At 32.9% G+C, this 57,671-nt stretch carries 50 protein-coding genes (2 of these 50 running past the window's edge); 29 read left to right on the forward strand and 21 right to left on the reverse strand.

The window, feature by feature from the left end; all coding sequences use genetic code 11:
- Positions 1 to 293 carry the 5' portion of a DNA gyrase/topoisomerase IV subunit A gene (locus tag IPO86_05395; protein ID MBK9727535.1) on the reverse strand. Its footprint begins 2,290 nt before the window's first position, so only the first 293 of its 2,583 coding nucleotides appear in the window; its start codon is at positions 291 to 293; its stop codon lies beyond the left edge, outside the window.
- A gap of 431 nt (positions 294 to 724) precedes the next feature.
- On the opposite strand from IPO86_05395, the gene IPO86_05400 reads away from it, so the two are divergent.
- The 10 genes from IPO86_05400 (at position 725) to IPO86_05445 (ending at position 11,654) form a co-directional block, all read left to right on the forward strand.
- Positions 725 to 2,356, forward strand: coding sequence for a T9SS type A sorting domain-containing protein (locus IPO86_05400; GenBank protein ID MBK9727536.1), 1,632 nt, complete (start codon positions 725 to 727; stop codon positions 2,354 to 2,356).
- 25 nt (positions 2,357 to 2,381) lie between these two features.
- A complete protein-coding gene (locus tag IPO86_05405; GenBank protein ID MBK9727537.1) occupies positions 2,382 to 3,227 on the forward strand; it encodes a T9SS type A sorting domain-containing protein in 846 nt (281 codons plus the stop codon).
- A 157-nt stretch (positions 3,228 to 3,384) separates the two neighbouring features.
- The gene (locus tag IPO86_05410) at positions 3,385 to 4,725 is read left to right on the forward strand and encodes an RHS repeat-associated core domain-containing protein (GenBank protein MBK9727538.1); all 1,341 of its coding nucleotides are present in this window, start codon (positions 3,385 to 3,387) and stop codon (positions 4,723 to 4,725) included.
- A 4-nt stretch (positions 4,726 to 4,729) separates the two neighbouring features.
- Positions 4,730 to 5,191, forward strand: a complete 462-nt coding sequence (locus tag IPO86_05415) for a hypothetical protein (GenBank protein ID MBK9727539.1) — start codon at positions 4,730 to 4,732, stop codon at positions 5,189 to 5,191.
- 359 nt (positions 5,192 to 5,550) lie between these two features.
- Positions 5,551 to 6,009, forward strand: coding sequence for a hypothetical protein (locus IPO86_05420; GenBank protein MBK9727540.1), 459 nt, complete (start codon positions 5,551 to 5,553; stop codon positions 6,007 to 6,009).
- Between the two features lie 87 nt (positions 6,010 to 6,096).
- On the forward strand, positions 6,097 to 6,336 hold the full coding sequence (locus IPO86_05425; GenBank protein MBK9727541.1) for a hypothetical protein: 240 nt from the start codon (positions 6,097 to 6,099) through the stop codon (positions 6,334 to 6,336).
- Positions 6,337 to 6,445: 109 nt separating this feature from the next.
- Positions 6,446 to 7,699, forward strand: coding sequence for an RHS repeat-associated core domain-containing protein (locus IPO86_05430; GenBank protein ID MBK9727542.1), 1,254 nt, complete (start codon positions 6,446 to 6,448; stop codon positions 7,697 to 7,699).
- Positions 7,700 to 7,701: 2 nt separating this feature from the next.
- Complete coding sequence (locus IPO86_05435) at positions 7,702 to 8,091, forward strand: hypothetical protein (GenBank protein MBK9727543.1); 390 nt, start codon at positions 7,702 to 7,704, stop codon at positions 8,089 to 8,091.
- Positions 8,092 to 8,239: 148 nt separating this feature from the next.
- Entirely contained in the window at positions 8,240 to 8,857 is a 618-nt protein-coding gene (locus IPO86_05440) for a hypothetical protein (protein ID MBK9727544.1), read from the forward strand.
- Positions 8,858 to 10,151: 1,294 nt separating this feature from the next.
- The gene (locus IPO86_05445; GenBank protein ID MBK9727545.1) at positions 10,152 to 11,654 is read left to right on the forward strand and encodes a T9SS type A sorting domain-containing protein; all 1,503 of its coding nucleotides are present in this window, start codon (positions 10,152 to 10,154) and stop codon (positions 11,652 to 11,654) included.
- Positions 11,655 to 11,796: 142 nt separating this feature from the next.
- Here the strand turns inward: IPO86_05445 and IPO86_05450 are convergent, their stop codons facing one another.
- Positions 11,797 to 11,985, reverse strand: coding sequence for a hypothetical protein (locus IPO86_05450; protein MBK9727546.1), 189 nt, complete (start codon positions 11,983 to 11,985; stop codon positions 11,797 to 11,799).
- Positions 11,986 to 12,443: 458 nt separating this feature from the next.
- Between IPO86_05450 and IPO86_05455 the strand changes: the two genes are divergently transcribed.
- The gene (locus IPO86_05455) at positions 12,444 to 13,322 is read left to right on the forward strand and encodes a hypothetical protein (GenBank protein MBK9727547.1); all 879 of its coding nucleotides are present in this window, start codon (positions 12,444 to 12,446) and stop codon (positions 13,320 to 13,322) included.
- 153 nt (positions 13,323 to 13,475) lie between these two features.
- Here IPO86_05455 and IPO86_05460 read toward each other — a convergent pair whose 3' ends face one another.
- Positions 13,476 to 13,664 (reverse strand): hypothetical protein, encoded by a 189-nt coding sequence (locus IPO86_05460; GenBank protein ID MBK9727548.1) that lies wholly within the window; start codon positions 13,662 to 13,664, stop codon positions 13,476 to 13,478.
- 408 nt (positions 13,665 to 14,072) lie between these two features.
- On the opposite strand from IPO86_05460, the gene IPO86_05465 reads away from it, so the two are divergent.
- The gene (locus IPO86_05465) at positions 14,073 to 14,423 is read left to right on the forward strand and encodes a hypothetical protein (GenBank protein MBK9727549.1); all 351 of its coding nucleotides are present in this window, start codon (positions 14,073 to 14,075) and stop codon (positions 14,421 to 14,423) included.
- 116 nt (positions 14,424 to 14,539) lie between these two features.
- Here IPO86_05465 and IPO86_05470 read toward each other — a convergent pair whose 3' ends face one another.
- On the reverse strand, positions 14,540 to 16,327 hold the full coding sequence (locus IPO86_05470) for a T9SS type A sorting domain-containing protein (protein MBK9727550.1): 1,788 nt from the start codon (positions 16,325 to 16,327) through the stop codon (positions 14,540 to 14,542).
- 624 nt (positions 16,328 to 16,951) lie between these two features.
- Here IPO86_05470 and IPO86_05475 point away from each other — a divergent pair.
- The gene (locus tag IPO86_05475) at positions 16,952 to 17,794 is read left to right on the forward strand and encodes an IS30 family transposase (protein MBK9727551.1); all 843 of its coding nucleotides are present in this window, start codon (positions 16,952 to 16,954) and stop codon (positions 17,792 to 17,794) included.
- Between the two features lie 128 nt (positions 17,795 to 17,922).
- A complete protein-coding gene (locus tag IPO86_05480) occupies positions 17,923 to 18,378 on the forward strand; it encodes a hypothetical protein (protein ID MBK9727552.1) in 456 nt (151 codons plus the stop codon).
- A 49-nt stretch (positions 18,379 to 18,427) separates the two neighbouring features.
- On the opposite strand, the gene IPO86_05485 is transcribed toward IPO86_05480, so the two are convergent.
- Together IPO86_05485 and IPO86_05490 are read right to left on the reverse strand one after the other, a co-directional pair.
- Entirely contained in the window at positions 18,428 to 20,215 is a 1,788-nt protein-coding gene (locus IPO86_05485) for a T9SS type A sorting domain-containing protein (GenBank protein MBK9727553.1), read from the reverse strand.
- Between the two features lie 706 nt (positions 20,216 to 20,921).
- Positions 20,922 to 22,721 carry a T9SS type A sorting domain-containing protein gene (locus IPO86_05490; protein MBK9727554.1) on the reverse strand — a complete coding sequence of 600 codons (1,800 nt, stop codon included), beginning with the start codon at positions 22,719 to 22,721 and terminating at the stop codon, positions 20,922 to 20,924.
- Between the two features lie 700 nt (positions 22,722 to 23,421).
- Here IPO86_05490 and IPO86_05495 point away from each other — a divergent pair.
- On the forward strand, positions 23,422 to 23,982 hold the full coding sequence (locus IPO86_05495; GenBank protein ID MBK9727555.1) for a hypothetical protein: 561 nt from the start codon (positions 23,422 to 23,424) through the stop codon (positions 23,980 to 23,982).
- Positions 23,983 to 24,146: 164 nt separating this feature from the next.
- Here IPO86_05495 and IPO86_05500 read toward each other — a convergent pair whose 3' ends face one another.
- Positions 24,147 to 24,335: a hypothetical protein gene (locus tag IPO86_05500; protein ID MBK9727556.1), complete on the reverse strand. Its 189-nt coding sequence runs from the start codon at positions 24,333 to 24,335 to the stop codon at positions 24,147 to 24,149.
- Positions 24,336 to 24,872: 537 nt separating this feature from the next.
- Between IPO86_05500 and IPO86_05505 the strand changes: the two genes are divergently transcribed.
- The 7 genes from IPO86_05505 to IPO86_05535 all read left to right on the forward strand — a co-directional run bounded on the left by IPO86_05505 (position 24,873) and on the right by IPO86_05535 (position 33,747).
- Complete coding sequence (locus IPO86_05505) at positions 24,873 to 26,387, forward strand: T9SS type A sorting domain-containing protein (protein MBK9727557.1); 1,515 nt, start codon at positions 24,873 to 24,875, stop codon at positions 26,385 to 26,387.
- Positions 26,388 to 27,387: 1,000 nt separating this feature from the next.
- Positions 27,388 to 28,050: a hypothetical protein gene (locus IPO86_05510; GenBank protein ID MBK9727558.1), complete on the forward strand. Its 663-nt coding sequence runs from the start codon at positions 27,388 to 27,390 to the stop codon at positions 28,048 to 28,050.
- Positions 28,051 to 28,055: 5 nt separating this feature from the next.
- Positions 28,056 to 30,245 (forward strand): hypothetical protein, encoded by a 2,190-nt coding sequence (locus tag IPO86_05515; GenBank protein ID MBK9727559.1) that lies wholly within the window; start codon positions 28,056 to 28,058, stop codon positions 30,243 to 30,245.
- 380 nt (positions 30,246 to 30,625) lie between these two features.
- Entirely contained in the window at positions 30,626 to 30,928 is a 303-nt protein-coding gene (locus IPO86_05520; GenBank protein ID MBK9727560.1) for a hypothetical protein, read from the forward strand.
- Between the two features lie 329 nt (positions 30,929 to 31,257).
- The gene (locus tag IPO86_05525; protein ID MBK9727561.1) at positions 31,258 to 31,962 is read left to right on the forward strand and encodes a hypothetical protein; all 705 of its coding nucleotides are present in this window, start codon (positions 31,258 to 31,260) and stop codon (positions 31,960 to 31,962) included.
- Between the two features lie 129 nt (positions 31,963 to 32,091).
- Entirely contained in the window at positions 32,092 to 32,529 is a 438-nt protein-coding gene (tsaE, locus tag IPO86_05530) for a tRNA (adenosine(37)-N6)-threonylcarbamoyltransferase complex ATPase subunit type 1 TsaE (GenBank protein MBK9727562.1), read from the forward strand.
- Positions 32,530 to 32,532: 3 nt separating this feature from the next.
- A complete protein-coding gene (locus IPO86_05535) occupies positions 32,533 to 33,747 on the forward strand; it encodes an alanine dehydrogenase (GenBank protein ID MBK9727563.1) in 1,215 nt (404 codons plus the stop codon).
- Positions 33,748 to 33,828: 81 nt separating this feature from the next.
- On the opposite strand, the gene IPO86_05540 is transcribed toward IPO86_05535, so the two are convergent.
- Positions 33,829 to 34,809 carry a polyprenyl synthetase family protein gene (locus IPO86_05540; protein ID MBK9727564.1) on the reverse strand — a complete coding sequence of 327 codons (981 nt, stop codon included), beginning with the start codon at positions 34,807 to 34,809 and terminating at the stop codon, positions 33,829 to 33,831.
- Between the two features lie 107 nt (positions 34,810 to 34,916).
- On the opposite strand from IPO86_05540, the gene IPO86_05545 reads away from it, so the two are divergent.
- The 3 genes from IPO86_05545 to IPO86_05555 all read left to right on the forward strand — a co-directional run bounded on the left by IPO86_05545 (position 34,917) and on the right by IPO86_05555 (position 39,258).
- Positions 34,917 to 35,894: a hypothetical protein gene (locus IPO86_05545; GenBank protein MBK9727565.1), complete on the forward strand. Its 978-nt coding sequence runs from the start codon at positions 34,917 to 34,919 to the stop codon at positions 35,892 to 35,894.
- Positions 35,895 to 35,896: 2 nt separating this feature from the next.
- Positions 35,897 to 36,616: a phosphoribosylformylglycinamidine synthase subunit PurQ gene (gene purQ / locus IPO86_05550; protein ID MBK9727566.1), complete on the forward strand. Its 720-nt coding sequence runs from the start codon at positions 35,897 to 35,899 to the stop codon at positions 36,614 to 36,616.
- A 110-nt stretch (positions 36,617 to 36,726) separates the two neighbouring features.
- Positions 36,727 to 39,258, forward strand: coding sequence for a thioredoxin family protein (locus tag IPO86_05555; GenBank protein ID MBK9727567.1), 2,532 nt, complete (start codon positions 36,727 to 36,729; stop codon positions 39,256 to 39,258).
- 137 nt (positions 39,259 to 39,395) lie between these two features.
- Here the strand turns inward: IPO86_05555 and IPO86_05560 are convergent, their stop codons facing one another.
- The 5 genes from IPO86_05560 to IPO86_05580 form a co-directional block, all read right to left on the reverse strand.
- Positions 39,396 to 40,166: an ATP-binding cassette domain-containing protein gene (locus IPO86_05560; protein MBK9727568.1), complete on the reverse strand. Its 771-nt coding sequence runs from the start codon at positions 40,164 to 40,166 to the stop codon at positions 39,396 to 39,398.
- On the reverse strand, positions 40,163 to 40,873 hold the full coding sequence (locus tag IPO86_05565) for an ABC transporter permease (protein ID MBK9727569.1): 711 nt from the start codon (positions 40,871 to 40,873) through the stop codon (positions 40,163 to 40,165). The genes IPO86_05560 and IPO86_05565 overlap by 4 nt, the downstream gene beginning before the upstream one ends.
- A 35-nt stretch (positions 40,874 to 40,908) precedes the next feature.
- Positions 40,909 to 42,363 (reverse strand): aldehyde dehydrogenase, encoded by a 1,455-nt coding sequence (locus IPO86_05570; GenBank protein ID MBK9727570.1) that lies wholly within the window; start codon positions 42,361 to 42,363, stop codon positions 40,909 to 40,911.
- Positions 42,364 to 42,487: 124 nt separating this feature from the next.
- Complete coding sequence (locus tag IPO86_05575) at positions 42,488 to 43,132, reverse strand: PspC domain-containing protein (protein ID MBK9727571.1); 645 nt, start codon at positions 43,130 to 43,132, stop codon at positions 42,488 to 42,490.
- Positions 43,125 to 43,466 (reverse strand): PadR family transcriptional regulator, encoded by a 342-nt coding sequence (locus tag IPO86_05580; GenBank protein ID MBK9727572.1) that lies wholly within the window; start codon positions 43,464 to 43,466, stop codon positions 43,125 to 43,127. The genes IPO86_05575 and IPO86_05580 overlap by 8 nt, the downstream gene beginning before the upstream one ends.
- Positions 43,467 to 43,597: 131 nt before the next feature.
- Between IPO86_05580 and IPO86_05585 the strand changes: the two genes are divergently transcribed.
- The 3 genes from IPO86_05585 to IPO86_05595 all read left to right on the forward strand — a co-directional run bounded on the left by IPO86_05585 (position 43,598) and on the right by IPO86_05595 (position 47,113).
- Positions 43,598 to 44,464, forward strand: coding sequence for a YegS/Rv2252/BmrU family lipid kinase (locus IPO86_05585; protein ID MBK9727573.1), 867 nt, complete (start codon positions 43,598 to 43,600; stop codon positions 44,462 to 44,464).
- A gap of 11 nt (positions 44,465 to 44,475) precedes the next feature.
- The gene (locus IPO86_05590; protein ID MBK9727574.1) at positions 44,476 to 45,378 is read left to right on the forward strand and encodes an ROK family protein; all 903 of its coding nucleotides are present in this window, start codon (positions 44,476 to 44,478) and stop codon (positions 45,376 to 45,378) included.
- A gap of 160 nt (positions 45,379 to 45,538) precedes the next feature.
- On the forward strand, positions 45,539 to 47,113 hold the full coding sequence (locus IPO86_05595) for a DUF4139 domain-containing protein (GenBank protein ID MBK9727575.1): 1,575 nt from the start codon (positions 45,539 to 45,541) through the stop codon (positions 47,111 to 47,113).
- A gap of 114 nt (positions 47,114 to 47,227) precedes the next feature.
- On the opposite strand, the gene IPO86_05600 is transcribed toward IPO86_05595, so the two are convergent.
- Complete coding sequence (locus IPO86_05600) at positions 47,228 to 48,823, reverse strand: DUF1501 domain-containing protein (protein ID MBK9727576.1); 1,596 nt, start codon at positions 48,821 to 48,823, stop codon at positions 47,228 to 47,230.
- A gap of 78 nt (positions 48,824 to 48,901) precedes the next feature.
- Positions 48,902 to 50,566, reverse strand: a complete 1,665-nt coding sequence (locus IPO86_05605; protein MBK9727577.1) for a DUF1800 domain-containing protein — start codon at positions 50,564 to 50,566, stop codon at positions 48,902 to 48,904.
- Between the two features lie 304 nt (positions 50,567 to 50,870).
- Here IPO86_05605 and IPO86_05610 point away from each other — a divergent pair, with 304 nt between their 5' ends.
- On the forward strand, positions 50,871 to 51,431 hold the full coding sequence (locus IPO86_05610) for a hypothetical protein (protein MBK9727578.1): 561 nt from the start codon (positions 50,871 to 50,873) through the stop codon (positions 51,429 to 51,431).
- A gap of 34 nt (positions 51,432 to 51,465) precedes the next feature.
- On the opposite strand, the gene IPO86_05615 is transcribed toward IPO86_05610, so the two are convergent.
- From IPO86_05615 to IPO86_05640, 6 genes are all read right to left on the reverse strand, one after another.
- Positions 51,466 to 52,647, reverse strand: coding sequence for an amidohydrolase family protein (locus tag IPO86_05615; GenBank protein ID MBK9727579.1), 1,182 nt, complete (start codon positions 52,645 to 52,647; stop codon positions 51,466 to 51,468).
- An 18-nt stretch (positions 52,648 to 52,665) separates the two neighbouring features.
- A complete protein-coding gene (locus tag IPO86_05620; GenBank protein ID MBK9727580.1) occupies positions 52,666 to 53,793 on the reverse strand; it encodes a DUF1015 domain-containing protein in 1,128 nt (375 codons plus the stop codon).
- A 44-nt stretch (positions 53,794 to 53,837) separates the two neighbouring features.
- Entirely contained in the window at positions 53,838 to 54,335 is a 498-nt protein-coding gene (locus IPO86_05625) for an ArsR family transcriptional regulator (GenBank protein ID MBK9727581.1), read from the reverse strand.
- Between the two features lie 62 nt (positions 54,336 to 54,397).
- Positions 54,398 to 55,507: a glycine cleavage system aminomethyltransferase GcvT gene (gcvT, locus tag IPO86_05630; GenBank protein ID MBK9727582.1), complete on the reverse strand. Its 1,110-nt coding sequence runs from the start codon at positions 55,505 to 55,507 to the stop codon at positions 54,398 to 54,400.
- Between the two features lie 22 nt (positions 55,508 to 55,529).
- On the reverse strand, positions 55,530 to 57,542 hold the full coding sequence (locus IPO86_05635) for a peptidylprolyl isomerase (GenBank protein MBK9727583.1): 2,013 nt from the start codon (positions 57,540 to 57,542) through the stop codon (positions 55,530 to 55,532).
- Between the two features lie 19 nt (positions 57,543 to 57,561).
- Positions 57,562 to 57,671, reverse strand: the 3' portion of a protein-coding gene (locus IPO86_05640) for a hypothetical protein (GenBank protein MBK9727584.1). Its footprint extends 229 nt past the window's final position; 110 of the gene's 339 nt are visible here — the last part of the coding sequence; its start codon lies off the right edge, out of view; the stop codon is at positions 57,562 to 57,564.

Below are 57,671 nucleotides of genomic sequence, written 5' to 3' on the forward strand. Positions count from 1 at the left end.
ATGAGTAAATCCTTTTGGCCTAAATTCACCAGAGCTTCCCCAATGGCAGCATCTCCATGTGGATGAAATTGCATCGTATGCCCAATAAGATTTGCTACTTTATGATATCGTCCATCTTCTTTTTCATACATACTATGGAGGATCCGTCGCTGTACTGGTTTTAGTCCATCCTCAATGGCAGGTACTGCCCGTTCAAGAATAACATAGGATGCATAATCCAGAAAATAATCCTGATACATCCCATCCAGCGTAACGATATGGTCCATTTGGTGTCCGTTGGAATCCGTTGTCATTTTTAAAATTTAATGCAAAGATACGAAATCCAGACATATTAAATAAAATCTATATATAATATAAATTAAGATGCTCGTATGGAGACTGTTAAAATAAAACATAGTTGTGAGAGGATGAAAGTAGGAATAATAAAAACATTAAATTATTAAACTCAGAATTGTCATTAGGAATCTAAAATGAAAGGCGATTTGATCTGGTTAGTTTTCTTTCATAGTCCGGCTAACCATTCCCTTCGTTTCATTGTTAGAGTTAGTTTTAATATTCTCTGGTATCCATTTTTAATAGTATAAACCCTATCTCTATTGCTGGTATGAAATTTTTAACACTACTTATTGATAAGTTCAAATTGCTTTGACGACATACATTATTTATCTTATAATTTACTATCTTTGGGCAAGTTGATTCTTGCCCAAAGATTTAATTTAGATATATGAGAAAATTATTAATTATACTAAATTCATTTCTAATAAATTGTGCTAATTCTCAAATAGATTCATTAGCGGATATTTTTATTAATCCTAAACCCATTTGGTCCCATGTAGCAATTGACAATTCGGCAATTGGCTACAAAGGACGCACCGGAATGGATTATTACTTAACCCTAGCCGAACGTAAATTATTAATACAAGATAGTTTTTTATATATAGTCTACAATAATCACTTTGAAGATCTTTCAGGATGCTTCATAGAGAAAATTGAATTGCGAACTGGCAAGGTTATTTGGAATAATGGATTTGATTTACGAAATTCAACAAAGCGAGAGTATACCAATCATTTTTTTATTAATTCAAAGAATCAATTAGAATTGTTAGATTTTAGGTACTCGTTCGATACTGTTGATATTTTTTTCCCAAATTGGGATAGTGGAAAGTTAAGTATCAGAAAATACGATATTTATTCTGGGATGGAAGTGTACAAGTACCATTCTCCTATAAATGACACAGATTATCCTACCTTTAAGGCTAGTTTCAATACATATTCATACCTTAACCAGAATATTAAACATGGCTATGATTGCTACACTAATTATATCAACCGCAACATACCGCAATTCGGAATTGCTAAAACAAGATTAGACACTTTAGGTAAGAAAATTGATATAGATGGTTCCTATGATATTATTGGTAAGTATAAAAACAATAATCAGTATGAGGAAATTCCATTTTTATTAAACGAAAATTTCGACACAATTGTTCGGATGATTCATACCTATAAAACCAAGCCGTATATTACAGGCGATTCCATGGAACTTAGTCTCTACTTTCTAGATAGCCAATTAAAATTATTAAAAAATACTGAAATCTCGAATACTATCTCGAAATTAAGAGAGTTTCAAATCTTAACTTTAAAAAATAATTACATTGGAATACTTGGAACTGAATACTTTACTGATAATTCCTATCCAAGGGAACACATTTTGGTAGTTAATTCGAAGGGTGAATTATCAGAGGAAATTATTTATCCTAAACGAACGAATTCAAATTTCGGCACATGCATTGGAATATTAAAACTTAAGAACGAACCTGGGGTTTTAATTTTAAACAGAAATGCAAGAAAGCTCGATAGTCTAAATTTAATATTTTTCAAGAGTGATGGCAAAGGAAATTTGTCTCTCGTTTCAGAGCTTAACATGAGAGATTATTATAATTTGGCTATTGAAGGCTACTTGGCCGAAATGGAAGATGGAAATATACTTCTCGCCGGATTATTCAGACAATTGAATTTAAGTGTCTCCCAGTTTCCAAAAACTGAAAGATTTATTACCTCAGTATGGGATTTAAAAAGTATTACTTCAAGTAATAAACAGATTAAATTAAGTACTTCAATAGCCATCTATCCGAATCCCGCTTCAGATTATATTTCAATTCAAGGACTTGAAAATGAAAATTATCAAGTATATATTTTTGATGAAAGTGGCAACTTAGTTATTAATAAAGAAGTAAATAGTAGCTTCAGTAAAATATCATTGAACCAAAAAAACAATTCATTATATTTTGTAGAAATTTTAAATACAAAAAATCAATCTGTATATATTGGAAAGTTAGTTAAATTAAATCCTTAAAAACATCAAAATTTTGCATTCCACTATGAAATTAGAAAAGAACCTTATATTCCTATTTTGCGCTCTTGTTCAATTCAGAACCATTTCTCAATCAATTATCAATGGCGATTTTGAACTTCACAATTTGAGTAAGTGTGAGTTGAATCAAACTGATACAGATTTCAATAAAAAAATGCCAAATGTATATGCTTTTGGCAAGACATATATTTATTTAAAATATCAAGGAGAAGTTGATATTCAAAAGAAAGGGTGTTATGTTAGTCCATATAGTGGTAATTGGTGTATTGGATTAGGAAGCGATTATCTAACTAATAAAACATCTGATGCTATTGCGTTAGAATTGACTTCTGCCTTAATTCAGGGTAATAAATATAAGCTTTCATTTTATATTCTTGGGAATACGACTTTCTCAGACTCTTTGGGATATTTGTTAGTTGGTGAGTCTGTTACTAATTCTGATTTTGGGAAGGTGATAGATTCTATTTCTCCCATTGCAATGACATGGAAAGAGATTAATATTGAGTTCATTGCCCAGGAAAATTCGAATTTTATTACTATTAAAAATGAAGTCGGAATCAATGCTTGGAATCAAGTTGATAGTTTTTCCATAAGCGAAATAACAGGAACTTCTGAATATGAAAAAGGGAAAATTGATTTTACCATTTTTCCCAATCCAACTGAAAATAATATTACTATTGCTTTTAATGATCCAATAATTTTTAGATTTGCAAAAGTTTATAATATTTATGGTGAATGTATTCTTAATTCTGAAAGTTGTAAAATTGATTTATCTGATGTGTCTCCAGGGTATTATTTGATTTATGTAATAACTGAGGCGGGAATTGCTTCAAATAAGCTAATTAAAAAATAAAGATAACTGGATTTCTGAATTTAGCAATTAATTCAGAATTGTTACACCACTAAATGGATTATTTGGTTTGCCATCAATCATCAGCTTTAAATAAATTTTATAGTTTGGTAAATTAATAAAATCCTCAACATCAAATTCAGGATACATTTCTTTTGACATGTGGACTGCATATGGAAAGGTAGACAGTATTGTAAAATCGAATAACCAGCGGATAAAGTATGAGTATGATGCGATGGATCACCGGATAATGAAGAAGATAAATTATGCCGGAGGAAGTTTAGACACGTTGACGTATTATATTTACGATGCGCAAGGAAATGTTTTAAGTACGTATCAAAAAGTAAAACAAACGAGTGGGGGAAGTTATGCGCATGTAAAGTTACAAGATATAAACTTGTATGGAAGCGAAAGATTGGGAAACATGAAAGTGGATAGTTTTATGTATGCTTCCGCGAGACTTGGAAGTGCAGGAGTGGCAAGAAACTATTCAATGGGTAAAAAAAGATATGAACTTACTGATCATTTGGGTAATGTATATTCTACTATAACTGACAGACGATTGGGATCGGGCACAGCAGGGCAAGTGGTAACTGTCTGGAATCCCGATGTATTGACAGCACAGGATTATTTACCCTACGGGATGCCAATCTATGATAAACTGTATAAAGCAACCAGTACATCTTATTATAAATATGCATTTAACGGTAAAGAAAAGGACGACGAAACCAAAGGGGCGTTTAATAGTTATGATTATGGATATAGAATGTATGATCCTAGGGTATGTAGATTTTTGAGTGTTGACCCGTTAGCAAGCCAAGCACCTAGTTGGAATCCTTACCGTTATGGGTTTAACAATCCGATAAGAATGATTGATCCAGATGGACAATTTGAAACTGAGGCAGAAGCAAAAGCTTATGCTAAACTTGAAGGTATACGAACAGGATGGTTTAGCAGTAATAAAATTGTTTCAAACAAAGATGGAACATTTTCTATTGATAATAAAAAAGCTGGGTCTTCTACTTATAATGATAAAGAATTCGGTATTCAAAAAGCAGCTTTAGTTACGGCAAAGAAACAAGAAACCCATGTTAAATTTGCAAATGCTGTGGGAAATATTTTAGGAATGGATCCAACAAAAATGAGTGATCCTAAAGAAGGGGCTGAACAAGCAATGAATGCTGCTTCCAGAATAATTAATGTGCTTTCATTAGTTGAAGGTGGTGCTGCAATTCAAGGGGCAAAAGCTTTGGGTAAAGGAGTAATATTGTATGGGATGGCCAATGATGCTAATGATTTAGTAGATGATTTAACTGGATTCGATGCAATTGAAAGTGGATTAGGAGTAAAAGGAGCTGCGATAAATTCAACTGTTAATTCAGTGCTTGGTTTGCGTCAATCAGTAAAAGACAAGCATGGCAATATTGGTAATATTGGTGATATTAAGGATTTGATATTTGAAACGCCAAAGTTATTTTCAAAAGATAAGCCTAAAAAATAATTAAATGGCAAGGACTTTTAAATTGACTTATACATATGGAAGTCATATCATAGTAATTGCAGGGATTGCTTTAATTTTAACCTATGGCATCCAAAGCAACCCCGTTTTTGTAATTTGTGCTACAATAGTAATGTTTGTGATATTATTTTTAGATTTAAAAGATATTGCACTTATTGAATTAAATGAATTGTCACTAAAATTAATATATCGCCCATTTTATAAATCAAAGCACTATGAATATTATCTTCAAGAATTAGAAAAAGTTTCTGTATATTATAGTTTCACAAAAGGCCATACAACTGTTATTTTTGTTAAACTTAAAGATAAAGATACAACGATTGAGCACGTGGTTGCTATGAGTGTATTTAAGGCACAGGAATTAATAACTGTATTTCGAAATTTATATGTGAAAGTTGAAGAGCTAAATCAACCTATGGTTCCAGGGAAAATTATATCTTTACCTTGATGAAAAAGTTCATCTACTATGATGTGGAATATTAATAGTGGTATGTTGTTGACCCGAAAGCAAGTAAGTTTCCTGCTTGGAGTCCATATGCTTTTTGTTTAAATAATCCAATACTCTTAATGGATCCCGATGGGCAAGAGCCAATAAAGCCACAAGCAGGCACAGTTGGTGGTTTTATTGCATTTTTGAATAATACCAGTACGCGAATGGGGACATTAACTGGCGGTAATGCTCAAGATGCTATGCGTAGGTTAGCAAAAATAGACTGGAGTGGCAGGAAACCTAGACCTGCAACAACAGCACCGTTTAACCTTCAAGCCGATAGATATATCTATACTGAAAAAGGCGGCTGGATGGATATGTCACACTTTATGTTCTATGCAGGTACAGCATATAAGTACAAAGAAGAAAAACCACAGGCACAAAGTTTAGTACAATCAATGAAAGATGCAGGTATCCCATATTCTGAAATTCCGAAAAATTTAATTTCAAGTTCTATGATGGATCCAGTAGGGGAAGCTGTTCAAGGTGGCTATCATCAAGAAATGGGAGATAAATTATTTGCGAAATGGTCTTCTTATAGTTATGAAGATTTACCAACTGATAAATTTGCGGCTGATTTTGGTGCTAATTATTTTGACCCAAAAAGTAAATTAAGCTTAGGTGAGCAAATTCAAAATTATTTAAACAATAATTTGAAAGCTACTATGCCCGATAAAGCCCCTAATTATAATAGTCTGCCAATGGTTGAACCGACAGAAAAGCATTCAAGAACAAATCATTCCACAAAACCTGTTTACACAAAGGATAATCCATAACCTATGAAGCCATTTGTTAGTTTAATTATAGCGGTATATTTTTTGTTGAGTTTATTTGGTTGTAAGAGCAACCGAGAAAGAAGTTTAATGCAACAGGGTAACGAGTTTATAGAAAAAATTGAGAAATACAAGAAAGATAATAATAAACTTCCTACATCATTATCCGCTATTGGTATAGCTATAAAAAATGAGTCCGACCCACCTATTTATTACGAAAGAAAGGATAGTATTCATTATACAGTATCATTTGGAACTACATTAGGAGAGTCTAAAATTTATTATTCCGATAGTAAAAAATGGGAAGATAGATACCGAGAAATGAAATAAGCCTTGCAGAAATGCAAGGCTTATTTCATTTACAGCATAGCCACATTTTTATTAAAGAAATCTTTGAACTTCTTTTTAGTGAGAGTAATCTCAATCAGAATATGATGCCATGGATCATCGCGTAATGAAAAAAATAAACTATGCCGGAGGAAGTTTAGACACGTTGACGTATTATATTTACGATGCACAAGGAAATGTGCTTAGTACGTATCAAAAAGTAAAACAAACAAGTGGGGGAAGTTATGCACATGTCCGGCTGCAGGATATAAAATTATACGGAAGTGAAAGATTGGGAAACATGAAAGTGGATAGTTTTATGTATGCTACGGCGAGACTTGGAAGTGCAGGAGTGGTAAGAAACTATTCAATGGGTAAAAAAATATATGAGCTTACGGATCATTTGGGTAATGTCTATTCTACAATAACGGATAGACGATTGGGATCTGGCACAGCTGGGCAGGTAGTAACTGTCTGGAATCCAGATGTATTGACAGCACAGGATTATTTACCCTATGGAATGCCGATTTATGATAAGCTTTATAAAGCAAATATTACTTCTTATTACAAATATGCATTCAACGGAAAAGAAAAAGACGATGAAACTAAAGGAGCATTCAATAGCTATGATTATGGATATAGGATTTATGATCCGAGGGTTTGTAGGTTTTTGAGCGTAGATCCATTGAAATTCTACCCTAGCCAAGTGGATAAGTCGCCATATGCATCGTTCTGGAGTAATCCTATTAAGTATAATGATCCTGACGGTAGATGTCCGCAATGTTTACCTGGATTTATCATAGGTTTTGTTTCAGATGCAATTATCCAAATTGCATCAAATAAAATTCAGGGTAAACCAGCATTTGAGAATTTTTCTTTTTCATCAGCTACTATTTCTGGTGGAGCAGGTATGCTAAGTGGTGGTGTTTCATCTCTTGCTAAGTTAGGCAAATTTAGTCAGATTGCACTTAATACTACTATTGATGCATCTGAATCAGTAACAAAGCAAGTAGTACAGAGTGGTAGCATCTCTGCAACCCAACTAATTTCAGATATAGCCTTAGGTGGTTTAGGTAATCAATCTAAAGTTGTTAATAATTCTAACATTAAAATAAAAGAAAATGCACTTAATAGGTCTCAACGAATTGGAAAAGAAAATAAAATTAGATTAGCTAAAAGTGATTTGAGTTTTGCAAATTTATCAAATGCAGCATCTGGTAGTTTAATTGGAGACGCCTTGCAAAAAACATCAGATGAATTCAGAGATAAATTAAAGCCAAATGGATTAGGAATGTATATGATGAAGCCAGTAGAAATTGCAAGTGATAATACTAGGGTTGTTTTGCCGCTTTTGGAAAATAAATAATAATGCGAAGCAGAATTGCATATTTAGTGTATTTTTTATTCTTCATTTTTGTTGCAATCTATTTTTATAGAGAAGCTTCCTTTGATCATAAAGTAATGATAGATGGAAATTTAATCACTGTTGAAATAGCCGAGCAACCAGTATTGGGAAGAGAGTGTTTTTTGTATGTCAAGTATGATGATAAAATTTATTCTGTGAAGGTTTCGAAAAATGAGTGTATTGAAGGAGTATATAAAGTAAAGGAAAATATTACTTTAAAATATTTAAGAGAAATTGACCATTTTGTGTACCCAAAAAGAAAAACTGAAATCATATATTATTTAAGTTTATTATTTTTTATAATTCCAATATTTTGTTTAATTCAACTAATGAAAAAACCTATGCATAATTAAGTGAATAAATTTTTTGTTATCATTTTAAGAATCAAATCTAATATAAAAAGCGTTTTAGATTTTAATCTCTTTCTGGCAACTATAACAGTTTAATTTGTAAATAATTTTTAGCTATTGTCAAAAATTTAATCACCATAAAAATTACTTTATGAGATCTCTCTTTTATTTTTTAATTCTCACAACGATTATTGTTTATTCTTGCCTGCCTGAGGATAAGCAAGTTCCATCTGATTTTGTTGTCGATGCCAATCTTAAAGGATCGGAAAAATATTTACATGACCAGGCAGCAGAAATACTATTTGATTCTTGTTGTCAATGCCAATTAAAGGTGGTAAGAATTCACGATTGTAATAATTGCGCTGACACATTAATTTGGTTTCTTCGCTCTAATGGTTTTTCGCCCAATGTATATGTAAGCAATTCAACTGTAGTATTTAATACCTGGGGGGATACTATTTGCATACCACATACTGCAGCAATTAAAACTCTTTGTTTTTATTCACGATATGGATACAATCATTATGGAGAAACATTTATTGATTGTGTTCTTCGATGCAAACAAGCTGATGATATTAATTGGAATACTAGAAATATTAGAATTGCTTCTTCTTTTGGACTAGATACCTGCAGTATTGATTCAACAAGTGCCTGGGGTTGTAGAAATATTAAGAATGATTCCATTTGTGGTTTCCTTTTACCTGAGCAAAACGATAATTTTTTAGATTATCCTTGTGATGTTTCAGCATGTTGTCTTGATGAACTATAGTAGAACCATCTTATTTTATTTATGAACGAAAGAAGAGAATTTTGCTTAAGTAGAGTTCGCTTTGATGCCTGTAATAGGTTAGTATTAAAAGTGAAACAAATGAGTGTAGTTAGTGATTATTCAGAAATAGGAATTATAAACCTATTTAACAATCATTGTCGTAATCGCACTAAATGGCCTGCTCGGCTTTCCATCAATCATAAGTTTTAAATAAATTTTATAGTTAGGAAGATTAATAAAATCCTCAACATCAAATTCAAGATACATTTTGATTAGCTTAATTTATCGCAGTTCACTCTGTTCCATCACTTGCAGCACTGTCGTGCTCCATCCGGCTATTGGCGGAAACGTTCTTTCATACAGCATCTTCTGTACCTATTCTATAAGAAATAACAGTTCCGGCATTTCCAAGTACAGCACTTTTAATATCATCATCCTATTGGTTCATGTATTGATGAGTTAAAGTCATTCCAACTTTGAATTTGCGTAATTCAGAAAACATAATGACCAAAGATTACGCAGTAAAGTTTTGAAACTCGTCCATAGTTTACAACTATAAGAACAAAACCCTAATGCTTATTTATGTATCGGAATATATTCTGGTTTGCTAAAATCCAATGAGAATAATAATTAAAAAAATTATACATTTTATCGATTTTCATTCAAGAAATCTAAGTATAAGGATTAATTGTTAGAACAATAAATTGTCTGATTAATAGGGGGCTATTCCAGACAATAGCTCTTGCTATATAACTTCTGATTTAAAAGATTATTTGAAAAATAGCTATTATATGGACCAGATACATGGAAGACCATTCCATCCTCAAACGCAAGGCAAGATTGAGCGATATCATAGGACAATGAAAAACGTAATATAACTTGATAATTATTACTGCCCTGAGGAATTGGAAAGAGCTTTAGAAAAATTTGTGGAAACTTATAACAATGAAAGATACCATGAATCACTAGAGAATTTAACTCCTGCAGATGTGTATTTTGGCCGTGCCAAATTCATTATAAAAGAAAGAATTAAACTACAATGTATTAGGGATAGAAAAATTGAATATGAAAAATTATATCCTATTAAAATTATTAATTATAAGCAAAAAGAATTAGCTTTGAATTAATTAGAAACACTACTTAGTGAGAAGTTCAAATTACTTTGACGACATACATTACTGTTCAATGGGTAAATTCAGTTGACTATAATGGATTTACCCATCTTTTTCAGTTACTTATTTTTATTTGGTTCTTATTGGTTTTTATGCCATTTTTGCTTAAAAAATTCATAATTATGAAGTATATACTTTTTATCTTAATCCTTTTTCAATCGTTATCCTTTTCAATCGTTAAAAGTCAAGATTGTTCATTTGCTAAGATTTCTAACGACACATTTTTTCAAGACTACGTAGAGTTTATCTATCCTCAAAGTAATTCAGATAAAATTATAACAATAGGAAGCAGATTTGTGAGAGGATTTTTTGATGATACGACATTCAATGCTCCAATCTTTGAAGTATTTGATTATTGTGGAAATTCAGAAATTAAAATAATTTACAAAGTAATTGATAGATTCCGACTTGCACACAATCGTATCGCCAAAAGTAGTTCTTATTTAACTGAGCCTATAGGAAATAACGCATTGTCGATCTCAAATAATTCATTCTTATTAGTTGATAAAGCCAGTGATACTTTATCAGGTGAACCTTTTCTTCTTTTTATTCCCCTTAACGAATTAGGTAATATCGGCTCTATACATTCATTTCCAATTACTATTGATGAATTCAATTTTAATATTAAGCATGTATTGAAGCTCATTAATGAAAATATTTTGATTATTCTTTGGGATTACCCTTCGGAGAATTATTATTTTTATTATTTTGATAAAGAGTATAATTTTATTTCTAAGAAAGCAGTTGTTTTACCACGAGGTGTTCGCGCTATTAAAGAAATTAGTAATAATGAATTTATTTGTACTTCTTTAAAAAATGATAGTTCAGGGTTTCAATTTTATAAATTAAGCAATTCATTGGAAATAGAGTGGACGGTAAGTCCATACGTGTCCTATGGTTCCGCGAGAGATATCCTTATTAAAAATGATACCATTTATATAGTAGGAGGAATTCATGAAGGAGGAATTCTATTGATATCTGATTTTACTGGAAACGTGCTAAAAGAATACAAGATAAATATTTTTCCTGAGCAAAGATTGTCTGGGATTTTGTTGGGTGAAAACAATGATTTTTTTCTATCTGGTTATATTATTCATCCAAATTCAGATAAACGCGGTGAAGACATTGCAATCATCAAACTTGGTGAAGACAGTATCATAAAGGAGATAAAACTATTTGATTTTAGGAATTCATCGGGCACCAGTGGTCATCAAGGGTATTATACCGACTTCGGAGGTTTCGGTATTGCCAAAGCAAATGATGGAGGCATAATTACTTACGGTGTATCAAAATACGAGAGAACGAGAAACGGCGGAGTTGCGCATGAAGATGCAATTTTGATTAAAACCGAACCTATGATTATTACTTACAATAAAGATGAACCTAAGCTAGAATTTCTTAAATTTGTATTGAAAAGTAATCCTGTTACCAGCTCATTGGAATTAATTGGAAAGACTGAGTTTATTGAGCAATGTTTTGTATATGATATTCACGGTCGACTTTTATCTGTGTATAATCAAAACAGCAACATAATTAATGTATCATTATTAAATTCGGGTACTTACATTTTAAAATTATTAGATAAATCTAATAATTGCCATCAAATTAAATTTGTGAAGATTTAGTGCTTCATTTGGTTGATAAAGTAACGGCGCTAAACCCCCTACTCGGCTTCCCATCAATCATGAGTTTTAAGTAGATTTTGTAATTTGGAAGATTAATAAAATCCTCAACATCAAATTCTGGATACATTTTGATTAGCTTAATTTATCGCAGTTCACACTGTTCCATCACTTGCAGCACTGTCGTGCTCCATCCGCCTATTGGCTGAAACGTTCTGTCATACATAGCATCTTCTGTTCCGATTCTAAAAGAAATAAAAGTTCCGGCATTACCAAGTACAGCACTTTTAATATCATCATCTAATTGATTCTTGTATTGATGAGCTAAAGTCATTCCAACTTTGAATTTGCGTAATTTAGAAAACATATTGACTAATGACAAGTTTTGAAGTTTTGAAACTCGTCCATAGTTTACAACTATAAGAACAAAACCCTAATGATTAATTATGTATCGGACAGTATTCTGGTTTGCAAAAAAGCAATGAAAATAATAACTAAAAATTCGCATTGAACCTTTGTTTCTTAAAGAAGTTTTCTGTGGTTTGTTTCTTCTTTGTTTCCATAATTTGTAAATTTAATTGATCTTGGAAACACTAACTAGTTTTTAGTTATATTTGGTCTACTTTATGCTGACGATTTACAGTTGCCGGATATGGAATTGTTTTATTAATTGAAAAATTAGATCATTAGTAAACGAGTTTTTAAAATATTATGATGAATATAATTAATCTCTTACTTTCGGTAGTATTTTTACTAATTTCACTCATTAAATGTGCAGGTCAAGAATTATGGATGCCGAAAAGGACTAGAAATGTTTCAATTGATGATTCCTTATTTTATCGAAGCTACTTAATTAGAGGTTTTTTAGAGTTACGTAATAATGAGCAAGATTACACTTTGAATAATATAGCCGCTAATTATGCTCATGTTTATGCTTCACCAGATACAGTCTTTAGATACTTGAACTTAAGTATTGAGCATTATCCTCAAGAGGAATGTTGGTTATTATTTGACAGCTTGCAGCATAATATATTTGTGAAAGCTGTGTATGATTTATATTCTGCAATTGATAAAACAAGTTATGAGATGGTAAGAAGGAAGTGTGATAGTATATTAAGTTTAATTAATAAGGATCTACAGTCAAAATTATTAACAATGAGTGTTAATGATCAGGAAATAAGGAGCCACCTCGACTCACTTTATGGTTCTCGACAATTTGATAAGAAAAATATTAAAGCATTACAATTGTGGTCAATTCAAAACAAACGAGATTCTTTAAATCAACATGAATTAGAACTAATTATTAATAAATTTGGCTATCCTGGTAAAACATTAGTTGGACCTAATATTTGTAATGTAGGATTTGATATTATTCTCCATGCCCCGCAAACTTACCAGGAAAAATATCTTCACCTCATAGAAGATGCGAGTACTAAAAACGAATTGGATAAACGATGTTATCCTTTTTTAGTTGATCGAATATTAATGAATAAAGGCAAGAGACAGATTTATGGCACTCAGTTTAAATATAATAATGTTAGCATGAAGTTAGAGCTATACCCAATTGAGGATGCTAAAAATTTGAATCAGAGGAGAAGTATATATCATCTACCACCTTTAAAAGAAGACGTAAATTATATCAATGAAATGGAAAAGAATTCCGATAAATGAGATAAATATTATTTCTTATTATTATTTTATTGTCTCCCCACTAAACGCTCTACTAGGCTTCCCATCAATCAACAGCTTTAAATAAATCTTGTAATTCGCAAGATTAATAAAATCCTCCATATCAAACTCAGGATACATTTTGATTAGCTTAATTTAAAGCAGTTCACACTGTACCATCACTTGCAGCACTGTCGTGCTCCATCCGCCTATTGGCGGAAACGTTCTGTCATACATAGCATCTTCTGTTCCAATTCGGAATGAAATAACAGTTCCGGCGTTACCAAGCACTGCACTTTTAATGTCATCATCAAGTTGATTCATGTACTGATGGGCTAATGTCATACCTACTTTAAATTTTCGTAATTCAGAAAACATGTTGACTAATGACAAGGTGGTGAAGTTGTGAAACTCGTCCATAGTTTACAACTATCAGAACAAAACCCTAATGATTAATTATGTATCGGACAGTATTCTGGTTTGCAAAAAAGCAATGAAAATAATTACTAAAAATTCGCATTGAACCTTTGTTTCTTAATAAAGTTTTCTGTGCTTTGTTTTTTCTTTGTTTCCATAATTTGTAAATTTAATTGATCCTGGAAACACTAACTAGTTTTTAGTTATATTTGGTCCACTTTATGCTGACGATTTACATATAGATTGAACTGCTTTTATTTGACTAACAGATTTCCAAATGGTATCTTGTTATTGATATATTATTTGAAATATTATTGTTAAATTAAATTCATTGAAATGAAAATCTTGTTTTATTTATTGATTGCCTTAACAGGAGTCTCAGGCTTTTTATTCCCATCTATTGAGTCCTTAATTTTGCAAATCGTTGTCCATCTGGGATTATGTGTAGCCTTATACAAAATGAACTACACTGTCGAGGGGATAAGGGTATTGGTTTTATTAATTTGCTTTTCTGTGATTTTTGGATATTTAATTAAGCAGGATTATCTGCAAAAAATTTCCTTCATTACAGGAATAATGAACGCAGTTTTTGGTACGCTTCTGCTTATTATATACGCCACTCCAAAACTCATTAAGGAGTATATGCAAAAAAGGGAACACATTGATTTTTCTCCTATTGATATTTAGGGGATTAAATAGAATTTAACTTCACTTCTGGCAACTTTGTCGGAAGTGTTTTTTTTATATAAAAACACCCTGTCAAAATTGACAGGGTGTAGGTTAAAAACCCGATTATTTGTTTCCTAATTTTTCAAAATACTTTCAGTTTTAATTTCATTTCCTTTTTCTAAAATAGAAAGAAAATAAATTCCTGAATACAAAGACTTAACATCAACAACATTACTGCCTTGACGAAGCTTTTGAATAAGTGCATTTTGACCTAGCTCATCATAAAGACGCAAAATCATTTTTTCTGGATTGTAATCAACAACATTTACAACAAGAAAGTCTTTGCATGGGTTTGGAAAGGTATTTATTTCTACAGCTATCTTTTGATTTATAGTAGAAACTACATTTCCGATTTTAATTGTCCGACATAAAGTATCTGCACCATTTTTGTTTTTCACAATTAGGCATACATTGTAGATACCATTCGCAGAAAATTTATGCAATGGATTCTTCTCCATACTCGTGTTATTGCTACCACTTACAGGGTCTCCAAAATCCCAGCACCAAGTTTCTACTTCATACGCAGACAAATCAGTAAACAGAAAGTCTAAGTAATTGACTGTATCTTGATTGTACCGCCAGTGGCACCAAGGGATATTATCTATCCCAAGAGTATCACATATACTTCCATCTATTGGACCAAGTCTATAATTAGGAAAACTAGGTAGAATTGTTTTTACTGTAATTGACTTTAAGGAATGAGGCTTAAAGCTACAATTGAGACCATTTTCATCTGGCTTGTCAATTACGTCAATTGACCTGCAAGAACTTGATACACCTGCCCCATATATTCTTCCATCAGGGGCTTGTTGCAACATTCCAAAATAAGTAGACCAAAATGAACTAGGCGGTACCACTAATTCTGCATAGCCATCATATTGTGCTATCAATTCCTTTTTAGTTAAACTTTTATCTGATATCGAGTACTGATATAGATTTTTAGCTGTAACTACATAAATTAGTTTGTTATCCGGAGAAAAGGAGCATCCCGTTGACCATGTTTCCTGGAAGGGCAATTGGACGTAGCTTAAATTATCAAGCATACCAGAGCATCGATCAAAAGTGAAAAAATACAGATTATCATATTGAATTTGTCGGTTATCAGATGAAGTGGAAGTGGCAAAATAATTTCCGTTATTTGAGAAAAAGGAATGCCCGAAACCTCCACCCTCTTTTTTCCCAACAAATACTTGCTTATGATGAAGATTGATTCCGTATTTTGTTAAGAGAAAAATATAGTAACCTATATTGTTTCCTTCGGAAACAATCACCCACCAATCTCTTCCATTTGCGTGTTTTGTAGCAGTTAAACATGCATCGTCAAGCGTATCTTTAACAAGACTCACTCTTCGCTTTATAACACTACCCAAAGGATTACTGCTATTGTACTCCACAATTGAATATAACAGTTCATTGCAGGATGCACCGTAATTTTGATACAAACCAGCTGTCTTATGAAACACGATATACTTTTGTGCATAACCCGGATAAGGAACTATTAAAGCTCCTTGATTAATAGACTCACCAGTAGGATAATTATCAACGCCATTTAATTGATTAGCATTTTTCATCAATTGATTTGAAGAGTCCTCTATACTTACACCATTGCACGAGAATAAATAATTGCCTTCATGATCACATATATTTGCTGATGTAACATGAAAATCAATTTTTTTGTACCCATCATAATACATCAACGGATTACCATCTGGAGTTTCAAAATCTAGAAAGGTAGAACCCCATGCAGTATCTAAAGGATTATCCCGGTGACTGTATCCCAATAGCCATTTGAAATCTTCTTTTTGGCTGTAGAGATTTCCTATGAAAATAGGAATGAGTAATAATAGTAAAAGATTTTTCATATTTTAAGATTTAAAAGGTTTAAAAATATGGTTATCTCAATCTTCCAAATAGCCTGAAAGGCTAGGAAACCATATTTTCAAGAAAACCTAGAATCCATTTTTCAAAGATACATATTTCAATTGATTATAATTCAAAATACTACACTTGTACAGTTCCATTATTGGCTTAATCCTTTCTCTAAAAATACATAAAAATGAACAGCCCGTAGAAAAATTCCGCAGGCTGAAATTAATAATTTGGAAAGATTTTCATGAAATCCTTTGTGGAATGAATTGTTATCAATAACACCACCAGATTAGCAAGCGAAGCTGTCAGTGCGACTAACATAATAATCATACTGATAAGCCCAAGAAAGAATACGCACAAGGCAAAACCTGTCCAAAGGACCACTAAAACCATAAAGGATTTTAGTAGCACCATTAAATGTTTACTTTTAATGATCATGGGTCTGAATTTCCGTTTTGTATTGCATAAATGTATTATGAATTTATGAAAGCAAAAAAAAGTTTGAACGAATAAAAAAAATACATCGAGATGAGATATTTCTGTTAAAGAGAAAAAGATATACTCAATGGGAGATAGCGGATTGTATAGGTAAGAATCAATCATCAATATCAAGAGAGTTGAAGAATCGTTTGGTGCGTGGAAAATATATTCCAGAGAAAGCACATCACAAAGCATATGTAAAAACACACAATGCAAGATTACAATTCTCGGCAATCCATAGGAACAAAGAATTAGAAAGGTATGTCATTAAAGAGTTAAAAGAAGGACTACCACCACTTGCCATATCAGGTAGGATGAAGCAAGAGAAGCAAGCATTCTACGCGTCTAAGACAGCCATCTATGATTGGCTCTACAGCTCGTATGGACAGCGATATTGCAAACATCTACCATACAAGAGATATGGCAGAAAAAAGAGAGGGAGAAAGAAGGTAAAAAAAGAATTAATTCCATTTAGAATCAATATTTCCAAGCGTAAAAAGCTCACCGTATTTGATTACGAAGGTGATGCCATGGTATCAAAGAAAAGCAAGGTGGCCCTCATTGTGATACACAATCTAAAGACTATGTATGGTGATGTGAGAAAAGTTCCAAATCTAAAACCACACACAGCTTTTCTGGCTTTTAGAGAGATGCTTGGTTATGTAAAAGCTAAATCAATCACCTTCGACAACGGACAAGAAAATCGTTTACATCGTAATTTAAAAATACAAACATTCTTTTGTGATCCTCATGCTCCGTGGCAAATGCCTGGAGTTGAGAACATGAATCGATATATTAGAAAGTATATTAAAAAGAAAACTGATATCGGAATGTATTCAGAGAAATTCATTAAAGATATAGTGGAAAAATACAACAATACACCCAAACAAAAATTTAAATGGAAAACTCCAAATGAATTGATGCAAGAGAAAAAACTATTTAAAAAACAAAAAATCCGCTCTCGCGGAATTATGCAATGACGGGCGGAATATCAGGGTTGCAATTTTGTTTTATATAAACATATCCAAGATACAAAGTCAAGAAAGCATTGCTTTTAAAAGGTAAATGCTTAGATACACTTTGTATTTTTATCTGCTACAATAATAATATGAATCCAAAGATAAGTATTACCCATTTTTTAATGGTCTTAGTCATCATAGCGGTTTTGGTAGTAGGTGGAGGAACATACTATTTTATCCATGAAAATAGTACAAAGCAAAAACAAGCTATTTTGAAATTGGATGAAAATGCAAAAAGTGAAATCTGGAACTTGATTTATTCTAGCCTCATAAACGATTTTAAACCTCTTGCAAACTACAGCGTCTTTGAGCCAGATAAAAACAGAATTATAATAAATCTTAAAGGATCAATGGTTGTCGTAAAGGTGGGAGTGTTTTTTAAACTCCCTACAGGAAGTATTAGTACAGAAACGGGGAAGGAAATAAATACCGAAGGAATTGATTATTATGATTATGAAATAACTATAGTAAACAGTGCTTATCAAATTTCTAAAAAATCAAAAACTCCAGCTTTTTCAGAAGACAATTCACAAATTAAAAAATAAAGTTGAATAAAAAAACTCGCCAGTTTCCCAACAAGTTCTGTTTTAATACCTATCTCTTAATTAGTATCTCCTTCTTGAGAAGCAAGTTGTTCTCCTCTATTGAAAGAAAATAACTTCCGAAAGATAATGGCCTTGTATCAATGATATTACTTCCTTGATAAAGCTTCTGTGTTAAGATGCTTTGCCCAAGTTGATTGTAGAGATGAAGCACCATTTTTTCTGGATTGTAATCGAGGACATTCACAACCAGAAAATCTTTACATGGATTCGGAAGTGTATTTATTTCTATACCTATTTTTTGATTTTCAGTAGAAACAACATTTCCAATCTTGATTGTCCGACATAAAGTATCTGCACCATTTTTGTTTTTCACAATTAGGCATACACTGTAGATACCATTCGCAGAAAATCTATGCAATGGATTCTTCTCCATGCTCGTGTTATTGCTACCACTTGCAGGGTCTCCAAAATCCCAGCACCAAATTTCTACTTCATAAGCGGACAAATCTGTAAATACAAAGTTGAGATAATTAACTGTATCTTGATTGTATCTCCAATGGCACCATGGAATATTGTCGATACCCAGACTATCACAGCCACTTCCATCAATTGGTCCAAGTCGATAATTTGGAAAGTTCGGTATACAAGATTTCGGACTTGTGGAACTAATACCATGCTGTACATAATTACATAATACGCCTTCTTCATTTGGATTGTTAATTATATGCAGGGCATTAAAAGTATAATTGGTAGATGAATTATATATTCTGCCATCCGGAGCTTGTTGCATTAACCCAAATTTTGTTAGTATGTGCCAATTAACAGGATGAAGTTCTTTATAACCATCATATTGGGCAATTAACTTTTGGTCAGTTAGTTTATTATCTTTTATACTAAACTGATAAAGATTATCAACTCCAGCCACATACAAGAATCGATTGTCAGATGAAAATGAGCACCCAGCAGACCAATCATCTTGCTCTCCGAGCTTAATAAGCTGATAGTTAAAAAGATTTCCTTCACATCTGTCAAATTGGAAAAAATTAATACTATATCTACGCCTTACCAAATGATCGTCTAATGCGCTTACAAAGTATTCACCATTGTTTGAAAAAAATGCTTGACCGCTTTCACCTCTATTTCTAATTCCGGGAAATAAAAAGTATTTATGGAACTTAACACCTGCAGGAGAAGCGATGTAAATATAATAACCAACCCTCGTGTCTTCTGATACAATTATCCACCAATCACGTCCATTTGCGTGTTTTACACCAATCAAACAACCGTCATCAAGAGTGTCTTTTAGTATGGAGATTCTTCTTCCAGTCATTTTTCCCTCACCATTATTTTTAGTCATGTCAATAGATGAATACCAGAGGCCAGTATTGGCTAATCCGTAATTCTGAATGTAATCGTAGTCAACAAAGAAAAGCAAATATTGATTGGATTTTTCGGGATACGGAATAATGAAAGATCCTTGTGATTGGGCAGTTCCAAGCTCTGGGTATTTAGTACCATCATTACTTAGTGCATCAGCATTCTGCATTAATTTGTCAGTTGGGCCTTCGACAAATGCTCCATTGAAAGCAAAAAGATAATTACCATCTGAATCACATATATTGGCTGAATTTGTCGAAAAATCAATCTTCTTGTATTTTTCTTCGTAAAAGATTGGATTGCCATCAGCTGTGTTGAAATCCATAATACTAGAGCCAAAGCCTGTATCCAAAGGGTTGTCTGCGAAACTATATCCCAATAGCCATTTGAAGTCATGCTTTTGAGCTTCTACATACAAGCAAACGAAAGTAAAAATTGAGAGTAGAAATAACTTTTTCATAATATTATGATTTAAAAGGTTTAAAAATATGGTTATCTCAAACCTCCAAGCAAATTGGAAGGCTGAAAAACCATATTTTTTAAAAACCCAGAATCCATTTTTCAAAGATACATATTTCAATTGATTATACTATAAAATATCACCCTTGTACACTGCTATTCTTAGCATAATCCTTTCTTCAAAGGCACCTAAAAATAAACAGCCCGTAGAAAAATTCCGCAGGCTGAAATTAATAATTTGGAAAGATTTTCATGAATTCCTTTGTAGAATGAATAGTTATCAATAACACCACCAGCTTAGAAAGTGAAGCTGTCAGTGCGACTAACATAATAATCATACTGATAAGCCCTAGAAAGAATACGCATAAAACAAAACCTGTCCAAAGGACCACTAAAACCATAAAGGATTTTAGTAGCACCATTAAATGTTTACTTTTAATGATCATGGGTTGCAATTTTGTTTTATATAAACATATCCAAGATACAAAGTCAAGCAAGCTTTATAATTCAATTATTATTGATGGTAAATTTACGAAGTTCTGCTATACTTGTTTTTACGAGTGCATGGAACATTATTAGTTCGGAAACCCAAACACTACGCCCGCTAGAGTTTGTCAAGACTGTATAAAATGACAATGTGACAATTTTTGAAATAAAAAAAAGCGAATGAACTAGGTTGCTCATCCGCTTTAAACTGAACGTTTAATTTAATTCTTAATGATAATTTCTTTTTTCAATAGGGAATTCTGTTCCTGTATTGAAAGGAAGTAAACACCTTTTTCATATTCTTTCATTCCTATCACATTGCTTCCCTGATAAAGCTTTTGTGCTAAAACTATCTGTCCAAGTTGATTGGACAAATTCAATAACATTTTCTCTGGATTGTATTCCAAAACATTTACTACTAAGTAATCTTTGCATGGATTTGGAAAGACATTTATTTCTACCTCTAATTTTTGATTTTCAGTAGAAACTACATTTCCGATTTTAATAGTCCGGCACAAAGTATCTGCACCGTTTTTATTCTTCACAATAAGACAAACAGTATAAACACCATTTGTAGAAAATTCATGCATAGGATTCTTCTCCATACTCGTGTTGGTATTTCCACTAGCAGGGTCTCCAAAATCCCAACACCATTGTTCAACTTCATAAGCACTCAGATCGGTGAATTCAAAATTCAAGTAATCGCTTGTATCCTGATTGTAACTCCACCAACACCAAGGTACATTGTTGATGCCAAGAGTATCGCAACTACTTCCATCAATTGGGCCAAGTCGGAAATTTGGAAAACTTGGAATAGCTGTCTTAACTGTAGGTGACCAAGCAGAATGCGGTTTAAAATCACAATCCTTACCTATAAGATTGGGATTATTAATAACATCAAGAGAACGATAAGAACCCAAAGGTAGCATTCCATAAATTTTTCCATTCGGAGCTAGTTGAAGCATTCCAAACTCAGTTAAATATCCTGAATTTGGAGGGGCAACTAATTCGACATAACCATCATAACCAGCTATTTTTCTCTGGTTTTTTAATTCATTACCAGAAATCTCGAATTGGTAAATTGTATCTGCGGTAGCAACATACAACAATTTGGAATCAGTTGAAAAAGAGCAACCGGTACCCCAGGTGGGTTGATAAGGGAATCGCTTGTATGTTAAGTCTCCTAACTTGCCAGTACAACGATCAAAAGTAAAAAAATACAAATAATTCCAAGCAAGTGCAAGACTACTTCCTGCTGATACAGCTGTTGCGAAATACTTTCCGTCATTACTGAAAAAAGATAATCCAAATCCACCGTTACCTCTGAAACCTTCAAAGGTTTGCTTTGACATTAATTCTAATCCTTTGTCAGAAAGTAGATAGACATAATATCCGATATGATTGCCTTCGGAAATAACTATCCACCAATCTCTGCCGTTCGCATGTTTAACAGCTGATACATTTTCAGCGAGTGTGTCTCTTAGAAAACTTTTTCTCTTATGTATTACTTTTCCCTTAGGATAATTAGAGGATAGTTCAACAATTGAATAGAAATACTCCGGATTTGTTATCCCATAATCTGGTAAAGAAGATTCTAGGGTATGAAATAGAATATACTTCGATTTATCACATGGATATGGCAGAATCAAAGCGCCTTGAAGGGCAACTTCTCCAATATCATTATATTTCCTAGCACCATCTGAAAGTTGATCTCCATTTTGCATTAAATGTCCTGAAGAATCCTCAATATAAGATCCATTACAAGAGAACAAATATTCTCCGTCATCATCAGAAATTATTGCAGATGTAATAGCAAACTGAATTTTTTTAGCACTATCGTATCGAAATACAGGATTTCCATCTGGTGTATCAAAATCTATTATCGTGATACCCCAGTTAGTGTCAATGGGGTTCCATGTTGAATATCCGAGCAACCATTTAAAGTCATTCTTTTGACCAAAAGAAATTGTAGCGAGAATGAAATTAAAAACAAGCGTTAAAAGAAGAAATAATTTTTTCATGATATAAGATTTAAAAGGTTATAAAATATGGTTATCTCAAACTTCCAAGCAAATTGGAAGGCTGAAAAACCATATTTTTTCAAAACCTAGAATCCATTTTTCAAAGATACATGTTTCAATTCATTATACTATAAATTATTACACTTGTACACTGCTATTCTTGGCCTAATCCTTTCTCCAAAAATACATAAAAATAAACAGCCCGCAGAAAAATTCCGCAGGCTGAATGTAATTTAATCAGGATAGATTTTCATAAACTCTTTCATGGAGTGAAGTATCACCATAAGCATGGCAAAACCAAAAAGGGAAGCAAACAGTGTTGTAAACATAATAAACTTACCTATCAATCCACAAAAGAATACACATAAAATAAATACTATCCAGACTGCCACCAAAGCCATTAGAGCTTTAAGGAGGAGCATTAATTTTTTTGATTTCATCTTTGCTAATTTACTTTATATAAACATACCTAAGATATAAAGTCAGCAAGCCGTTTATGGTTCAAATATGTTGATTCATTCCTTTACTTTCCCAATATTCATCTATATACTTATTAGTATTAGTATTAATAAATAATTTAATAATTATATGAAGAAATTTAGTTCAAAAAGTATTTTAATAACACATAGCGGATTTGCTTCTTGGTATGTTTTACAATATAAATATGACCATATTCCGTTTGTTACAAAAATTAGAGTTAATGCAACTATTTCTGGAAATATTAATTAGTGTATGTTGTCATACGAAGAAATTTAATCTAAAACTATTAATATATTTTTTAATCTTATTGAGTTGCAATAGTCTTAGTTGGAATAAACATAAAAATGAGAATCAATTTTTAAGCTTTGAATATTTCGATTTTTTAAGCAGGTTGGATAGCTTTAAAGTAAAAAATAAAGATACTAATCAACTGAATTATGTAAGAATGGATTATTATTTAGTTTCTGGAGTTACAAATGTTAAAACTATCGGGCCAAAAATAGATAGTTTTGTTTGTAATTTGTTAGACACAATGAAATTCGAAACTTATCACCAATTTTTTATTAGTTTCTATAAGAAAACTGATATTACAAACAAGGAAAATTTATTTAAGTATAAAGATGATTTTTATCGTCACTCGGAATATAATGATAGATTAATAGTTTATGAATGGCAACAAAAAAGTATTCACTTAAAGCATGTATATCCGGAAGGTAATATTAACGAAGTTGAAACAATTAATAACTTTGATTGTGGCAAATCAAGATTAGATAAATACTAAAACTTTTACATAACATTACATAGTGATTATAGGCAATTAGCTGTATTAGTACTAAAAGGCCTACTCGGCTTCCCATCAATCATAAGCTTAATATAAATCTTGTAATTGGGTAAATTGATAAAATCTGTAACATCAAATTCAAGATACATTTTGATTAGCTTAATTTAAAGCAGTTCACACTGTACCATCACTTGCAGCACTGTCGTGCTCCATCCGCCTATTGGCGGAAACGTTCTGTCATACATAGTATCTTCTGTTCCGATTCTAAATGAAATAACAGTTCCGGCATTACCATGCACAGCACTTTTAATATCATCATCAAGTTGATTCATGTATTCATGGGCTAATGTCATACCTACTTTGAACTTAAATAGTTCAGAAAACAAATTGACCAAGGATAGAGTTGTGAAGTTGTGAAACTCGTCTATAATTTACAACTATCAGGAGAAAAACCTAATGCTTATTTATGTATCGGAATATATTGTGGTTTGCAAAAAACCAATGAAAATAATAACTAAAAATTCGCATTGAACCTTTGTTTCTTAATGAAGTTTTCTGTGCTTTGTTTTTTCTTTGTTTCCATAATTTGTTAATTTAGTTGATCTTGGAAACACTAACAAGTTTTTAGTTATATTTGGTCCACTTTATGCTGGCGATTTAAATATATTTGACCATAGACTCGAGATAAATAAGGATTGGTTTATTGATTATTCAAAACTCCAGTCGATTAATATTTACAATCTGACAGGTAACCTCAAATTAAATTTACCAAGCACAGGTAACTTTGATTTGAGAAGTCCTCTAAATGGATTAAATTTGCCCGAAGGTATTTATTTAATAAAATACCAGGTTCTTGACTGCTCAAGCAAAATAGATAAAATATTTGCTCCATGATTAGTAAAATATTTCAACTTGTGTTTTACATTGCAATCTTTCAGCTTAGCATAAATGCACAACGTCAGAACATGAATTGGGTGATTGGCTATAACAACATTTCAGAGCCATCAATATATGGAAGAGTACTTTTAAATTTTACTCAAGATACACTTTCGATCATACCAACTCAAGGAGGCCATCGATTTTATATGGGCTTTGAAAATGCATCCTATTCTAATAAATTTGGAAATCTTCTATTTTATTTTGATGGCTTTAACTTAGGAAACAAAGAACATAAAATCATTGATAATGGTGATACTTTGAATCCAGGAACGTATTGGGATGACTATCAAGGAGCATTTTATCCCATAGCAAATGCATCTTGCTTTTTGACTATAGAAGGAAACCAGGATTTAATTTATTTAATTCATAAAAGGAAGATTTGGGATAGTAATTTAAATCTTTTCTATTCAGATAAATTATATTATACATTAATAGCTACAAAAGAAAATGGTGGCTTGGGTAAAGTGTTAACTAAAAATCAAGTTATTCTTGAAGGTAATTTTGTGCCAAGCCAGATGGCAGTTTGTAAACACGCCAATGGAAAATTTTGGTGGATCATTAATCACGATTATTGGAATTCTATCTATTATAAAGTCTTGTTAACAGATACTGGATTTGTAAAATTTACTCCACAAGCAATTGGTGTTTCTTTAATTGATAGAACTGATAATGGAAATTTAATTATTTCTTATGATGGTAAAAAGCTAGTAAGAACATCCCTTAAAGATCACTTGCAAATTATGGATTTCGATAGATGTACAGGAGAGATAAGCAACTTTAATCAATATTCAATACCAGACTTAGATTCGTTTAGAACGATTAACAGTTGTTTCTCTCCAAATAGTAAATACTTGTATGTTATATCAACTACAAATATTTACCAATATGACTTGGAATCAAATGATATTGAGCATTCATTCATTCAAGTAGCAAAATGGGATGGATTTATTTATGATAAATATTTTTCTACAGCTTACTACGATATTCAAAATGCACCAGATAATAAAATGTATGTTAGTTGTATATCCGGTAATATTTATTTACATGCAATTAATAAGCCAAATGAGCGTGGATTAGACTGTGATTTTCAGCATCGAGCTATAGAATTACCGGTTTATAATGGGATTGGACTGCCTAACTTCGCCAATTTTGATCTTGGAGTCGAGCAGGGAAGTATTTGTGATAGTCTGACTGCAACAAATGATTTTAATTCGAAACTGCCCTTCAAGATTTATCCAAATCCCTCGGATGGAATATTGCAAATTGTAAATCAAAATTTTAACAATAATAAATCGTTAGAGGTTCATCTAATAGATATTTCCGGAAATATAGTTTTTAAAAAGAGTCTATTGCAATATAAAAAACAATGGAACTTTGAATTAAATTTCTTAAATCGTGGTTTATATTTTGTTCAACTTTACAGAGATCATAAGTTAGTCCAATCTACTAAGTGGGTATTAAATTGAGGACATTTATATTGAAAGCGTTGAAGCACTAAACTGTCTACTCGGCTTCCCATCAATCAACAGCTTTAAATAAATCTTGTAATTCGCAAGATTAATAAAATCCTCCACATCAAATTCAGGATACATTTTGATTAGCTTAATTTATCGCAATTCACACTGTTCCATCACTTGCAGCACTGTCGTGCTCCATCCGCCTATTGGCGGAAACGTTCTGTCATACATAACATCTTCTGTTCCAATGCGGAATGAAATAACAGTTCCGGCATTACCAAGTACAGCACTTTTAATATCATCATCCTATTGGTTCATGTATTGATGGGCTAAAGTCATTCCAACTTTGAATTTGCGTAATTCAGAAAACATATTTACTAATGACAAAGTGGTGAAGTTGTGAAACTCGTACATAATTTACAACTATCTGAACAAAACCCTAATGATTAATTATGTATCGGACAGTATTCTGGTTTGCAAAAATCCAATGAGAATAATTAAAAAAATTATACATTTTATCGATTTTCATTCAAGAAATCTAAGTATAAGAATTAATTGTTAGAACAATAAATTGTCTGATTAATAGGGGGCTATTCCAGACAATAGCTCTTGCTATATAACTTCTGATTTAAAAGATTATTTGAAAAAGAGCTATGGTATGGACCAGATACATGGAAGACCATTCCATCCTCAAACGCAAGACAAGATTGAACGATATCATAGGACAATGAAAAACGTCGTAAAACTTGATAATTAATACTGCCCTGAGGAATTGGAAAGAGCTTTAAAAAATTTGTGGAAACTTATAACAATGAAAGATACCATGAATCACTAGAGAATTTAACTCCTGCAGATGTGTATTTTGGCCGTGCCAAATTCATTATAAAAGAAAGAATTAAACCACAATGTATTAGGGATAGAAAAATTGAATATGAAAAATAATATCCTTTTAAAATTAAAAATTATAAGCAAAAAGAATTAGCTTTGAATTAATTAGAAGCACTACTTAGTGAAAAGTTCAAATTACTTTGACGACGTACATAATCTAAATCCAACAGTCGATGGTTTGATAGCATCGGGTGAAGACCCCTATGATTGCTCGGATAATGAAGGCACTTGTGAAACAGGTTGCCCTTCATTTTCATGCACAAGGCAAGTTTTAGATCCTTGTGATTATGATGATATGGGAGATTATGCACAAGCTGTAGTTTGTATGCTTATTAAACATGCAAATCCACCATGCGGAACGATGCCAGGAGTGCCTCTCGGCTGCGAAGATCTTGTCACTATTTGTTTTAAAAATCTTTTTACTCCTCGAGACCTAATTGAATATTTGGATATGGGTTATATTAATTCTTGGAGATATTGTGCGTATGCTGATTGTACTGAATATCTTTGTCCATCCTTTTTAGGAGATATTACCCATCATTTATATCTGGACACGACTGCTCAAAACATTTTAATAGATTATGCTTGGGATTTGGCTGAAAGGAAGAAACCAGATGAATGTGTATTTGGGGACGCGATTCCTTATCAAATAAGATTCATGTTTTGTTATGATATAACTACTAGTCCACCAGTTCCCACCCAATGCTGTGAGGGCAGTAGTTCATTTTGTACCAATATGAGTATTAAATTACAAGTTGACTATATGTGTTGTGAACCAAATTAATTCACATGATTACTCGTTTTGGAATAATAACTCTAATTATATTTTGTAGCGAATTAATTTTTTGCCAATCTGATTGGCAAAAAATTAATTCCGAACAGTTTCAAAAATGTGAGGACATTGCAATATCGAATGATGGTAAGATATATGTCGCCCTTCGTTATAAAAATATAATACTTGAATCAAAGGATCAGGGCAATTCGTGGCTAAACATAGTCAACGATACATTTACATATAATCCCCTTCATTATTCAAAAGAATTGTATATTGATGACAAGAATAGACTAATACAGTTTTTTAATGATGGTGGATTATTTTTTGGCAGGTTTTATGAAGAAAATGAAGGTTTTAAGTTATTAGATAGTGTTATCCAACATCAACTTTTGTATAATGCAATTAAATATAATGAAAATGGTATTTCATATACATTCCAAGGTAATCGTATAATAAGATATAATAGAAATTGGTCTGAAGTTAAAGATATTATTGTTCTTCCGGATAAAATTGAAGCCATATTCCCATTTACGGAAGATATTAATTATGCACTATGTTACGCCAATAATGAGTACATTATTTATAAATTTAACACCACTAATTTAAGCTATGTCAAAGTTAATACACTCTTAATCATAAGCAGCGTAAAGAATTTTTATATCTCAAAACAAGGACATGTATTTGTGGGTAATGCAAATGGTCTGTTTATCTCTAACAATCCTGCAGGAATACCGAAAAGAATTCAAATTGATCCTAAATATAGCATTTCTGATCCCGTTAGAAATTTGGTACTGACTAAAATGAATCAAGTAATAGTCAGAACGGATAATAGTTGTTTTATTACTTATGATGAGGGGCAATCATGGACTGAAATCAGTGACTTTAATATTAACTTTCCTTCCAAAATCTCCAAAATCGAAGCTTTAGATTCTACTTTAGCAATTGCTATTGTTAATGAAGACAATTGTGGCCACATTGGCATGAGAATATTTAGATCAGGAAACTCTGGATGGACTGAATTGAAACTTGATTATTCCCTTTGGAATTTTTCAAATGTATTTAAGAATGCTGGTGAAAGGCTATTCGCTAAACCAGATTATTGTTCTTTCTTATATTCAGAAAATGAAGGCGCAACATGGGACAATCTAATGCATGATGGAGCCGAACTAAATAATGTTTTTCCACTCCATAATAAAGAATTAGTTGGCATAGATATTAATAGCAATATCCTAATTTCAAATGATAATGGAAATAAATTTCAAGTAATAAATTTTTCTGCGCCAGCAATTCATTATATTGGTAATGTTCTAAATAAAAATCATTATTCATTACTGTTTTTTGGAATAAAGGATGTCGCAGGTGATTTTATTGATACAGTAATTGCATACAAGTATGAGAATAATAACTGGGCACTCCTCGGAGGAGGAAATCTGCCAAATCCGCAAGTTTTAAGATATTATTTATCACCAACGGATAAATTATACGCTTATTCGTATACAACTTCAGGTGTATACGTCAGCACTAATGAGGGAATAAGCTGGAGTATAGATACAACATTTAAGGATTTCAAAAGGATTGTGGATTTAAGGATAGAAAATAATGGCACTATATTAGTCAGTGGCGAAAAATACAATAGGGAAACCAATCTATTTGAATCAAATGGAGGTTCTGATTTTATTTCTACTTCCTCTTATTTTGAAAATAAATTCATAGGAATTTATGATAAATATTATCCAAAAATAATTGCCATTAATAATATTGGAGGTATAAGCATTTCAAATGACGGTGGGCATATTTGGAACGATTTTAACAGTGGATTACCGATTTTTGGTAAAGAATTTGTCATCTATAATTCATTGTTTTGGGATTCGGAGGATTATATTTTTGTTTCAATAGCTTATGATGGATTGTATAAAAGCGTTGACAAAATAACAAAAGTAAACGAATTGATAAAATCAAATCGGCATTCCGTATTTCCAAATCCATTTAATGATTACTTGTCCGTGGAGCTAGACACACAGATTAATGCAAAAGGGGCTGTCTTAAATATATACACTCTTAGTGGCATTGATGTTCAAAGATATAGTTTAGCCAGTAGCAAAAATAGAATTAAACTTGAAGGCAATTTAAATCCTGGATATTATCTATATAATATCCGCTTACCGGATGGCAAATTACTTAGTGGAAAACTTGTAAAAATTTAGGAAAGTTGATTTATTCTGATTGATTTCCTGATTATCGATAATGTAATCGCACTAAACGGCCTACTCGGCTTCCCATCAATCATTAGAGTTTGTTAAATCTTGTAATTCGCAAGATTGATAAAATCTTCCACATCAAATTCTGGATACATTTTGATTGGTTTAATTTATCGCAGTTCACACTGTTCCATTACTTGCAGCACTGTCGTGCTCCTTCCGCCTATTGGCGGAAACGTTCTGTCATACATTTAATACCCAATATTTTGGTTTACTTAAATGTTACAGGTCTTTTAAAGTTTAGTTAAGGTCAGTTCTTGTTTAATCTTCCACAGGATTCAATAGTCATACTTATAAATTGCTTATTTAATTCTAAATTAAAAAAAATGAAAACAAGAATTTTAAGTTTATGTGTGTTGTTCATTGCCTTTCTTGGAATGAGTCAGGCACAAACAAAGTTCAATCAAAGACATCGTATCCAGGAAGGTTGGAGATCTGGTGAATTAACCCCTCGCGAAATGAGGTATCTTGGAATGGAACAAAGAAGATTTCATCATGAAAAAAGAAGAATGCTGCGCGATGGTAAATTAGATCGTTGTGAAAAACGAAAACTACATCGCATGAAAAAACATTCCAACAGAGATATCTGGAGAGAAAAACATGACGGCGAACGAAGAAGAAATTGGTAATGTAAGGATTGTCTTAAAATAAAAGTCCTGGTTTTTATTCAGGACTTTTGTTTTATATTTTACCTGTTATGAATGGTTGAAATACCCAGGTCACAAATACTAATTTCTGAAAATTTCAAAATTCTTTAAACACTTTATCCGTTTGTAATGTTAAAATTAAGCCTTCCATTAAAATTTGAATTTACATAAGGATTTGGGCCTTCTATTGCCAATTTATCGTCAAATTGCTTAAATTAATCTTAAAATACTCACCGGGTGTCGCATTTTGGCATTTCATAACCCATGGATGCCTTATCTTTGGAATCTTAAATTAACAATTAATAAAAAAGATGAAAAAACTAGTAACGGTTTTATGTTTTGTATTGGGTTCTCAAACTTTGTTTTTTGCTCAAACGGCTGATGAGATTATTGACAAATATGTTCAAGCACTTGGAGGAAAAGATAAATTAACCAGCATTCAATCCATTGTAATGCAAGGAAAGGTGAGTGCACAAGGAATGGAAATTCCTGTATCCACAACTATTTTAAATAACAAAGGCTCTAAAGTAGAATTCTCAGTCATGGGAATGGATGCCTGGATTATCACAAGACCAGATTCCGGTTGGATGTTTATGCCTTTTCAAGGACAGACAAAACCAGAAGCTTTGCCTGCAGACCAGATTAAAGAAGGCGCTGACCAGTTAGATTTATCCGGGGAGTTATTTGATTATAAATCCAAAGGTCATATGGTAGAATATCTTGGTATGGATGATGTAGAAGGTACAGAATGTCATAAATTAAAAGTTACTGCAAAAGGGGGCAAGATTACATATTACCTAATTGATCCAACAAGTTATTACATTGTAAAAACGGTTTCAAAATTGAAGGCGGGTGGTAAAGAAATGGAAATGGAAACGAAGTTTAGCAATTACAAAGAAATAGAAGGGGGTTATTTATTTCCTCACATGGTGGAATCTCAAAATGGTCCAGTTGAAATGACAAAAATCACAGTAAACAGCCCAATTGAAGAATCTCTATTTCATTTGAAATATTAAGATAGATTTTTAAATTCAGAAAAAGCCACAGCCAAAAACTGTGGTTTTTTTTTGTGCCAGATATTAAGTTTATAGCTTTGAAACTCTTTTGTAATTCCAGATTACTACCTTAGCCAGAATATCCTATTTATGAGCACCATTGAATATATAAAAACAGAAAAAGAACTTCATACGTTTGCTATGGAAGTTTTACCCTTGATAAAAAAGTATTCTATTATCTGTCTGGAAGGATCCATGGGGGCTGGTAAAACTCGTTTTGTAAGAGCCCTCGGAGAACACCTTGGTATTGAAAGTGAAGTGAGCAGTCCGACGTTTTCTATTATTAATGAATATGTTTGTAGCCAGAATTCATGGGCAATTAAACAATTGTTTCATATGGATTTATATCGGCTTAAAAATATTCAGGAAGCTATTGATATAGGGATTCGGGAGTATTTTGATAGTGGGACGCTTTGTCTCATTGAATGGCCTGAATTGGTAGCACCATTACTGGAGCAAGAAATGCTCTTAAGAATCCGGATCGAAGTGTTGGATAATAATCAAAGAAAGTTTACCTTAACCCTTTGATTTATGCAGGATCCTATATATTATACTTCCGCTCAACAGGAATTTCTGACACAACCGGAAATGCTTGAATTATATAAAGCCAAATCCTCCTTGCGCATTGGAATTACTAAAGAAACCACCTTGCAAGAAAACAGGGTCGCCTTAGTACCGGTATCAGTGAGTAATTTGGTGGCAAGAGGCCATGAAATTGTAATTGAATCTGGAGCAGGCAAAAAAGCACATTATAGTGATCGGGATTATTCAGAAGCAGGTGCAATCATATCCCATGATCGCAAAATGGTTTTTGATTGTGATATTATTCTTAAAGTTGCACCGCCAACGCATGAAGAACTACAATGGTTTCATCCAAATCAAGTCTTGGTTTCTCCATTGCATCTTCCGGTAATCGATTATGAATATATACAAGCACTGCGCCAGAAAAGGGTAATGGCCATAGCAATGGAATATTTACAAGCGGATGATGGCACCTTTCCTTTAGTACGAATTATGTCGGAAATTGCAGGGATTTCTGTGGTACAAACGGCTGCAGAATTATTAAGTAACCCAATCCATGGGAAAGGTTTGCTTTTAGGTGGAATTTCCGGTGTACCTCCAGCTAAAGTTGTAATTCTAGGTGCTGGGGTGGTAGCTGAATTTGCAACCCGGGCAGCATTAGCACTTGGAGCCTCCGTTCGAATTTTTGATGATAATATCCATAAATTAATTCGGATTCAAAATAGGATTGGAAGACAACTTTATACCTCTTCATTGAATCCAATTACGCTAACTCAACAATTAATGACGGCGGATGTCGCGATTGGAGCCATTCATAGTAAAACAGGTCGTACCCCTTTATTGGTTTCTGAAGAAATGATCATGAAAATGAAATCAGGTTCTGTCATTATTGATGTGAGTATTGATCAAGGTGGCTGTTTTGAAACGAGTCAGGTAACTTCCCATGATAATCCAACTCGAACTATCCATGGAGTCCTCCATTATGGAGTTCCTAATATTCCATCTAAAGTGGCAAGGACCGCATCTATTGGGATTAGTAATATAATTACCACCATTCTTCAACAAGCAGGAGACACTGGAAGCTTTGAGCATTTAATTTACACCCATAAAGGTTTGCGAAATGGTATTTATACTTATAAAGGATGTTTGACAAATGAATACTTAAGTCAACGATTTGGAATTAAATATACAAATTTAGATTTGTTATTGACGTCCACTATTTAAATCAAATTGGACCTTATTTTATTGGAATAAATTAAATTTCATAACAACTAGGATGTTTCGTTTAAGTAAACATGCATTCGTTTATTTTTTTCGTTCTGTGACAAAATAACATAATTTAGTTAAGGCAACATTCGCTTCATTTTGGGGTAGGTTCTTTAAAATTGCCAGTGCTTCATCACGGTATTGATCCATTTTAAATTGAGCCGTTTCGATTCCTTTATAATCATGTATAAACTGTATCACTTCTTGGATTGAATTTTGATTTTCATTTTGATTTCGAATCAATGAGATAATTCTGTTCTTTTTAGGCATAGGAGCAGCAGATAAAGCAGCAATTAAAGGCAGCGTCATTTTCTTTTCTTTAATATCGGCAATTTTAGGTTTACCGGTAAAGTCATTCGATAAATCCATAAGATCATCTTTAATTTGAAATGCAATTCCTATTTTTTCTCCAAAATGAAACATATTATTCAAATGGCTTTCATCCTCAGTATTACTTTTAGCTCCACAAACACATGCTGAACGAATTAAAGAAGCTGTTTTTTGTTTTATTATCTGGAAATAAATCGCTTCTGTGATATCTAATCTTCGGGCTTTTTCCAATTGCAGTAATTCCCCTTCACTCATTTCACTGACGGCAGTGGAAAGAATTTCAAGCAAATCGAAATGTTTTTTTTGTAACGCGGTTAAGAGTCCTCTGGATAAGAGATAATCACCAACTAACACGGCAATTTTATTCTTCCAAAGCGCTTTAATTGAAAAAAAACCTCGGCGTTGGTAGGATTCATCAACTACATCATCGTGCACTAAAGTGGCAGTATGTAATAATTCCACTAAGGTCGCTGCAGCATATGATTTTTCATGGATTTCGCCAAATAACTTTGCAGATAGTAATGCAATCAAAGGCCGGAATTGTTTTCCTTTTGTTTTAACTAAATAATAAGTGATCCGGTCAAGCAAAGGTACTTTACTACTCATCGCTTGTTTAAAATGGCGGTCAAATTCAACAAGTGCCTGATTTACAGGCTTCTTGATTTCGTCCAGGGTAATAGCTGCATGCATGGCGGGGTAAATATAGAGAATGCTCTTTAGAGGATCTCTATTATAAAAACCAGAATGAACAGCTTTCTGTTTAAAAAAACTTAATTTTGATCTAAGATTCGATTCATTTGTTAGAATTATTTAAGAAAAATACCTTTTTTAGCATCTTGCTATTAATTCCTTATGCAATCGTATTGCATGCAAGTGCCTGGTTTTCACAAATAACATATAAGAATTCAGAGAATTGTTGGATCTATAATCAAATTTTTAAAAATCAATGGCTGTCGTATTCTACAGAAACCATGATAGCCATTGCAATGATTGCAATTCAGGCTATTATAATTGGCCGGATGGTGAGTTCCTATAAAATGAATTCTGAAGGGCAATTATTTGGAGGCTTGTTCTTTATTTTATTTTGCGGCTTTCATCCTTCAACCTTAAGTTTAAATCCAGTACTTTTTGCAAATTTATTTTTTACAGTAGGCTTATATCAATTATTTGGAATTTATCTCAAAAAAACTGCAACCACACAGTTATTTAATTTTGGTTTCTTGGTTGGACTTGCAAGTTTATTTTATACACCCTATTATATTTATTTATTACTTGGTGTCATAGGAATTGTAATCTTAAGAGGTTCAAAACCGAAGGAGTTTCTGCAAATAATTGGAGGTTTTATAAATATTTACTTTCTTGCGTATGTGATTTTGTACATTTTCAATCTTCATTTAGAATTTTGGGATCAGCAGATAACAGGCTTTTTTAGTCCGTTTATATTTTCATTTAAATTCAGTTCCTATGGTTGGGTTGCTTTTACGTTGCTCCTGTTGTTTTTGATTTTAATTTTATTTCAATATCCTTATTTTCAATTTAAGCGAACCATGATGGTTCAAAAACAGTTTGATATTTTATTTTGGTGTTTATTGGTAGGATTATGGAGTACTTTATTTTTAAAAATAGAGCAGGTTAATCATTTAATGGTATTATTTACACCATTGGCTTTATTGACCGGTTTATTGTTAACTAAATTGAAAAATCCTTTAATTCAAGAGACAATTCACCTGTTTTTAGTAATTGTATCGCTATTTTTGCAGTTTCAAAATTGGTAGAAATGAAATTTGGAGTCGTTGTTTTTCCCGGATCTAATTGTGATGATGATATGGTTTACGTCCTGGGCGATGTATTCAAAAAAAATGTAGAAAAGATTTGGCATAAAGAAACAATATTAGCAGGCTTTAATCCAGGGGATTGTATTTTCTTACCGGGTGGTTTTTCATATGGAGACTATTTAAGATGCGGTGCCATAGCAAGATTTTCTCCGATCATGAAAGATGTAATCAGATTTGCAAATGAAGGTGGATTGGTGATTGGAATTTGTAATGGTTTTCAAATTCTTTGTGAAGCAGGATTACTTCCAGGCCAATTATTGACAAATAAAAGTGAAAACTTTATTTGTAAAAACGTTTATTTAAAACCTCACACTATAGATTCTCCACTTACTTGTAATCTGGAAAAAGACAAAACCTATAAAATTCCGATTGCACATGCAGATGGTCGTTACTTCGCAGATGAAACAGTTTTAAAATCCTTGGTTCAAAATGATCAGATTTTGTTTCAATATGCCCATGAAGATGGCCGAATCGACGATTTATCAAATATCAATGGTTCTTGTCTGAATATTGCAGGGATTTGTAATCTGCAGAAAAATGTCTGTGGTATCATGCCACACCCCGAGCGCGCTGCAGAATCTGAGCTTGGAAATACAGATGGAAGGCAAATTTTGGAATCCCTTTTCGTTTGGATAAGCCAATATTCTATGAGTATTGCTTGATTTTAAGCTTTAGAAGTTAAACATAGGTTAAGCCCAACTTAAGAAGGTTTTAAAGTGTCCACTAAATCAATTGCTTTGTTCTATTTTTGTATCCTATAAAATTGAATCACATGCAGTTTAAAGGCCTTTTTTCTTTAGTTTTAGCTTTAGGGTTTAGTCTGACTTCATTTTCCCAGATATTGGAGCCAGTTCACTGGAGCCATGAAGTAAAGCGTTTAAGTCCGAATACCTTTGAAATTATTCTAAAAGCCAAAATGGATGCGGGCTGGGCAATATATAGTCAAAGCTCAGACCCAAATGCAGCGCAACCTACTGAAATCAGTATACAAAAAGCACCTGGCTTGGAACTTATAGGAAAAGCCGAGGAAATTGGCAAGAAAAAGGAAGGTCCAGAACCATTATTTGATAATCTGATAGTTTCTAAATATTATGATCATGTAGCGTTTGTTCAAAAAATAAAAGTTAAAGATCCATCTAAACCGATTCAAGCTTCAGCATATTTTATGAGCTGTAATAGCGAAAAGTGTATTCCACCAACTAATCAGGATTTTGCAATTTCTTTAAATGGGGAAGCACTGGAAGAAAAATCTATGGGAGGAATGCCTGGATCTATGCCGCAAACAAGTGTCGGACTTACAGGAAATCCAATTCAATCAGAACCAAGCGGTTTACTGGATCCGGTAAAAGTAAAATCAGAATTGATATCCAAAGAAAATGGAGTTTATGCCTTAAAATTTATTGCAGATATTCAAGAAGGTTGGTATATCTATAGTCACGACATTGGAGAGGATGGACCGCTGCCTACGAGTATAGAATTCTCCGATTCTGCATCCTTTGAAAAAATAGGAGCTATCTCAGAAAATTCAGAACATAAACTTGAAGGTTATGATGAAATATTTGAAATGAAATTAATCAAATATAAACATCAAGTTTCTTTTAGTCAGGATATAAAAGTTAAAGATAATAGTAAACCAATAAAAGGATTTTTTACCTTTCAATCTTGCGATGCTACAAAATGTTTACCACCAAAAGATATTAATTTTGTTTTTGATCCATCTACAAATAGTTTAAAACTTGAAACAGAAGGTATCGGAATTATCACACCAAATATAATTGATGGAAATTCCATTGATCTAACAGTACCCGCTTTGATTGAAACACAGAAAAATCCTGCAGGTCAATGTGGAGAGGAAAGAATTGAAGGAAAGAATCATTTCTGGACATTTATTTTTGGTTTTCTTGGTGGATTATTAGCGTTATTAACACCCTGCGTATTTCCTATGATTCCATTAACCGTTTCTTTTTTTACGAAAGAAACAAAACGAAAGGGATTTAGAAATGCTTTAATTTATGGACTTTCTATTATTGTTATTTATGTTGCTATTGGTATTTTAATTACAGCTGTTTTTGGTGCCACGGCATTAAATGAATTATCCACAAATTGGATTGCAAATACTTTATTTTTTATCATCTTTATCATATTTGCTTTTTCATTTTTTGGTTATTATGAAATCACCTTACCGAGTTCATGGGCAAATAAAAGTGATAAAATGGCTGAATCCGGAGGACTCATTGGAATCTTTTTTATGGCATTTACTTTAGCCATAGTTAGTTTTTCTTGCACAGGTCCAATAATTGGATCTGCAATTGTGCAATCGGCTACTTCCAAAATGGGACCCTTTATTGTAATGCTTGGATTTTCTACAGCGTTAGCAATTCCGTTTGGATTGTTTGCTGCATTTCCAGCTTTTTTAAATTCATTACCTAAGTCAGGATCCTGGATGAATAGTGTGAAAGTAGTCTTGGGTTTTTTAGAATTGGCATTAGCATTTAAATTTTTATCAGTTGCTGATATGTGCCAGCATTGGGGAATATTAGGGTATGAATTATTTATGGGATTTTGGGTACTCATCTTTGCTTTGATGAGTTTGTATTTATTTGGATTTATTAAGTTTCCTCATGACAGTCCGCTAAAAAAGCTTTCGGCAACTCGTTGGATGTTTGCACTTGCTTCATTAGCAGCAACTATTTATCTGTCTACAGGGTTTATGTATAACAAGGAATTGCAATCTTACAATTCTTTAAAATTGATGAGTGGTCTGGCACCACCTGCAAATTATAATTATTTTTTAGCAAGTGCAAATGTGAATCAAGATATTAAGAATAAATATCCATCCTTTACAAAATGTGCAAATAATCTTGACTGTTTTAAAAATTATCATGAAGGATTAGCTTTTGCTAAGGAAGTGAATAAACCTATGCTCGTAGATTTTACAGGATATGGCTGTGTAAATTGTAGAAAAACAGAAGAGCATATTTGGGTTGATGTTAAAGTGCGAAATCGAATAGCGAATGATTATGTTTTAGTCTCTTTATATGTAGACGATCGTTCACCACTAGACAAAGAATTATATTCAGCAGTACGCAAAACACCCATTAGAAATATTGGGAATAAATGGGCCGATTTTCAAATTGTAAATTTTAATCAGAATAGTCAACCACTTTATGTGCTTGTGAGTCCGAAAGAAGAAGTTTTGGCGAAACCTCGAGGTTTTAAAGAAGGTGTTGAAAGTTATGAAGCTTTTCTTGATTGTGGTTTGGATGCTTTTAATAAAATTAAGTCCGTAGGATTTGGACATTAAATTTGAATCCAAAACAGAAAATCATATTTTAAAGTATTTTAATGAATTTGTCATTAAATACACCATAAACTGTGGAAGTTTTTAAAAATCAGGGATTATAAAATCCTTTTGTAAAATCTTTTTTGATAAGTCAAGTATTATGAGCGTTCAATTTGTTTCATCTTTTGTTTTAATTTTTGGAGAAAGGGGGATGCAAAAATAAATCCATCGAGAATTTCATTTGTACTTGTGAGCACTTCATCCTTATTTCCTGTCCAGGCTAATTGTCCTTCATGGAGCAGAAAGATATTATCTCCTATTTCCATAACACTATTCATGTCATGGGTATTAATAACTGTAATTATATTATCTTCTTTTGTTATAGCATAAATTAGTTCATCGATAACTAAAGAAGTTTTCGGATCTAAACCGGAATTTGGTTCATCACAGAAGAGATATTTAGGTTTTAAAACGATTGCCCGTGCAATGCCTACACGTTTTTGCATTCCTCCTGAAAGTTCAGATGGAAATTTTTTATTGTTCCCTGTTAAATTAACACGTTCTAAACAATAGTTAACCCGGGTTTCTTTTTCTTTTTTAGTCATATTTGAAAACATATCCAATGGAAATCGGATATTATCTTCAACATTCATAGAATCAAACAATGCAGAACCTTGAAATAACATTCCGATTTGCATTCTTAATTCGCGGAGTTGTTGTTTATCCAATGCATAAAAATCAACATCATCATACCAAACTTTGCCAGAACTGGGTGGAACTAATCCAATTAATATTTTCAATAAAACGGTTTTACCAGCCCCGGATCGTCCAATAATTAAATTAGTTTTTCCTGGTTCAAATATACAAGTGACATCATTTAAGACGATCTGTTCACCAAAATTTTTAAAAATGTTTAAGGCACTTATCATGAGGTCATTAACATAGCTATGATATAATCTGATAGCAGAATTAAAATATTAGAATAAACAACGGCTCGGGTACTTGCTTCTCCTAATTCTATACTGCCACCTTTTACAAAGTATCCCTGATAACAGGAAACAGAGGTAAGTATAAAAGCAAAAACGATTGCTTTAACAAACATCATAAATACGTTATAAGGCTCAAAAAATGATCTTAGCCCACGAATATATTCAGCATGAGAAAACCAATGTGTAGGCACAACTGCTAAATAACCCCCTATGATACTTATAAAAGCGCCAACACAAACTAACATCGGTACAACAAATAAAGCGGCAATGATTTTTGGTTGAACCAAATATGCAGTGGTATTTACACCCATAATTTCCATTGCATCAATATGTTCTTTTTGACGCATACCACCTAATTCTGCTGCAAGGTTGGATCCTACTTTTCCTGCGAGCAACATACAGGAAAACGTGGGTGCCAATTCAATGATCGTCATGTCTCTTACAATATATCCAACATAAAATCTGGGGATTAATGAATCTCCCATTTGATATGCAAATTGAACTGCAGTAACAGCACCAATAAATATGGATATGATTCCAACGATAACAAGGGAACCAATTCCAATACTATTCATTTGACGCAAAGTTTCTTTCCAGTACATATTAAATCGTTCTGGTTTGAGAAAGGCTTGACGCAGCCATTGCATATATCTTCCAATATGAAAAAGTGTTTTCAAAATAATTAATTATGGTCTTCTAAATGAATGCAAACATTTTTTGTTTCTGTAAAAAAACGCATGACGTCCCAACCACCTTCACGACCAACGCCGGAATCATTCATGCCTCCAAAAGGGGTCCTTAAATCGCGAAAAAGCCAACAATTAATCCAAACTATTCCGGTGTTCAAATTTTGTGAAAGCCGCATTGCTTTATTAAGATCTGTCGTCCATACAGTGGAAGCTAAGCCATATTGACTTGCATTCGCTAAATACAATGCTTCTGCTTCAGTTTCAAAAGATTGGAGTGTTATGACAGGTCCGAATATTTCTTCTTTATTGGTGCGGCATTCCGGTCCTAAACCTTCAATTATTGTGGGTGCAAGAAAAGCACCATGTTGGCATCGACCCTCAAGTTGAATCCGATGACCACCAGTTAAAATAGTACCTCCTTCTTGTTTTGCTAATTCTATATAGGATATGACTTTTTCAAGATGTTGTTGTGAAATGACTGAACCCATCCGGGTTGATACTTCCAATGGATCTGATGGAATCAATTTTTGTAACAATTCGATTAAATCATTTTTAAATTGATGGTATATTTTATTTTCAATCAAAATTCGACTTCCACATAAACAAATTTGTCCGCTATTAGAAAATGCTAAACGCAAGACTTGTTTTAAAGTACTATCATAATCACAATCTGCAAAAACCAGGCAGGGATTTTTTCCTCCTAATTCTAAACTTAATTTTTTGAATTTAGGTGCTGCTATTGCAGCGATGTGCTCTCCGGTTTTTGTGCCACCAGTAAAGGAGATGGCCTTTACTAAAGGATGCTTTACAATTTCTTCACCAACCTCATTCCCAAGTCCTTGGAGAATATTTAATACACCGTCTGGCAATCCGGCTTCTTTAACAATTTTTCCTAATAGAAAGGCAGTACTCGGACTTAATTCAGAAGGTTTAGCAAGAACACAATTACCAGCTGCTAACGCAGGAGCTATTTTCCAGGTAAATAAATAGAGCGGTAAATTCCACGGTGATATACAGCCAACAATTCCGATTGGATGTCTTAAAGTATAGTTAATAGCCTTACCCGGAGACTCATGCGATTCGGATGCAAATTGCATGGCGGCAGTTGCAAAAAATCGGAAGTTAGTAGCAGCCCGGGTGATGTCAATATTTTCGGAATGCGTAATAGGCTTTCCGGTATCATTTGTTTCAGCTAAAGCAAATTCCTGGAGATTCAATTCAATTAAATCTGCAATCCTGTTTAAAATTTTAAATCTGGATTCTAAAGAACTTTGCCTCCATTGTGGAAATACGTTTGTTGCTGCTTCCACAGCGAGGTTGACGTCCTTCACATTGCTTCTCGGTATGAATGAGATTAGTTCTCCAGTTGCTGGATTGACATTCTCCAGATATAGCCTGTCCAAAGGCTCCTGATACAAGCCCCCTATAAAATTTTGCAAATGCAACATCGGCTGTAAAGATACATCGACAAGGCGGTATTTTTTGGAGTTTGGACATCACATCCTGCAAGCGGTTCAAGCAATTACACCCTTCCTGTGGTAAGTTAAATTGGGATCCAATGAAAGTATTGAATTAAAATCTTGACTTTCTTTCTTTTTTCTTTCTTCTCCATTTATCTCTCCATTCATCAAACCGATCCGTCAAATCGTCAATTTCTTCTTCCACTTTATGAGCTATATTTTGAATGTTAATTGGCTTGCCTTTCATGGCTAAACGATCAGCAGATGTTATCGGTTCTGGAACTAAAATCATCAGAATGATATATAATAAGATACCGAAACCCCAAATTCCAAAAAAGATAAAAGCTACCCGTATCCATAATGGATCTTCAACTCCAAAATAATGTGCAATTCCCGAACAGACACCACTGATTTTTTTATCAGTTGGATCCCGAAATAATCGTTTACCTGTATAGTATGTATGCTCCGGTTGCTTAAAGGCTTCTTCACTTTCAGTGTGCGTTTCTAAATTTTCAGGTGTTCCCATAATTTGAATCATTTGATTCACATGCTCGATGCTAACAATGGATCCTCCATTGAGATAATCTTTAAAAAGTTCTGCAATCCGGGATTCAATATCCTCCATGATTTCTTTGCATCCTTCAGATCTGGAAAAGTGGATATCAAGTCTCGAAAGATATTGATCTAATTTTAAATAGGCATCTTCATTTACAGAAAACGGATAGCCGCCAATATTAATGTGTTGTATTTTATTCATGGTCATTTTTGTTTTGTAATGATTGATTGACACCTTGTACAAATTGCATCCAGCTTGTGGATAAAATCTGCAATGCTTCCTTTCCGGAATCTGTTATTGTAAAGTATTTTCTAGGTGGACCGGCATTGGATTCTTTCCAATGGTATTCCAAAAGTCCAAAATTTTTTAAGCGGGTTAAAATGGGGTATAAGGTACCTTCAACTACAATCAGATCGGCAGTTTTTAACTTCTGAATAATATCAGAAGGATAGACTGCTTCCTTGCTTGCAATAGATAAAATACACAGATCCAAGACACCCTTTTTCATTTGTGCTATTGAATTTTCTATTTTCATGATACAAAGTTAATACAATAACAAGTACTGTGCAATACATAGTTCTAAGTTATCCAAACTATTTGCTAAATGAAATGATTTTACCTACGAATTGCCTAAAATTCCTGATAAGCCATAATTTTGGACCTAGCATGAATTTAAACCCTACTAAATACCTTTTTGTCATTAATCCTGGTTCTGGAAATCAACAAATGAGAAATTGGAATGAGCTGATTACCAATAATTTAAATGGATCAGATTTTGAAATTCTGATCTCTAAAGACCCTGGACATAGTAAAAGTGTAATCGCTCAATATCAAGATGCCCCAAATTTATGTATTGTTGCAGTGGGTGGGGATGGAACGGTTAGTGCCCTTGCAAAAACTGTTTTTAGCAGAAAAGCGAGTTTGGGAATTATACCAACAGGATCTGGAAATGGATTAGCCCGTCATTTGAAAATTCCCATAGACCCGGCAAAAGCAATCCGTAAACTATCGAAAGGTACCGCGCAAAAAATTGATTTGGTTCAGGTGAATGATCAATATTGTTGTAATACTTGTGGTATCGGTTTTAGTGCATTTGTTACCAAACATTTTGGCAAAGCTGGTAAAAGAGGATTTAGTACCTACTTCAAATTGGCCTTTACATTATACCAAAGTAGTAAGAATTTTGATATTCAAATTAATGAAAAGATATTTCAAAATGTATGGTCTGTTGAGATTGCAAATTCATCTCAAATGGGAAACAATGCAGTAGTCTCTCCATTAGCTTCTGTAAGTGATGGGCTGATGGATATATTAATTATGAGCAAACCCAAATTCTGGCAAATACCAGGTTTAATATTAATGGTCTTTTCAAAAAATATAATGCATTCGAAACTAAGTAGCTTTGTAAGAGCGACGAATGCGAAAATTACTTTGAAAGAAGATTTTGATTATCATATTGATGGAGATTATAAAGGGCAAGCCAATGTTTTTGATTTCAAAGTATTGCCTTCCTCCTTAACTATTATTTTTTAAATAAACGAAGTATGTCAAATTTATTATGGGGTATTGATTTAGGCGGAACTAAAATAGAAGGCGTTGCAATCAATACGTTTCCAAGTTTGCAAATTATTCAAAGAATGCGCGTGCCAACGGAAGCAGATCAGGGTTATGATCATATTTTATCACAGATTAAATTACTCATAGATCAGATCCGTGAAAAAACAGGAAGTAATCCGACGCATTTAGGAATTGGCACACCAGGTATTGTGGATAAGGAAACCCATTTAATTAAAAATAGCAACACCCTTGGATTAATTGGTCGACCGATGAAGGAAGATCTAGAGTCTTTGCTAGGCATTGAAGTGCGAATGGCAAATGATGCTAATTGTTTTGCAATTGCCGAAGCAAATTTAGGTGCAGTTCCGGACATTGTAAAAAATCCAGAAGTTGTGTTTGGTGTCATTATGGGAACTGGTGTAGGTGGTGGTATTGTAGTAAATGGAAAAGTGATTCATGGTAAACATGGAATTGGTGGTGAATGGGGACATAATATATTAGATGATTCAGGAGACGCTTGTTATTGTGGTAAAAAAGGTTGTGTAGAAACTTTTATATCCGGGCCAGCATGTGAACGGTATTATAGTAAAATTAGTGGAGTTAAATTGCCAATGGCCGAAATTTATAAATTGTATTTAATAGATGATCCAAGAGCAAAAGAAACAATGGATCGATTGGTCCATTATTTTGGAAAGGCATTGGCAATTATTATAAATATTATAGATCCGGAAGTCATTGTATTTGGTGGTGGTTTGGGTAATCTGGATGTACTATATAAAGAAGGGAAGGAAGAAGTTCGCAAGTATATTTTTAATTACGAATTAAAAACACATTTTATTAAGCCTAAGTTAGGTGATAGCGCTGGCGTGATCGGTGCGGCGCTACTGTAACAAATAAAATTGGCAGCAGACATTAATTATTCAACCTGAATAAAGTTAAAGTTTTGATAATTATTCTTGTTGATATGCAAGAATGATGATTCTTTTTCGTCTATTAACGAAAAGTAGAAACTAATTTTTAAAACAGATTGTTACTTAAAAAACATTTCTTATGAATATAAAATCCATTTTTCTTATGAGTTTATTTGCTACCTCATTGCAAAGCCAATCTGTAGTGTCTTCTGAAATCAAAGAAGTAAACGTTTATTTGCAAGGTGCTCAAGTGCGCAGGCAAATTGAATTAAAATTAAATCAAGGCTTGCAGGAAATCAGCATCAAAGGGCTCGCACAATTTATAGATCCGAATAGCATACGGGTTATTGGAAGTCCGGATTTTATTATACAAGGAGTACGCCATGAATTAAACTTTATTCAGACTGCCGAAGAGAAGACGCTGGAATTAAAGAAGAAAAGAGAAGGTTTGTTGGATGATGCTGCAAAGTTGAATCAACAATTGTCAATTCTTAAATTTGAAAAAACAAGTTTAGAAAAGAATCAGGTACAAATCATGGGTGTGCCAAATTCAAATCAGAAATTAGAAGATTTGAAAACGCTTATTGATTTTCAAAAATTAAGGTTGCAAGATCTGCTTCCTAAAATATATGAATTGGATAAAAAACATACAATAGTTCAAATTGAAATCGAAAAAGTAAATCGTCAAATTCAAGATTTCGACCAGAATCAAACGCCACCATCTAGTGAAATTGTTTTAAGTATTTTATCCAAAACTGCTGGAGTCCAAAAATTTTCAATATTATATTATGTTTCCAATGCGAGTTGGTCTATGAATTATGATATTCTGGTTAAAGACATTACTTCGCCGCTCGAATTAATTTATAAAGCTACTATTTTTCAAGCCACTGGAGAAGATTGGAAAAATGTAAAACTTAGTCTTTCTACGGCCAATCCTTTTGAAGGAGGCGTTCGACCAGAGTTGAACCCCTGGTATCTAAAAAATCAGCCCCCAATTGTATATACTAAGAATCAACGAGGCGCTCCGAGGGCGCAGAATCAAGCTATGGAAACTATGGCAGATGGAGCTGCTTCTGTAATGGATGTAATTACAGAATCTGAACAAATAACGAGCCGGGTATATAGTATTGATTTACCGTATACCGTTTTATCAAATAATAAACCATTTTTAGTTGAAATTAAAAAAGCATCTGTACCAGCAAAATACACATACTTTGCGGTTCCAAAATTGGATCGCGATGCATTTTTGACTGCAGAGGTTCAAGACTGGGAAGATTTGAACCTAATGGATGGCGAAGCTAATTTATTTTTTGAGGGGAACTATCAAGGAAAGTCATATATAAATACCCAATCCATTAATGATTTTTTGCGCCTTTCATTAGGTCGCGATAAAAATATTACCATCGAACGAAATAAAATCAAAGACTTCTCAAAGAATAAATTTTTATCTGATAAAAAAATTGTCAGTAAAGCATGGGAGATTGTAGTTAAAAATAAAAAGAATAGCCCGATTGATTTGATCGTAGAAGATCAATTACCAATATCTACTCAAAAAGAAATTCTAGTTGAGAAAGAAGATATCTCGGGAGCAGAATATAACGAAGAAACTGGAAAATTAAGATGGGTTTTAAAAGTTGCCGCCGGAGAACAAAAGAAATTAAAAATTAAATATAATGTAGAAAGTCCAAAAGATTATATATTGAATTTGGAATGATTTAATAGTAATTTCTGATAAAGTATAAAAAGTCCCTTTTCTATTTATTATTTAGAAAAGGGACTTTTATTTTAAGGCGAATCAATAAGATAAAATTAAAATTTTAGAAGCCGTTTAGTTCATAATCATTAAAGGCATCGTTTTTTGAGCAGAACCTTGTTGCAATCGCAGATAATAATTACCTGGAGGATAATTTTCGTTTTCAAGATCGTAGCTGTAATTACCGGTTTTTAATTTTCCTTTAAATATAGTTTTTATAATGGTACCTAAAGGATTAATTAATTGTAAAAATGCATATCCATCTAAAGTGGAAATAGAAATGCTCACCCGGTCTGTCATTGGATTAGAACTGGTTTCCAATTTTAATAAGTCATTTAAATTATCCAGATCTGCTATCGCTGTTGTACAATTTGATTTTTTAACAATTGGTAAAGATTGATAATTGCGCAACATGATATCAGTCAATGCAGGATCTTTCACACAAAACCAATCCTGAAGCACAGATGTGTACACAGATCTGAAATCATACTGCATGGGAAGATTGTCGTTTTCATTTACACTATTCGGTATAAATGGATTTGATCCTACAATACCTGCTTGAACATTTTTACCAAATAAAAATAAAGGAGCAGCAGCACCGTGATCGGTACCTCCAGCACCATTAGCGCCACTCATATTATCTTTTATCCGTCGGCCAAATTCGGAAAAGGTCATTCCTAAGACCCGTTCATCAAGGCTCATGGCTTCAAGATCCCGTTGAAAGGATAAAACCGCTTCACTTAAATATTGTAATAAGGTTGCGTGTACACCGCTCGTTTTATTGCCTACAACGACTTGATCAGAATGCGTATCAAATCCATATAAACTGACGAGATATAATCTTGATTTTAAACCGCCTTTTATGACTCTTGCTATAACTTTCAGGGTATCTGCCAAATAATTTCCAGTTGGATATTGTGCTAGATTCGTTCCTTTAAAATAGGCATTTAAAATGGCATCTGCAAAGGATTTTGATTGTCTCCCGATGGTTCTAATAAAATCAAGCTCTTTACCAAAATTTGTATTTGGAGGTGGATCATCAATTCCATTTGGCCAAGCGCCAAAAATATCTGGATTAGATACATTCATTGCCATTTGAGCATTCGGACCCTGGAACAGAAGTGGTAAATTACCGCCAACTTGAACAGCTAACGGATCCGGATTTTTTGTGTTAGGATATCCTAATGGAAATCCAGGATATTCAGTATTTAAATATCTACCTAACCATCCAGTATCCAACACTTGATTTGCATCACTACCGGAAGTCCAAATATCGGTTGACCTAAAATGTGAATAATCAGGATTTGGGTATCCAACCGATTGTACAATGCTCATTTTATTTTCATTATACAAAGTTTGAAATCCTTTTAATGCAGGATGTAAAGCTATTTTAGACTGACCATTTAAAGGCAATAAGGCATTGCTATCAATTGCAACATTGGGTCTTGCAGCGACATATTTGCTATATTGATCTATAGGAATAAGGGTATTTAACCCATCATTTCCACCACCTAAATAGATAAGAACAAGTGCATGATCGGTATCTACACCAGGATTCAACAAAGCATTTAATAAAGAAGGGTTACTATATGCATTAATGGGTAAGCCATTTAATACTGTAGGAACAACGACTCCTGCAGTAGCGGCTTGAAGAAATTTACGTCTTTTCATTTTGAAAAATTGAAAATTTTAGGAATGAAAATAGTTTTATGAATTAATAGATTTGAAGCAACTGAATTTTTTTTCATATTATGATAAATGATATTCAGCCTGACTCAAAATTTCGCGATATAAAGCACTTAAACGAGTTGTAACTGCATTCCGAAGTGCAGGATCATTTGGATTTGCTGCAAATTGTTCCCAGGCCAGAGTCCAATAACTATCATCTGGATATCCACTAATCAAGTTAGATTTAAAATAGTTATAAGATTTATCGGATAATTCATAATTATATAAAAAGCTTACTGAATCTTTGACTAGTTCAATTGCAGATCTTGGATTTGGCATTTGAGCCGCAAAAATTGTGGGATCAATTTTTAAACTTAAATTTAAAAATTCGATTCCTTTTGGACTGTTTACATTTTCAGCAACCCGATTTCTATTCGCTAACGAATCTGCATTAATCCAGATTTCATGAAATTGAGGTTGTTGATACCATGCTTGCCAACCTGCAACAACAGGTGGTTCTCCAACATTTAATCCTTGATAGGCAGATAAAGAAGCAATGGCTCCCCAGGAAACATATTGATTGATTAAAGTTGCATCATTTACAGGAACAGGAAATGCAATTGAAAACTCCCGGCACATACCAACGGCATAATCCAATGGACTTTTTATAACGCATCCTACAGTAGCAATATCATAAAAATGTTGTGAACTAAATAAACGTTCCAATACTTTTTTAATCTCAAAATTTTGTTGTTTGAGATAATCCGCAAGTGGATGAATCACATTGGTTTCAATGGTGTCATCAATTTCATAATAAACAAAAAACCGGTATAACTTTCTACAAATATGACGCGCCGTTTCAATATTGTCGAATAACATGGCTATCAATTCATCTAATTCTTGTTCTCCGGCAGCAAAGAATTTTCCGACGATTACTTTATTATTATAGAATGCCGAAAACTGTTTGATCGAGGTATCATGTTGTGAAAAATCAAAATAGTAACTTAGGGGCATAACAAATGGATTGATGCGATACCCTGTAAGAATTTTAGCCGCGGCTTTTACATCGCCCTCTGTATATTTTGAATCTGGTCCTTTTCCCACCGTAAATAATTCCTGCAATTCTCTTGCATAGTTTTCATCCGGAGCGGTACTGCTGTTTAGATATCCATTTAAATATCTAAGCATGCCTGGATTTATGGATATTAATTTGGCTAAAGTTTTAAAATTACCTAAGCAGTTTTCATGAATCAATTTATAATATTGATGCATAGCCTGCGCTATTTGAATTGTATCTGCCTCAACTGCAAAGTGATTATGCCAGAAAAAGGTCATTTTTTCTGTAATCGTTGGATTTTGTCGAATCATATTTCCAACCCACCATGCTTTTAAAACATCTGTACGCGCTTGATAATATTCAGCCGGTAAAGCTGCATTTATAGGAGCATTTACAAACGATTTGCCAAAAGCAATATCAGGGTCGGGTAGTTGTGCTGTACTATAGATATTTACGGGATCAGCAGGCGTTGGATCCAATGTAAGCAAATCCTTTAATGCATTACTTAGCCCTTGTCCGACCACTTTGACCACATCTTGTTTTTTGACTCCGAAACAGAGCCGCCTCAATAAATGAAGGGCTTGTTTTTGAGTCCAGGGTCCAGTGTAAGGATCTAATGAAGCTGTTGGAGAAAGCATCTGCTCATTTCTTCTCTGCCTCCAAATACTTAGGAATTCGTTCCGGTCCATAAAATTACTTGAAGTTCAAATTTAAGATAATTAGTTAAGTATGGGTCATTATATTTTTGTTAAAAATTTTAAGTTCTTCCAAACGTGCTTAAAATTATTAAATGGTTAATTTTAAGTTTTAAGATCTTTTAGGAGGTAAATGGTTAAAATTCCAAATTTGATTTTAATTGAGAATCTGAACTTCTTGCCGTAAAATTGCGTTTTAATTTCTTAATAAGTCAAATCAGTATTTGCAATGAACAAATGTCTTGTTGTTTTCGTATTGTTAATCTTTATTTCTTGTAAACAAAAAAATATTACCAAAATGGATTTCGTAGGAAATTATAAACTTCATGTGGAGCTTGATGAAAAAACCTTTGATAAAAAAGGCGTTAAAGACAGTGTTTCTCAGGCTTTTTCGAAAGCTAAAGAGGAATTGTCTAAAGTGAAGGATGAAATGGATTTAAAAATGGATACTTCTAAAATGGATACTTCTACGGCTGAAGGCAAGATGGAATTTATCGCAAAATCTTTTGCAAAAACAATGGCTTCCTTTGGAAAAGATTTAGGAGAACTTGGAATTCTCATGGGAGAAGCAGCCGGAGATGTCGCCGTAAAAGCACTCGATATGACAGAAAATTTATTGCAAAATATTAAAATGGATGTCGAGTTGCAGGAAAATGGTAAAATTGTAACAAGTTCTAGTATTATAAATAATATTCAGTTTGTGGGTTCAAATTGGGATGTTCAGAACAATCTTTTTTTATTTAAAGATGAAAATGGGAAGATTCAAAACGAATATACAATATTGGAAAATAGTACGGATCGATTTATATTAGCCCATGATAAATACCGGTTGATTTTTGACCGTATAAAAGTTCAATAAATTTTATAAAACAAGCCATTTTTGTTTGGCAACATTAAAGAATTCTTTTAACACTTGGTTGACTTCCTAAAGTCCATATGTTTTGTCTTTTTTCAACAGCCTGAATCCATAGAATACCAGGTTCTTTACCTTTCGTAAAAGATCCGTATTTGCTGTCTAGATTTAAAGCCAATGCTCCATGATAGTTTGCCCAACGTAATACGTTTTCAAGATTTAGCTTGGCATTAAATTTTAAAATGGTTTTTATTTCTTCAAGTATCGAAAGTTGCCAATTTGAACTTAAGCTATCTGTTCCAATACAAAGTTTGGTTCCTTCTATATTGAAATTAGAATATTCGGGTAAGGTATTTTCGATAAATAAATTGGCATTTGGACAGGTTACAAAGTAGGCGTTAGGATTCCATTTTAGGACATCTTCAAGATGCCGTTTTTTCATTTGTGTATTATGGATAAATAATGTATTTGGAATTGCATCCATACGATCCATTGCATAGTATATTGATTCCTTACCGGTGGCTTGAAATGTATCTAATGAAAAACCAAACGATTCCCAAAAGTCAATAAAACCTCCAGTTTTATTTAAAAACAGTAAATCTTCATCTATCGTTTCCTGATTATGTATGCTAATCGGGAATTTATTTTGTTGATTGCTTTCAATTAATCTTTGAAATAACCGATTAGAAACACTATAGGGAGCATGCGGCACCATAGTTTTTGGAAGATTTCCAAATGCATCAAAGACTTTTTTATAATCTTCAAAAAATTTATCCGCTAAATGTTCTTGTAAAAAATCAAATGCTTCAATAAAACTATGATATAATATCTGACTTTTTGTTTTAGTATCAATGGTATCTGTCTTATTAGAAATATCACCTACGGCTACAATTCCACCATGGTACATTTCAGCATCTGCTTCGGCAATTTTTTCAAGGACTAATTCTTGATCCACTTCCCGATTTTGGACGACCGATTTCAGAAAAGGAATTAATTTGTGGCCGCTTTCAAATTGGCCTTTCAAATGAGACAATTCTAAATGACAATGTGCATTAATAAAACCCGGCATCAGGGCGCCTGGATAATATTCGCATTCCTGAATATTGAATTCTGATTTTGGTCGAAGATCTAAAATTTTTCCGGAATCTTCAACAAGTAAAACCTGGTCTGAAACAAATCCCTGATCACCAGTATGAATTATATCTGCAATTAATTTTCTCAAGGGTAAATAAATATGAGATTAAGGAATTAATTCTAAATTCAACTCCTGCACAATGATACCATTTTTTATACGGGGTTCAAACCAGGTACTTTTGGGAGGTAAAACCATGTGTTCATCGGCTACTTTAATAAAATCGCTTTTTTTAACAGGATAAAATAGGAAACCCAAATGTTGTGAATTTTCAAGTACAAGTTTTGAAATTATTTTCATATTTTTAATGCCTTCTATATGTTGTATTCTGTCATTAGATCGAATATTTTGGATGCCTAACATATCCCGTAGGATGAGTTCATTAAAGATATCAATATCAAATGCAATTCCGTTTTTTTGTTTAAAATATTGTAATACTTCTTTATGCCAGGAAATAACATATTGAAGATCTTTTGTAATTAAAATGAGTTCATTTTTTTTATTGCTTAATCTTGATTTTTTTAATTCCGTTACCAGAGCATATTTACGTAGCATCAGTATGAAATCATTCAGGCTCATTAAATCTAACGCTTTAATAAGTCGATTATATGGCATGATGCTCAATTCATTAAAATCGAATAGCGCACACATGATATAATTCAAACTTCTTTTACTGAGTTCTGGATTTTGTAAAATAAATTTGCAAACAGCAGCCATGCGATGATGGCCATCTGCGATGTAAGCTTTTTTTATTTTAGATTTAAATTCTTTTTGAATTAAAGCAATCCATTTTTTATCTGTAATTTCATAAAACTCATGTATTTGCTGATCTTTTTCAAAGAATATTTTGAAAGTAGCTTTTTGATCATCAAAGGATTTTGTAAGGAGATCTTTAATTTTTTTTTGTTCGTTGTAAGCGATTAAAACGGGTTTTATAATAGCACTCCGGTTTTTCATCAGATTGCTGATGTTTTCTTCTTGTAAGGTGAGCGTGTTTTCATGTTTTTTGATATGACCTTTTAAATAGTCATGGATATCTACAGCTGCTAGAATTCCTTGGTATGTTCTTGTAGCAGATTTAATGCGGTATACAAAAATCGCTTTTTGATCAGATTTAACGTAGATTTCTTCTTTTCTTAAATCCGGAAAGGTATTTTTAACCTGGTCAAAAAAATCTAATGTTTTAGATATTTTTTTGTAATCAGGATGCAGGTATTGAAAAGGTTTAATATTCACTGGAAGGTATTAGATAGCGAAATTAATGCGATTTTTTATATTGCTTAAAGCATTTTCATTAAAGTATTATAAAACCAATGTGAATCGGTTTTTAGTAAGAGCTCAAGTGCATTATCAGCTTTGTGTGCAAAGTCATTTATTTCGGAAACCATTTTTTTAAATTCTTTACTTTTCTCACATTTTTCAGTGCATGCCAAAAGATCATCCAGATCTGCTAAGATAGGATCTAGTTCCTTTTTCTTTCTATGGGAAAGAATTTGTTTAAATACAATGTGTAAATTTTTTTCAGCAAGATAATATTCGCAACGTTCTCCATCCCGACTGTATTTGGAAATTAGGCCCCAATCCAGCAGTGCTCTAAGATTCATATTTACATTCCCTTGTGAAATCTGAAGTTCATTTAAAACTTGTTCAGCAGTCATTGGTTGAGAAGCTACCAACAGTAATGCGTGGATTTGTGCCATGGTCTTATTGATACCCCATTGTGGACCAAGACGGCCCCAGGTTTCAATAAATCTATCTTTACAATCTTTATACTCCAAGTGATTCTTATTAAACTAATAATCATTGAAGAGGTAAAAAGTTTAGTTCTTGACAATAATTATCAAGGCTTATGGTAAAAAGGCAACTTATGAACTTTTGCTTGTATCGTTTTAGTGCCTACTTGAATTTTCAATTCTGTTCCTGTTTTTGAGAAATTAGTAGGTACATATGCCATTCCAATAGGAATATTAAGGGACGGAGATTGAGTACCAGAAGTAACTTCTCCAATTTCATTTCCATTCGTATCTAAAACTTTGTATCCATGTCTTGGAACTCTGCGGTCTTCAACAATAATTGGAACTAATTTTTTTGTAATTCCTTTTTCTTTTTGTTTAAGCATCCAGCTTTTACCTACAAAATCATCTTTATCTAATTTTGTTATCCAGGCTAATCCAGCTTCTAATGGTGAAGTTGTATCATTAATATCATTTCCATATAAACAAAAGCCCATTTCTAATCGCAAGGTATCTCTTGCACCTAAACCTGTTGGTAGTATGTTTGAATCTTTTCCGGCATTCATTATTTCATTCCATAAATGAATAATATCTTTATTATTTGCATATAATTCAAATCCGCCAGAACCTGTGTAACCAGTTGCAGATATTAATACATTATCTACTCCTGCCAAACGGCCTCTTTCAAAATGATAATATTCAATTGCAGCCAAATTTATAGCTGTAAGTTTTTGTAAAATATTTAATGCTTTGGGTCCTTGTACTGCTAATAAACCTGTTTCATCCGAAATGTTTATCATGATAGCATCAAAGGTGTTATGATTTGAAATCCAATCCCAATCTTTTTGAATATTCGAAGCATTTACAACCAATAAATAGGAAGGAAGTTCTTCAGAACCCATTATAATGGGTAATCGATATACTAAAAGATCATCGACAATGCCACCATCGTTATTTGGCATGCAAGAATATTGAGCTTGACCGATTTTTAATTTTGAAACATCATTAGAGGTAATTTTTTGAACGAGATCCAAAGCCTGCGGTCCACGGATAATAAATTCACCCATATGGCTAACATCAAAAATACCTGCATGATTTCTAACGGCATCATGTTCTTCCTTAATGCCTGAATATGTGATTGGCATATTGTAACCTGCAAATTCTGCCATTTTGGCTCCCAAACCAATATGAATTTCTGTAAGTGGTGTATTTTTCATCTAAATTTAAATTTATGAAGTTTTATTTTATTTGAATCCATTTTATTTGATCACTTTGATGAATACTCATTAATACATCATTTCCAGCCGTCATTTTACCAAATATAGTATAACGACCATCGAGATGTGGAGCAGGAGAATGGGTTATAAAAAATTGCACACCTTCTGTATCTGCACCAGCACTTGCCATCCCAATCATTCCGGATTCCTGATAATTCAACAAGCTTATTTCCGTACGGATGGTATAATCTAAGGAACCATATCCATCTCCTCTTGGACAACCTACTTGCACAACAAAATTTGGTACTACTCTATGAAATATTTTTTCATTATAAAAACTATCCTTACATAATTGTATAAAATTAATGACGGAAGCAGGAGCAATTTTAGGATATAAATCAATATTTAAATCGCCTTTATTTGTAGAAATAATGGCATGTATTGTATCTCTGTAAGGCTCTAAAAGGTTCCATTGAATTGGGTGATTATATTCCACTATTTTAGGTGTATACAGGGTCTTGTGTATGGAAGCTATGCACTTCCCTAAATCATTATAAGTTTCAATATCCCGGGGCAAACTCAATTTTGATTGAGCTATTTGCAACATGGAATCTGCTTTAAAATATTTTGATGAAAGCGGATGTGATTTGCTAAACAAAGAAGCCATGATGGATAAAATTCCCGGATCTGCAATTTCACATTGTCTGGTAAAATAATTGCTTAGCAATTGATAAATTCCATTTTTACTGCCTTTAAAGACCAGTGTGAAATCTGGTTTTTTCATTATTTTTTCAATGCATTCCGCAAGGGTGGTGCGCAGATATGCATGTTGTTTGCTTGATTCCAGAGAAATAAGAAAAGGTAGTTCTTTACTATTGGTAGCGAGTGCTTTTAAATAAGCTGCTTTTTCATACGGATTTTTAGCCTGATTAATTTGTGCTTTAAGGTTCCATTCAATGGATTGTCTGGTTAATACTAAATATCCTGGAATATGGTTGAGCGCAGCTTCATAAACAATACTTTTTACCTGCCAGGGTAAGTTTGTTTGTTCGGTTAATTTTTTTAATTCTTCTGAGATTTCATTATTTCCTTTTTCTAATAAAAATTGGGCAGCATAAATAGAAACATGAAGCGATGGATTCTGAATTGCTTTTAGAGCAAAATATAATGCTTGTAAACCTTGTTGATTTTGTAAACCACGTAAAATATTGGATTGAATTCTAATATCTAAACCTCGAGAATATAACTCTTCTAATGCAGCCACCACACCTGGACTTGAAATCCTGGCAAAAGCGGTAATTAGGCACATTCTAATATCGGGATTCTTTTCTTCATTACAAGCTTTTTTTAACAGCTCTGAGTGTTCGTTGAGATTAAAATATTTAAAGCGCTGCAAACATTGTGCTGCAATCAATCTGGCAGTTGTAGGAAAGCGATCATTGGTTGCAACTTGTAAAATTTTTTCTTCTGAATTTTTACAAAATTGATCCCGTAAGCCAAACCGATAAAATGCTAACATTTGCCCATATAAGAGTAAGGTATCATCCGGAGTATAAGAACTAATATTGCAAATTAATGACAAGGTAGAATCTGAGCCACATTTTCCTAATGCTTCTAAAATCATGCTATTGGTAGCATTAAAAGGTCCGATGGAATCAACAGCTAGAAAGGATTTTATTAATGCTGATTCTGCATTTACATGTGCTATTTGACCAAGGGAATATACAGCAGCTTGTTTTACACCTTCTACCGGATCATTCAATAACTGGCTTAATTCTGGAATCACGGTAGAATCTCTAAAGGAAGCAAAACTTAAGGCCGCGAGATATCGAAGGCTAGCTTTCTCATGTTTAAGAAAAAGAAGTAAGGTATCTTTTTGATGTTTATCTTTTGAATCTAAAAGCTGTCTGACTTCAGGGTCATTGAAAGAATATTCTAATTTAGTAATAGCTTCATCATTCGGTGGAAAACAAGAATTATAGAGAAGACAAATCAGGATTCCAAATATTATATAACAAGCACTTTGTTTCACCATGTTGATGCGTTCATTGGTTTTATTCTTCGGATTTGAAATTACGAATATAAACAATTAAAGCCATAGCACAGGAAGCCATTTCCAATCCTACGCGAATCATTCCATTGAGATCCCCTTGATCTGCATTTC

The sequence above is a fragment of the Saprospiraceae bacterium genome (assembly GCA_016717265.1).
GTDB lineage: Bacteria > Bacteroidota > Bacteroidia > Chitinophagales > Saprospiraceae > Vicinibacter.

What these genes read in the sequence shown, in the direction of transcription:
- gcvT (MBK9727582.1), bottom strand. Translation starts at nt 55,507, where the DNA reads ATGAAAAATACACCACTTACAGAAATTCATATTGGTTTGGGAGCCAAA.
- IPO86_05415 (MBK9727539.1), top strand. Translation starts at nt 4,730, where the DNA reads ATGGCAAGGACTTTTAAATTGACTTATACATATGGAAGTCATATCATA.
- IPO86_05470 (MBK9727550.1), bottom strand. Translation starts at nt 16,327, where the DNA reads ATGAAAAATCTTTTACTATTATTACTCATTCCTATTTTCATAGGAAAT.
- IPO86_05435 (MBK9727543.1), top strand. Translation starts at nt 7,702, where the DNA reads ATGCGAAGCAGAATTGCATATTTAGTGTATTTTTTATTCTTCATTTTT.
- IPO86_05485 (MBK9727553.1), bottom strand. Translation starts at nt 20,215, where the DNA reads ATGAAAAAGTTATTTCTACTCTCAATTTTTACTTTCGTTTGCTTGTAT.
- IPO86_05460 (MBK9727548.1), bottom strand. Translation starts at nt 13,664, where the DNA reads ATGACATTAGCCCATCAGTACATGAATCAACTTGATGATGACATTAAA.
- IPO86_05525 (MBK9727561.1), top strand. Translation starts at nt 31,258, where the DNA reads ATGAAAAAACTAGTAACGGTTTTATGTTTTGTATTGGGTTCTCAAACT.
- IPO86_05480 (MBK9727552.1), top strand. Translation starts at nt 17,923, where the DNA reads ATGAATCCAAAGATAAGTATTACCCATTTTTTAATGGTCTTAGTCATC.
- IPO86_05440 (MBK9727544.1), top strand. Translation starts at nt 8,240, where the DNA reads ATGAGATCTCTCTTTTATTTTTTAATTCTCACAACGATTATTGTTTAT.
- IPO86_05405 (MBK9727537.1), top strand. Translation starts at nt 2,382, where the DNA reads ATGAAATTAGAAAAGAACCTTATATTCCTATTTTGCGCTCTTGTTCAA.
- purQ (MBK9727566.1), top strand. Translation starts at nt 35,897, where the DNA reads ATGAAATTTGGAGTCGTTGTTTTTCCCGGATCTAATTGTGATGATGAT.
- IPO86_05425 (MBK9727541.1), top strand. Translation starts at nt 6,097, where the DNA reads ATGCAACAGGGTAACGAGTTTATAGAAAAAATTGAGAAATACAAGAAA.
- IPO86_05505 (MBK9727557.1), top strand. Translation starts at nt 24,873, where the DNA reads ATGATTAGTAAAATATTTCAACTTGTGTTTTACATTGCAATCTTTCAG.
- tsaE (MBK9727562.1), top strand. Translation starts at nt 32,092, where the DNA reads ATGAGCACCATTGAATATATAAAAACAGAAAAAGAACTTCATACGTTT.
- IPO86_05635 (MBK9727583.1), bottom strand. Translation starts at nt 57,542, where the DNA reads ATGGTGAAACAAAGTGCTTGTTATATAATATTTGGAATCCTGATTTGT.
- IPO86_05560 (MBK9727568.1), bottom strand. Translation starts at nt 40,166, where the DNA reads ATGATAAGTGCCTTAAACATTTTTAAAAATTTTGGTGAACAGATCGTC.
- IPO86_05575 (MBK9727571.1), bottom strand. Translation starts at nt 43,132, where the DNA reads ATGAATAAAATACAACACATTAATATTGGCGGCTATCCGTTTTCTGTA.
- IPO86_05455 (MBK9727547.1), top strand. Translation starts at nt 12,444, where the DNA reads ATGCCGAAAAGGACTAGAAATGTTTCAATTGATGATTCCTTATTTTAT.
- IPO86_05500 (MBK9727556.1), bottom strand. Translation starts at nt 24,335, where the DNA reads ATGACATTAGCCCATGAATACATGAATCAACTTGATGATGATATTAAA.
- IPO86_05430 (MBK9727542.1), top strand. Translation starts at nt 6,446, where the DNA reads ATGGATCATCGCGTAATGAAAAAAATAAACTATGCCGGAGGAAGTTTA.
- IPO86_05600 (MBK9727576.1), bottom strand. Translation starts at nt 48,823, where the DNA reads ATGAAAAGACGTAAATTTCTTCAAGCCGCTACTGCAGGAGTCGTTGTT.
- IPO86_05495 (MBK9727555.1), top strand. Translation starts at nt 23,422, where the DNA reads ATGCAACTATTTCTGGAAATATTAATTAGTGTATGTTGTCATACGAAG.
- IPO86_05540 (MBK9727564.1), bottom strand. Translation starts at nt 34,809, where the DNA reads ATGCATGCAGCTATTACCCTGGACGAAATCAAGAAGCCTGTAAATCAG.
- IPO86_05605 (MBK9727577.1), bottom strand. Translation starts at nt 50,566, where the DNA reads ATGGACCGGAACGAATTCCTAAGTATTTGGAGGCAGAGAAGAAATGAG.
- IPO86_05585 (MBK9727573.1), top strand. Translation starts at nt 43,598, where the DNA reads ATGAATTTAAACCCTACTAAATACCTTTTTGTCATTAATCCTGGTTCT.
- IPO86_05535 (MBK9727563.1), top strand. Translation starts at nt 32,533, where the DNA reads ATGCAGGATCCTATATATTATACTTCCGCTCAACAGGAATTTCTGACA.
- IPO86_05445 (MBK9727545.1), top strand. Translation starts at nt 10,152, where the DNA reads ATGAAGTATATACTTTTTATCTTAATCCTTTTTCAATCGTTATCCTTT.
- IPO86_05515 (MBK9727559.1), top strand. Translation starts at nt 28,056, where the DNA reads ATGATTACTCGTTTTGGAATAATAACTCTAATTATATTTTGTAGCGAA.
- IPO86_05570 (MBK9727570.1), bottom strand. Translation starts at nt 42,363, where the DNA reads ATGTTGCATTTGCAAAATTTTATAGGGGGCTTGTATCAGGAGCCTTTG.
- IPO86_05420 (MBK9727540.1), top strand. Translation starts at nt 5,551, where the DNA reads ATGTCACACTTTATGTTCTATGCAGGTACAGCATATAAGTACAAAGAA.
- IPO86_05565 (MBK9727569.1), bottom strand. Translation starts at nt 40,873, where the DNA reads ATGCAATGGCTGCGTCAAGCCTTTCTCAAACCAGAACGATTTAATATG.
- IPO86_05450 (MBK9727546.1), bottom strand. Translation starts at nt 11,985, where the DNA reads ATGACTTTAGCTCATCAATACAAGAATCAATTAGATGATGATATTAAA.
- IPO86_05520 (MBK9727560.1), top strand. Translation starts at nt 30,626, where the DNA reads ATGAAAACAAGAATTTTAAGTTTATGTGTGTTGTTCATTGCCTTTCTT.
- IPO86_05555 (MBK9727567.1), top strand. Translation starts at nt 36,727, where the DNA reads ATGCAGTTTAAAGGCCTTTTTTCTTTAGTTTTAGCTTTAGGGTTTAGT.
- IPO86_05610 (MBK9727578.1), top strand. Translation starts at nt 50,871, where the DNA reads ATGGATTTCGTAGGAAATTATAAACTTCATGTGGAGCTTGATGAAAAA.
- IPO86_05400 (MBK9727536.1), top strand. Translation starts at nt 725, where the DNA reads ATGAGAAAATTATTAATTATACTAAATTCATTTCTAATAAATTGTGCT.
- IPO86_05410 (MBK9727538.1), top strand. Translation starts at nt 3,385, where the DNA reads ATGTGGACTGCATATGGAAAGGTAGACAGTATTGTAAAATCGAATAAC.
- IPO86_05590 (MBK9727574.1), top strand. Translation starts at nt 44,476, where the DNA reads ATGTCAAATTTATTATGGGGTATTGATTTAGGCGGAACTAAAATAGAA.
- IPO86_05490 (MBK9727554.1), bottom strand. Translation starts at nt 22,721, where the DNA reads ATGAAAAAATTATTTCTTCTTTTAACGCTTGTTTTTAATTTCATTCTC.
- IPO86_05580 (MBK9727572.1), bottom strand. Translation starts at nt 43,466, where the DNA reads ATGAAAATAGAAAATTCAATAGCACAAATGAAAAAGGGTGTCTTGGAT.
- IPO86_05595 (MBK9727575.1), top strand. Translation starts at nt 45,539, where the DNA reads ATGAATATAAAATCCATTTTTCTTATGAGTTTATTTGCTACCTCATTG.
- IPO86_05465 (MBK9727549.1), top strand. Translation starts at nt 14,073, where the DNA reads ATGAAAATCTTGTTTTATTTATTGATTGCCTTAACAGGAGTCTCAGGC.